This is a genomic window from Pseudomonas sp. P9_35 (genome assembly GCF_034008205.1).
Classification (GTDB): domain Bacteria; phylum Pseudomonadota; class Gammaproteobacteria; order Pseudomonadales; family Pseudomonadaceae; genus Aquipseudomonas; species Aquipseudomonas kilonensis.
The window spans coordinates 6,347,885-6,403,562 of the sequence record NZ_CP125373.1; the positions used below are offsets into that span (position 1 = coordinate 6,347,885).

51 protein-coding genes and 3 pseudogenes (1 of these 54 only partly in view) are annotated in these 55,678 nt (G+C 62.1%); 23 read left to right on the forward strand and 31 right to left on the reverse strand.

Going from position 1 to position 55,678, the window contains the following annotated elements:
* Positions 1–534, forward strand: the 3' portion of a protein-coding gene (locus QMK47_RS28375; RefSeq protein ID WP_253470315.1) for an amino acid ABC transporter ATP-binding protein. Its footprint begins 201 nt before the window's first position; the window shows 534 of its 735 coding nt (coding positions 202–735); its start codon lies beyond the left edge, outside the window; the stop codon is at positions 532–534.
* Positions 535–828: 294 nt separating this feature from the next.
* Positions 829–2,331, forward strand: coding sequence for an exopolyphosphatase (gene ppx, locus QMK47_RS28380; protein WP_258689723.1), 1,503 nt, complete (start codon positions 829–831; stop codon positions 2,329–2,331).
* 230 nt (positions 2,332–2,561) lie between these two features.
* Here the strand turns inward: ppx and ppk1 are convergent, their stop codons facing one another.
* Both ppk1 and hemB read right to left on the reverse strand, forming a co-directional pair.
* Positions 2,562–4,778 (reverse strand): polyphosphate kinase 1, encoded by a 2,217-nt coding sequence (ppk1, locus tag QMK47_RS28385; protein WP_214510069.1) that lies wholly within the window; start codon positions 4,776–4,778, stop codon positions 2,562–2,564.
* A 17-nt stretch (positions 4,779–4,795) separates the two neighbouring features.
* Positions 4,796–5,809, reverse strand: a complete 1,014-nt coding sequence (gene hemB, locus QMK47_RS28390; protein ID WP_063323855.1) for a porphobilinogen synthase — start codon at positions 5,807–5,809, stop codon at positions 4,796–4,798.
* Between the two features lie 205 nt (positions 5,810–6,014).
* Here hemB and QMK47_RS28395 point away from each other — a divergent pair, with 205 nt between their 5' ends.
* Positions 6,015–6,638: a DedA family protein gene (locus tag QMK47_RS28395; RefSeq protein ID WP_077507219.1), complete on the forward strand. Its 624-nt coding sequence runs from the start codon at positions 6,015–6,017 to the stop codon at positions 6,636–6,638.
* Here the strand turns inward: QMK47_RS28395 and QMK47_RS28400 are convergent.
* On the reverse strand, positions 6,619–7,854 hold the full coding sequence (locus QMK47_RS28400; protein ID WP_253470318.1) for a sterol desaturase family protein: 1,236 nt from the start codon (positions 7,852–7,854) through the stop codon (positions 6,619–6,621). The genes QMK47_RS28395 and QMK47_RS28400 overlap by 20 nt on opposite strands.
* Before the next feature lie 123 nt (positions 7,855–7,977).
* Between QMK47_RS28400 and elbB the strand changes: the two genes are divergently transcribed.
* The gene (elbB, locus tag QMK47_RS28405) at positions 7,978–8,646 is read left to right on the forward strand and encodes an isoprenoid biosynthesis glyoxalase ElbB (protein WP_253470319.1); all 669 of its coding nucleotides are present in this window, start codon (positions 7,978–7,980) and stop codon (positions 8,644–8,646) included.
* A gap of 119 nt (positions 8,647–8,765) precedes the next feature.
* Here elbB and QMK47_RS28410 read toward each other — a convergent pair whose 3' ends face one another.
* On the reverse strand, positions 8,766–9,221 hold the full coding sequence (locus tag QMK47_RS28410) for a YaiI/YqxD family protein (RefSeq protein WP_253470322.1): 456 nt from the start codon (positions 9,219–9,221) through the stop codon (positions 8,766–8,768).
* A gap of 108 nt (positions 9,222–9,329) precedes the next feature.
* Positions 9,330–11,228: an FTR1 family protein gene (locus QMK47_RS28415; RefSeq protein WP_258689739.1), complete on the reverse strand. Its 1,899-nt coding sequence runs from the start codon at positions 11,226–11,228 to the stop codon at positions 9,330–9,332.
* A 313-nt stretch (positions 11,229–11,541) separates the two neighbouring features.
* On the opposite strand from QMK47_RS28415, the gene QMK47_RS28420 reads away from it, so the two are divergent.
* The 4 genes from QMK47_RS28420 (at position 11,542) to QMK47_RS28435 (ending at position 14,814) form a co-directional block, all read left to right on the forward strand.
* Entirely contained in the window at positions 11,542–12,936 is a 1,395-nt protein-coding gene (locus QMK47_RS28420; RefSeq protein WP_214510074.1) for a COG3014 family protein, read from the forward strand.
* 18 nt (positions 12,937–12,954) lie between these two features.
* Complete coding sequence (locus tag QMK47_RS28425) at positions 12,955–13,326, forward strand: YcfL family protein (RefSeq protein ID WP_003206754.1); 372 nt, start codon at positions 12,955–12,957, stop codon at positions 13,324–13,326.
* Positions 13,327–13,479: 153 nt separating this feature from the next.
* Positions 13,480–14,067: a penicillin-binding protein activator LpoB gene (lpoB, locus tag QMK47_RS28430; RefSeq protein WP_003177333.1), complete on the forward strand. Its 588-nt coding sequence runs from the start codon at positions 13,480–13,482 to the stop codon at positions 14,065–14,067.
* A 3-nt stretch (positions 14,068–14,070) separates the two neighbouring features.
* Positions 14,071–14,814 (forward strand): penicillin-binding protein activator LpoB, encoded by a 744-nt coding sequence (locus QMK47_RS28435; protein ID WP_253470325.1) that lies wholly within the window; start codon positions 14,071–14,073, stop codon positions 14,812–14,814.
* Positions 14,815–15,031: 217 nt separating this feature from the next.
* On the opposite strand, the gene rhtB is transcribed toward QMK47_RS28435, so the two are convergent.
* From rhtB to QMK47_RS28450, 3 genes are all read right to left on the reverse strand, one after another.
* Positions 15,032–15,664: a homoserine/homoserine lactone efflux protein gene (gene rhtB, locus QMK47_RS28440; RefSeq protein WP_214510076.1), complete on the reverse strand. Its 633-nt coding sequence runs from the start codon at positions 15,662–15,664 to the stop codon at positions 15,032–15,034.
* A 145-nt stretch (positions 15,665–15,809) separates the two neighbouring features.
* Positions 15,810–16,391: a mechanosensitive ion channel family protein gene (locus QMK47_RS28445; RefSeq protein WP_212798107.1), complete on the reverse strand. Its 582-nt coding sequence runs from the start codon at positions 16,389–16,391 to the stop codon at positions 15,810–15,812.
* Entirely contained in the window at positions 16,391–18,301 is a 1,911-nt protein-coding gene (locus tag QMK47_RS28450) for an ATP-binding cassette domain-containing protein (RefSeq protein WP_320389614.1), read from the reverse strand. The genes QMK47_RS28445 and QMK47_RS28450 overlap by 1 nt, the downstream gene beginning before the upstream one ends.
* A 50-nt stretch (positions 18,302–18,351) precedes the next feature.
* Here QMK47_RS28450 and QMK47_RS28455 point away from each other — a divergent pair, with 50 nt between their 5' ends.
* Positions 18,352–18,816, forward strand: a complete 465-nt coding sequence (locus QMK47_RS28455; RefSeq protein ID WP_258689753.1) for a TIGR02444 family protein — start codon at positions 18,352–18,354, stop codon at positions 18,814–18,816.
* Here the strand turns inward: QMK47_RS28455 and QMK47_RS28460 are convergent.
* On the reverse strand, positions 18,813–19,973 hold the full coding sequence (locus tag QMK47_RS28460; RefSeq protein WP_258689763.1) for an AlgP family protein: 1,161 nt from the start codon (positions 19,971–19,973) through the stop codon (positions 18,813–18,815). The two genes, QMK47_RS28455 and QMK47_RS28460, sit on opposite strands and share 4 nt — an antisense overlap.
* Positions 19,974–20,164: 191 nt before the next feature.
* Here QMK47_RS28460 and QMK47_RS28465 point away from each other — a divergent pair, with 191 nt between their 5' ends.
* Positions 20,165–20,830, forward strand: a complete 666-nt coding sequence (locus QMK47_RS28465; RefSeq protein WP_253470329.1) for an FKBP-type peptidyl-prolyl cis-trans isomerase — start codon at positions 20,165–20,167, stop codon at positions 20,828–20,830.
* 59 nt (positions 20,831–20,889) lie between these two features.
* On the opposite strand, the gene QMK47_RS28470 is transcribed toward QMK47_RS28465, so the two are convergent.
* The 8 genes and pseudogenes from QMK47_RS28470 to QMK47_RS28505 form a co-directional block, all read right to left on the reverse strand.
* Positions 20,890–21,348 carry an Rsd/AlgQ family anti-sigma factor gene (locus QMK47_RS28470; protein WP_003206770.1) on the reverse strand — a complete coding sequence of 153 codons (459 nt, stop codon included), beginning with the start codon at positions 21,346–21,348 and terminating at the stop codon, positions 20,890–20,892.
* 174 nt (positions 21,349–21,522) lie between these two features.
* Complete coding sequence (locus tag QMK47_RS28475; RefSeq protein WP_253470330.1) at positions 21,523–22,065, reverse strand: disulfide bond formation protein B; 543 nt, start codon at positions 22,063–22,065, stop codon at positions 21,523–21,525.
* A gap of 391 nt (positions 22,066–22,456) precedes the next feature.
* Positions 22,457–23,704: a heme biosynthesis protein HemY gene (locus QMK47_RS28480; protein ID WP_214510082.1), complete on the reverse strand. Its 1,248-nt coding sequence runs from the start codon at positions 23,702–23,704 to the stop codon at positions 22,457–22,459.
* Entirely contained in the window at positions 23,701–24,834 is a 1,134-nt protein-coding gene (locus QMK47_RS28485; RefSeq protein WP_253478339.1) for a uroporphyrinogen-III C-methyltransferase, read from the reverse strand. Before QMK47_RS28485 ends, QMK47_RS28480 begins: the two co-directional genes overlap by 4 nt.
* A gap of 36 nt (positions 24,835–24,870) precedes the next feature.
* A pseudogene (locus QMK47_RS28490) lies at positions 24,871–25,617 on the reverse strand (uroporphyrinogen-III synthase); the annotation flags it as partial.
* On the reverse strand, positions 25,614–26,555 hold the full coding sequence (hemC, locus tag QMK47_RS28495; RefSeq protein ID WP_253470334.1) for a hydroxymethylbilane synthase: 942 nt from the start codon (positions 26,553–26,555) through the stop codon (positions 25,614–25,616). The gene hemC and the pseudogene QMK47_RS28490, both read right to left, overlap by 4 nt.
* Positions 26,556–26,692: 137 nt before the next feature.
* Positions 26,693–27,439: a LytR/AlgR family response regulator transcription factor gene (locus QMK47_RS28500; RefSeq protein ID WP_214510084.1), complete on the reverse strand. Its 747-nt coding sequence runs from the start codon at positions 27,437–27,439 to the stop codon at positions 26,693–26,695.
* A pseudogene (locus QMK47_RS28505) lies at positions 27,436–27,636 on the reverse strand (sensor histidine kinase); the annotation flags it as partial. The gene QMK47_RS28500 and the pseudogene QMK47_RS28505, both read right to left, overlap by 4 nt.
* A 275-nt stretch (positions 27,637–27,911) precedes the next feature.
* Here QMK47_RS28505 and argH point away from each other — a divergent pair.
* A complete protein-coding gene (argH, locus tag QMK47_RS28510) occupies positions 27,912–29,306 on the forward strand; it encodes an argininosuccinate lyase (protein WP_253470336.1) in 1,395 nt (464 codons plus the stop codon).
* 121 nt (positions 29,307–29,427) lie between these two features.
* On the opposite strand, the gene QMK47_RS28515 is transcribed toward argH, so the two are convergent.
* Positions 29,428–30,087, reverse strand: coding sequence for a glutathione S-transferase family protein (locus tag QMK47_RS28515; protein ID WP_214510086.1), 660 nt, complete (start codon positions 30,085–30,087; stop codon positions 29,428–29,430).
* A 124-nt stretch (positions 30,088–30,211) separates the two neighbouring features.
* Here QMK47_RS28515 and QMK47_RS28520 point away from each other — a divergent pair, with 124 nt between their 5' ends.
* From QMK47_RS28520 to QMK47_RS28530, 3 genes are all read left to right on the forward strand, one after another.
* Positions 30,212–30,496 (forward strand): hypothetical protein, encoded by a 285-nt coding sequence (locus tag QMK47_RS28520; RefSeq protein ID WP_060740097.1) that lies wholly within the window; start codon positions 30,212–30,214, stop codon positions 30,494–30,496.
* A 276-nt stretch (positions 30,497–30,772) separates the two neighbouring features.
* Positions 30,773–31,018 (forward strand): TIGR02647 family protein, encoded by a 246-nt coding sequence (locus QMK47_RS28525; RefSeq protein ID WP_003206789.1) that lies wholly within the window; start codon positions 30,773–30,775, stop codon positions 31,016–31,018.
* A gap of 170 nt (positions 31,019–31,188) precedes the next feature.
* Positions 31,189–34,032: a class I adenylate cyclase gene (locus tag QMK47_RS28530; protein ID WP_320389615.1), complete on the forward strand. Its 2,844-nt coding sequence runs from the start codon at positions 31,189–31,191 to the stop codon at positions 34,030–34,032.
* Between the two features lie 7 nt (positions 34,033–34,039).
* Here QMK47_RS28530 and rnk read toward each other — a convergent pair whose 3' ends face one another.
* From rnk to cyaY, 3 genes are all read right to left on the reverse strand, one after another.
* On the reverse strand, positions 34,040–34,450 hold the full coding sequence (gene rnk, locus QMK47_RS28535) for a nucleoside diphosphate kinase regulator (protein WP_014340819.1): 411 nt from the start codon (positions 34,448–34,450) through the stop codon (positions 34,040–34,042).
* 212 nt (positions 34,451–34,662) lie between these two features.
* On the reverse strand, positions 34,663–34,878 hold the full coding sequence (locus QMK47_RS28540; RefSeq protein ID WP_253470343.1) for a DUF1289 domain-containing protein: 216 nt from the start codon (positions 34,876–34,878) through the stop codon (positions 34,663–34,665).
* A gap of 4 nt (positions 34,879–34,882) precedes the next feature.
* Positions 34,883–35,215 (reverse strand): iron donor protein CyaY, encoded by a 333-nt coding sequence (gene cyaY / locus QMK47_RS28545; RefSeq protein WP_072343055.1) that lies wholly within the window; start codon positions 35,213–35,215, stop codon positions 34,883–34,885.
* Between the two features lie 185 nt (positions 35,216–35,400).
* Between cyaY and lptM the strand changes: the two genes are divergently transcribed.
* From lptM to QMK47_RS28575, 6 genes are read left to right on the forward strand one after another with little or no spacing between them, the layout of a single operon-like run.
* On the forward strand, positions 35,401–35,583 hold the full coding sequence (lptM, locus tag QMK47_RS28550; RefSeq protein WP_320389616.1) for an LPS translocon maturation chaperone LptM: 183 nt from the start codon (positions 35,401–35,403) through the stop codon (positions 35,581–35,583).
* Positions 35,584–35,592: 9 nt separating this feature from the next.
* On the forward strand, positions 35,593–36,840 hold the full coding sequence (gene lysA, locus QMK47_RS28555; protein ID WP_018605421.1) for a diaminopimelate decarboxylase: 1,248 nt from the start codon (positions 35,593–35,595) through the stop codon (positions 36,838–36,840).
* Between the two features lie 4 nt (positions 36,841–36,844).
* Positions 36,845–37,675: a diaminopimelate epimerase gene (gene dapF / locus QMK47_RS28560; protein ID WP_003206804.1), complete on the forward strand. Its 831-nt coding sequence runs from the start codon at positions 36,845–36,847 to the stop codon at positions 37,673–37,675.
* Between the two features lie 13 nt (positions 37,676–37,688).
* Positions 37,689–38,411, forward strand: coding sequence for a DUF484 family protein (locus QMK47_RS28565; protein ID WP_003206807.1), 723 nt, complete (start codon positions 37,689–37,691; stop codon positions 38,409–38,411).
* A 2-nt stretch (positions 38,412–38,413) separates the two neighbouring features.
* Positions 38,414–39,313 carry a tyrosine recombinase XerC gene (gene xerC / locus QMK47_RS28570; RefSeq protein WP_003206809.1) on the forward strand — a complete coding sequence of 300 codons (900 nt, stop codon included), beginning with the start codon at positions 38,414–38,416 and terminating at the stop codon, positions 39,311–39,313.
* Positions 39,310–40,014, forward strand: coding sequence for an HAD family hydrolase (locus tag QMK47_RS28575; protein WP_214510092.1), 705 nt, complete (start codon positions 39,310–39,312; stop codon positions 40,012–40,014). The genes xerC and QMK47_RS28575 overlap by 4 nt, the downstream gene beginning before the upstream one ends.
* Before the next feature lie 609 nt (positions 40,015–40,623).
* Here the strand turns inward: QMK47_RS28575 and sutA are convergent.
* The 4 genes from sutA to glnK form a co-directional block, all read right to left on the reverse strand.
* Positions 40,624–40,947: a transcriptional regulator SutA gene (gene sutA, locus QMK47_RS28580; RefSeq protein WP_007941277.1), complete on the reverse strand. Its 324-nt coding sequence runs from the start codon at positions 40,945–40,947 to the stop codon at positions 40,624–40,626.
* 102 nt (positions 40,948–41,049) lie between these two features.
* Positions 41,050–41,475, reverse strand: a complete 426-nt coding sequence (locus tag QMK47_RS28585; RefSeq protein WP_214510093.1) for a secondary thiamine-phosphate synthase enzyme YjbQ — start codon at positions 41,473–41,475, stop codon at positions 41,050–41,052.
* Positions 41,476–41,687: 212 nt separating this feature from the next.
* Positions 41,688–43,022: an ammonium transporter gene (locus tag QMK47_RS28590; RefSeq protein ID WP_063323830.1), complete on the reverse strand. Its 1,335-nt coding sequence runs from the start codon at positions 43,020–43,022 to the stop codon at positions 41,688–41,690.
* Positions 43,023–43,055: 33 nt separating this feature from the next.
* Positions 43,056–43,394: a P-II family nitrogen regulator gene (gene glnK, locus QMK47_RS28595; protein ID WP_002555808.1), complete on the reverse strand. Its 339-nt coding sequence runs from the start codon at positions 43,392–43,394 to the stop codon at positions 43,056–43,058.
* Positions 43,395–43,807: 413 nt separating this feature from the next.
* Here glnK and QMK47_RS28600 point away from each other — a divergent pair, with 413 nt between their 5' ends.
* Positions 43,808–44,068: an accessory factor UbiK family protein gene (locus tag QMK47_RS28600; protein WP_060740084.1), complete on the forward strand. Its 261-nt coding sequence runs from the start codon at positions 43,808–43,810 to the stop codon at positions 44,066–44,068.
* A gap of 18 nt (positions 44,069–44,086) precedes the next feature.
* On the opposite strand, the gene QMK47_RS28605 is transcribed toward QMK47_RS28600, so the two are convergent.
* A complete protein-coding gene (locus QMK47_RS28605) occupies positions 44,087–45,364 on the reverse strand; it encodes a HAMP domain-containing sensor histidine kinase (protein WP_320389617.1) in 1,278 nt (425 codons plus the stop codon).
* A gap of 266 nt (positions 45,365–45,630) precedes the next feature.
* On the opposite strand from QMK47_RS28605, the gene QMK47_RS28610 reads away from it, so the two are divergent.
* Positions 45,631–47,124: a YifB family Mg chelatase-like AAA ATPase gene (locus tag QMK47_RS28610; protein ID WP_320389618.1), complete on the forward strand. Its 1,494-nt coding sequence runs from the start codon at positions 45,631–45,633 to the stop codon at positions 47,122–47,124.
* Between the two features lie 6 nt (positions 47,125–47,130).
* Here the strand turns inward: QMK47_RS28610 and QMK47_RS28615 are convergent, their stop codons facing one another.
* From QMK47_RS28615 to QMK47_RS28625, 4 genes and pseudogenes are all read right to left on the reverse strand, one after another.
* A complete protein-coding gene (locus QMK47_RS28615; protein ID WP_253470366.1) occupies positions 47,131–48,345 on the reverse strand; it encodes an aldose 1-epimerase family protein in 1,215 nt (404 codons plus the stop codon).
* Between the two features lie 640 nt (positions 48,346–48,985).
* Entirely contained in the window at positions 48,986–49,846 is an 861-nt protein-coding gene (locus QMK47_RS28860) for a methyl-accepting chemotaxis protein (RefSeq protein ID WP_413817787.1), read from the reverse strand.
* 42 nt (positions 49,847–49,888) lie between these two features.
* Positions 49,889–50,962: pseudogene (locus tag QMK47_RS28865) on the reverse strand (Cache 3/Cache 2 fusion domain-containing protein); the annotation flags it as partial.
* 187 nt (positions 50,963–51,149) lie between these two features.
* Positions 51,150–52,070 carry a LysR substrate-binding domain-containing protein gene (locus tag QMK47_RS28625; RefSeq protein ID WP_214510101.1) on the reverse strand — a complete coding sequence of 307 codons (921 nt, stop codon included), beginning with the start codon at positions 52,068–52,070 and terminating at the stop codon, positions 51,150–51,152.
* Positions 52,071–52,228: 158 nt separating this feature from the next.
* Here QMK47_RS28625 and QMK47_RS28630 point away from each other — a divergent pair, with 158 nt between their 5' ends.
* Complete coding sequence (locus tag QMK47_RS28630; RefSeq protein WP_057449584.1) at positions 52,229–53,623, forward strand: NorM family multidrug efflux MATE transporter; 1,395 nt, start codon at positions 52,229–52,231, stop codon at positions 53,621–53,623.
* A 110-nt stretch (positions 53,624–53,733) separates the two neighbouring features.
* Here QMK47_RS28630 and QMK47_RS28635 read toward each other — a convergent pair whose 3' ends face one another.
* On the reverse strand, positions 53,734–55,404 hold the full coding sequence (locus QMK47_RS28635) for a putative bifunctional diguanylate cyclase/phosphodiesterase (protein WP_253470370.1): 1,671 nt from the start codon (positions 55,402–55,404) through the stop codon (positions 53,734–53,736).
* Positions 55,405–55,678: the final 274 nt, after the last annotated feature.

Here is a 55,678-nt window from a genome sequence, read left to right on the forward strand (position 1 = left end):
GATGCAGCCCGCGCCGATCTGCGCAGCCTGCGGCAGAAAGTCGGGATGGTGTTCCAGCAGTTCAACCTGTTCCCGCACCTGACGGTCGGCGAAAACGTCATGCTCGCGCCGCAGGTTGTGCAAAAAGTGCCCAAGGCCAAGGCGGCCGTGCTGGCGCGGCAGATGCTGGAACGGGTCGGGCTTGGCGAGAAATTCGATGCGTTCCCGGACCGCTTGTCCGGTGGCCAGCAACAACGGGTGGCGATTGCCCGGGCGCTGGCGATGTCGCCAAAAGTGCTGCTGTGCGACGAAATCACCTCGGCCCTGGACCCGGAACTGGTCAATGAAGTGCTCAGCGTGGTGCGGCAGTTGGCCAAGGAAGGCATGACGCTGATCATGGTCACCCATGAAATGCGTTTTGCCCGGGAAGTCGGCGACAAACTGGTGTTCATGCACCAGGGCAAGGTGCATGAGGTGGGCGATCCCAAGGTGTTGTTCGCCAATCCGCAGACGGCGGAGCTGGCGAATTTTATCGGGACGGTCGAGCCAGCCTGATCTTTGCTGCCAAAGAACAGTCTGTGGCGAGGGAGCTTGCTCCCGCTCGGTTCTGTAGGAGCTGGCGAAGCCTGCGATCTTTTGATCTTTGATCTTTCGCTTATGACTCAATGGGCAGCGGAAAGATCGCAGCCTCGTTGCACTCGACAGCTCCTACAGGCCCAGCGGGAGCAAGCTCCCTCGCCACAAAGGCACCCTGCAGGCTGCTCTGGCTCAAGGGTTTGGTTCAGGCGCGTTGGCGTCAGCGGTTGATCGTGGCAGGATGACGTGGTTATCGACCGAGACTTTTTGACCATGCCGCCATCCCAAGCCAAGAATCTGTCCCTGATCGCTGCCATAGACCTGGGCTCCAACAGCTTCCACATGGTCGTCGCCAAGGCCCAGAACGGGGAAATCCGCATTCTTGAGCGGCTTGGCGAGAAGGTCCAACTGGCCGCCGGTATCGACGAAGAGCGAAAGCTGAGCGAAGAATCCATCCAGCGCGGGCTCGATTGCCTCAAGCGGTTTGCCCAACTGATCAACGGTATGCCCCTGGGCGCGGTGCGGATCGTGGGTACCAACGCGCTGCGCGAGGCGCGCAACCGTGGCGAGTTCATCCGCCGCGCTGAAGAAATCCTCGGGCATCCGGTGGAAGTCATTTCCGGCCGTGAAGAAGCGCGCCTGATCTATCTGGGCGTCTCCCACACCTTGGCCGACACGCCGGGCAAGCGTCTGGTGGCGGACATCGGTGGCGGCAGTACCGAATTCATCATCGGCCAGCGCTTCGAACCGCTGCTGCGCGAAAGCCTGCAGATGGGTTGCGTCAGCTACACCCAGCGCTATTTCCGCGACGGCAAGATCACCCCGGCCCGCTACGCCCAGGCCTACACGGCGGCGCGCCTGGAAATCATGAGCATCGAACACGCCCTGCACCGCCTGACCTGGGACGAAGCCATCGGCTCCTCGGGGACCATTCGGGCCATCGGCCTGGCTCTCAAGGCCGGCGGTCACGGCACTGGCGAGGTCAACGCCGAGGGCCTGGCCTGGCTCAAGCGCAGGGTGTTCAAGCTCGGCGAAGCGGACAAGATCGATTTCGAAGGCATCAAGCCCGACCGCCGGGCGATTTTCCCCGCGGGCCTGGCCATCCTCGAGGCGATTTTCGACGCCCTCGAACTGCAACGCATGGACCACTGTGAAGGCGCCCTGCGCGAAGGCGTGCTGTATGACCTGCTGGGGCGTCATCATCACGAAGACGTGCGCGAACGCACCCTGGGCTCGCTCATGGAGCGTTATCACGTCGACCTGGAACAAGCCGTACGGGTCGAGCGCAAGGCGCTACATGCCTTCGACCAGGTCGCCGATGACTGGGACTTGAACGACGGGGTGTGGCGCGAGTTGCTGGGCTGGGCCGCCAAGGTCCATGAAGTGGGCCTGGACATTGCCCACTATCACTACCACAAGCACGGCGCCTACCTGATCGAGCATTCGGACCTGGCGGGTTTCTCCCGGGAAGACCAGCAAATGCTCGCGCTGTTGGTACGCGGCCATCGACGCAACATTCCCAAGGATAAATTTGCCGAGTTCGGCGATGACGGCATCAAGCTGATTCGCCTGTGCGTGCTGCTGCGCTTTGCGATCCTGTTCCACCACATCCGTGGCACCCAGGAAATGCCCCAGGTGGTCCTGCACGCCAATGGCGATCAGTTGGATGTGCTGTTTCCCGAAAATTGGCTGGAAGAGAATCAACTGACCCAGGCCGACTTCGCCCAGGAAGCCGACTGGCTGACCCGGGTCGGGATTGTGCTGAACATTCACTGATTGCTTGCTGAAGTCCCTTGTGGCCCAGCAGCCCCCCTGTGGCGAGGGGATTTATCCCCGCTGGCTGTGTAGGAGCTGTCGAGTGCAGCGAGGCTGCGATCTTTCCCCAGACACTTGAGTCCCAAGCGAAAGATCAAAAGATCGCAGCCTTCGGCAGCTCCTACAGCGCTGCCCAGCGGGGATAAATCCCCTCGCCACAAAAGCTGAGCCTGCCGCCGCCCACCGAGTTTTTAACGAACCGCCAACACCGGGCTGCTCAAGCGCTCGAGCAACGTCGCCTGGGCGCTGCGCGGGTTCTGGTTGCCGGTCGGCGTGTTGCGGATGTAACGGCCATCCGACTGCAGGCTCCAGCTGTGGGTGTTGTCGGTGAGGTAGCTTTCCAGCTCCTTCTTGACCCGCAGGATCAGCTTCTTGCCTTCCACCGGGAAGCAGGTCTCGACCCGCTTGTCGAGGTTGCGCTCCATCCAGTCGGCGCTGGACAGGAACATCTGCTCCTCACCGCCGTTGAGGAAGTAGAACACCCGCGTATGTTCCAGGAAGCGCCCGATGATCGAGCGTACGTGGATGTTGTGGGACACCCCCGGGATACCCGGCCGCAGGCAGCACATGCCCCGCACCACCAGGTCGATGCGCACGCCCGACTGGCTGGCCTTGTACAACGCACGAATGATCTTCGGGTCGGTCAGCGAGTTGAACTTGGCGATGATGTGGGCCGGCTTGCCGTCCAGGGCGAACTGCGTCTCCCGGGCGATCATGTCGAGCATGCCCTTTTTCAGGGTGAACGGCGCATGCAGCAGCTTCTTCATGCGCAGGGTCTTGCCCATGCCGATCAACTGGCTGAACAGCTTGCCGACGTCTTCGCACAAGGCATCGTCAGAGGTCAGCAAACTGTAGTCGGTGTACAGGCGGGCGTTGGCGGCGTGGTAGTTACCGGTGCCCAAGTGGGCGTAACGCACGATCTCACCGGCCTCACGGCGCAGGATGAGCATCATCTTGGCGTGGGTCTTGAAGCCGACCACGCCGTAGATCACCACCGCACCGGCCGCTTGCAGGCGGCTGGCCAGTTGCAGGTTGGATTCCTCGTCGAAGCGCGCGCGCAATTCGATCACGGCCGTGACTTCCTTGCCGTTGCGCGCCGCGTCCACCAGGGCATCGACGATTTCCGAGTTGGCGCCACTGCGGTACAGGGTCTGGCGCACCGCCAGGACGTGGGGGTCCTTGGCGGCCTGGCGCAGCAGGTCGACCACCGGCGTGAACGACTCGAACGGGTGCAACAGCAGGATGTCCTGCTTGCTGATCACGCTGAAAATGTTCTCGCTGTTTTGCAGCAGTTTCGGGATCTGCGGCGTGAACGGCAGGTACTGCAGCTCCGGATGGCTGTCCAGGCCGGTGATGCTGAACAGTCGGGTCAGGTTGACCGGGCCGTTGACCTGATACAGCTCGGTCTCATGCAGGTTGAACTGCTTGAGCAGGTAGTCGGACAGGTGTTTGGGGCAGGTATCGGCCACCTCCAGGCGCACCGCATCACCGTAGCGACGGGAGAACAGCTCGCCGCGCAGGGCGCGGGCCAGGTCTTCGACGTCCTCGGTGTCCACCGACAGGTCGGCGTTACGGGTCAGGCGGAACTGGTAGCAACCCTTCACCTTCATGCCCTGGAACAGGTCATCGGCGTGGGCGTGGATCATCGACGACAGGAACACATAATTGTCGCCAGGGCCGCCGACGTCTTCCGGCACGCGGATGATGCGCGGCAGCAGGCGTGGCGCCGGAATGATCGCCAGGCCGGAATCGCGACCGAAGGCGTCGATGCCTTCGAGCTCGACGATGAAGTTCAGGCTCTTGTTGACCAGCAACGGGAACGGGTGCGTCGGATCGAGGCCGATCGGGGTGATGATCGGCGCGATCTCGTCGCGGAAATAGCGGCGCACCCAGGTCTTGATCTTGGTGTTCCAGTTGCGGCGACGGATGAAGCGCACCTGGTGCTTTTCCAGCTCCGGCAACAGGATGTCGTTGAGGATCGCGTATTGCCGGTCAACGTGGCCGTGGACCAGCTCGCTGATGCGCGCCAGGGCCTGGTGCGGTTGCAGGCCATCGGCGCCGGCCTGTTCACGGGCGAAGGTGATCTGCTTCTTCAGGCCGGCGACGCGGATCTCGAAAAACTCATCCAGGTTGCTGGAAAAGATCAGCAGGAACTTCAGCCGCTCCAGCAGCGGATAGGACTCGTCCAGCGCCTGCTCCAGCACGCGGATGTTGAACTGCAGTTGCGACAGCTCCCGATGGATGTACAGGCTGCTGTCATCCAGGTTGGGAATCACAATCGCCGGGGCCGGTGCGGGCTCGACGACAGCCGGGGCAGCAGGCTCCAGCGTCGGCGGTGTCTCGGCAATCTGCTCGACCACGGGTTGAGCATCTTTTACGGCAACTTCGGAGAGTCCTTCGGTATTCATCGCAAGTTCCTGGGAGGCTATTTCTGCTCTCGTAACAATTGGGCGGCGCGCACAGCAAAGTAAGTCAGGATGCCATCAGCACCTGCGCGCTTGAAAGCGGTCAAGGACTCCAGGATCACCCCTTCGCCCAACCAGCCGTTCTGGATCGCGGCCATGTGCATCGCGTACTCGCCGCTGACCTGATAAACAAAGGTCGGCACTTTGAATTCGTCTTTGACCCGGCAAAGAATGTCGAGGTAGGGCATGCCAGGCTTGACCATGACCATGTCTGCCCCTTCTGACAAGTCAGCCGCCACTTCGTGCAAGGCTTCCTGACTGTTGGCCGGGTCCATCTGATAAGAGGCCTTGTTGGCCTTGCCCAGGTTCAGGGCCGAGCCGACCGCGTCGCGGAACGGGCCGTAATAGGCGCTGGCGTACTTGGCCGAATAGGCCATGATCCGCACGTTGACGTGACCGGCCACCTCGAGGGCTTCGCGGATCGCCTGGATGCGCCCGTCCATCATGTCCGACGGCGCCACCACCTGGGCTCCGGCCTCGGCATGGGACAGCGCCTGCCTGACCAGTGCATCGACGGTAATGTCGTTCTGCACGTAGCCTTCTTCATCGAGGATACCGTCCTGCCCGTGGGTGGTGAACGGGTCCAGCGCCACGTCGGTGATCACCCCCAGCTCCGGGAAGCGCGCACGCAGGGCGCGGGTCGCGCGTTGGGCGATGCCCTCCGGGTTCCAGGCTTCGGCTGCGTCCAGGGACTTGAGTGTCGGCGGTGTGACCGGGAACAGCGCCAGCGCCGGAATGCCCAGCTCGACCCAGTGGGCGGCCTCTTCGAGCAGCAGGTCGATGGTCAGGCGTTCCACCCCGGGCATCGACGCCACCGCTTCGCGACGGTTCTCACCGTCCAGCACGAATACCGGCAGGATCAGATCATTGGTGGTCAGCACGTTTTCACGCACCAGCCGACGCGAGAACTCATCACGGCGGTTGCGACGCAGGCGGGTAGCAGGGAACAGACGATTGGCGGGGGTAAAGCTCACGGCAGACTCCTGAGCCCGTGCTGACGGGCGAGCGTGACAGTTATAAGCGCCCATTATGACGAAGACATTACAGTTATGTGCACCTGCGTCCTGTCGTCGCAGTTATTGTCATTGTAGGAATTGTTCACGTCGAGACACATTTCGATACTTTCCTGAATGTGCCTGAAGGGTTAGGCTGCGCGTTCATTTCGCCAGCACCCAGACAATGCTCCAACAATTTCTGCATGACTTCGGCTACTTGGCCCTGTTTATCGGCACGTTCTTCGAAGGCGAAACCATCCTCGTGCTCGCAGGTTTCCTGGCGTTCCGCGGCTACATGGACATCAACCTGGTCGTCGTCGTGGCGTTCTGCGGCAGCTACGCGGGCGATCAGCTGTGGTATTTCCTGGGGCGCAAGCACGGGCGCAAGCTCTTGGCGCGCAAACCGCGCTGGCAGTTGATGGGGGATCGGGCGCTGGAGCATATTCGCCGGCATCCGGACATCTGGGTCCTGAGCTTCCGTTTCGTCTATGGCCTGCGCACGGTGATGCCAGTGGCGATCGGCCTGTCAGGCTATCCGCCGGGTCGTTACCTGTTGCTCAACGGCATCGGTGCGGCGATCTGGGCCACGGCGTTGGCCGCGGCCGCGTACCACTTCGGCGCAGTGCTCGAAGGTATGCTGGGCAGCATCAAGAAGTATGAATTGTGGGTACTCGGCGCACTGCTGGTGCTGGGCCTGGTCTTGTGGCTGCGCCGACGCCTCAAGACTGCGCGCCTGGCCAGGAAAGTCCTCGAAGCCGAGCGCCTGGAGCAAGCCAGGTCCGGCGAACCTACGACGCCAACCGAGTAAACCGGGTACGGCAGCAATACAGCCCGATGCCGCTGAGCAGGCTGTAGCTGAGCAGCCCGGCCCAGGCCACAGCGCTGGCCGGCCACAACCCGGCCAGTGGCGCCAGCCATACCAGCGGCAGGTTCGAGGCTAGCCGCAACAGCTCCAGCCGCAACACCCACGGGCGATTCTCCAGGGCGACGCCCAACACGAACAGACCAAACGCCACCGCGCCCCAACCCAGCACCAGGGCGGCGACCGGCAGGCTGGTTTCAAGGTTCATCAGATAGCTGCCCAAGGCAATGTAGGCGCAGAACTGCAGCCCCACGTACCACTGCTGGCGAGCATCCAACGGCACTTCGAATTTGCGGAACTGGCTCAAGTCCGGCTTGTTCAGCGGGTACCTGGCCGCGACGTCCGCCGGTCGCCAACCGGTGGGCATGAACCAGATCCGCAGCTTGTCCCACCAATGCCCGGCCCGCCGCGCATCCGCCCATAGCTGTGCATAGAACTGCAGGTTGGCCCACAGCGGATTCCAGCTCGCCAGCGGCGTGGTCACGCCGAAAATCACCGGTTCGTTGGCGTCTTCTTCCTGGAAGGTGCCAAACAGACGGTCCCAAATAATGAACACCCCGCCGTAGTTGCGATCCATGTAGAGAGGGTTCTGTGCATGGTGGGCACGATGATTGGACGGCGTGACGAAGCACCACTCCAGCCAGCCGAGCTTGGGAATGTGCTGGGTGTGGACCCAGAACTGGTACAGCAGATTCAACGCCGCGACGCTGACAAAGACCACCAGCGGCACGCCCAGTACGGCGAGCGGGACGTAGAAGATCCAGCTCAGCAGGAACCCGGTGCTGGTCTGGCGCAACGCCGTGGAAAGGTTGTAGTCCTCGCTCTGGTGGTGCACCGAATGAGCGGCCCAGAGGATGTTGCGTTCATGGCCCATGCGGTGCAGCCAGTAATAGCAGAAGTCATAGAGCACAAAGGCAAACACCCAGGTCCAGGCCCGATCGGCAGGCAGTTCGATGACAGCCAGGTGCTTCAACGCAAAGGCATAGGTCACCAGCCCCACACCTTTGGTCAAAAGGCCCGTAGTGGTCGACAGTACGCCGGTACTCAAACTGTTGATCGCGTCTGCCACACGGTAGTGGCTCACGCCCCGCCAGCGATCGGCCAGCAACTCGACGGCGATCAACACGAAGAAGAACGGCACGGCATACAGGATGAAGTTCATGACGCAACCCGGACATGCAAGGCAGGGAGATAGTCGGCAGATTAGGTGTAGCTGCCCGATCCCCCTATGGCAACGAGTGACAAATTAGTAGACATTTAACGCCATGAATCTGGAGAAAAGCCCATGAGCAAAAAAATTGCAGTGATCCTTTCCGGCTGTGGCGTGTATGACGGCGCCGAGATCTACGAAAGCGTGATCACCTTGCTGCGTCTCGATCAGCGTGGGGCTCACGTCCAGTGCTTCGCCCCCAACATTGCCCAGTTGCACGTGATCAATCACCTGACCGGCGAGGAAATGCCCGAGAGCCGCAACGTGTTGGTGGAATCGGCGCGGATCGCCCGGGGCAACGTGAAGGACTTGCGTGAAGCCAAGGCCGAGGATTTCGACGCCCTGATCATACCCGGTGGGTTTGGCTCGGCGAAAAACCTCTCCAACTTTGCCGTCGAAGGTGCTGGCTGCACGGTCCAACCAGAGGTCCTCGCGCTGACCGAGGCCTTTGCCGAGGCCGGCAAGCCGGTCGGGTTGATCTGCATCTCCCCGGCCCTGGCGGCGAAAATCTACGGCCCGGGCGTGGTCTGCACCATCGGCAACGACGTCGACACTGCCGCCGTAGTGACCAAAATGGGGGGTACTCACGAAGAGTGCGCCGTCACCGATATCGTTGAAGACCGCGCGCGCAAACTGGTCAGCACCCCGGCCTACATGCTGGCGCAGAACATCAGCGAAGCGGCTTCCGGCATCAACAAGCTGGTGGACCGGGTGTTGGAGCTGACGCACGAGAACGACGCCTGACCCCACCACCCCTTTCCTGTGGAGCGAGCTTGCTCGCGATAGCGGTGGGTCAGCTACATTTGCATTGGCTGATACACCGTATCGCGAGCAAGCTCGCTCCACAGGGGTTTGGGCATGACTCAAGGCAATCGGGTCAGGCGCGTCAGGATCCGATCCAGGGCATTGGCAAACCCCTGCTTGTCCCGCTCGCTGTACGCCGCCGGGCCGCCGCCCATGTGGCCCTGTTCACGCAAATCAGTGAACAGGTTGCGCACCGCCAGTCGGTCGCCCATGTTCTGGGCATCGAACTCCTTGCCTCGTGGATCCAGGGCGGCGACGCCCTTCTTCACCAACCGGTCGGCCAAGGGCACGTCGCTGCAGATCACCAGTTCACCCGGCTCGGCGTGCTCCACCAGGTAATCGTCCGCCGCATCAGGGCCACTGGGCACCACGATCAGCTTCACACAGGCCAGGGCCGGCTTGATCTGCGGCTGACCGGCCACCAGCACCACCTCGAACCTGCGCTTCAAGGCGAACTTGACCACCAGTTCCTTCGCGGCCTTGGGACAGGCATCGGCGTCGATCCATACGCGCATTGGGGTTGCTCCTCTTTAAATGCATCGCGAGCAAGCTCGCTCCCACAAGGACAGCCTACATCCTGTGGGAGCGAGCTTGCTCGCGATAATGAGCGCAGCTAATGTTTTTCAGGAAACCTGGACCCGACGCTTCTCCACCACCCAACTGCGCCCATACAGCACCATGATCGCCAGGATCGCCACCACTTGAGCGGCCAGCGAATAGGCATCGGCATGAATGCCCAGCCAGTCGAAGTCGAAGAACGCCACCGGATGGGTGCCGAAGATCCCGGCCTCCTGCAACGCCTTCACGCCATGACCGGCGAATACCACCGACAGCGCGCACAGCAACGCGGCATTGATGCTGAAAAACAATGCCAGGGGCAGTTTCGCCGAGCCGCGCAGGATCACCCAGGCCAGCCCCACCAACAACACCAGCGCCGTCGCGCCGCCGGCCAGCACCGCGTTGTGCCCGGCGGGGCCCGCTTGCAACCACAGGGTTTCGTAGAACAGGATCACTTCGAACAGTTCGCGATAGACCGAGAAGAACGCCAGGATCGCAAAACCAAAACGACCACCGCCACCCACCAGGCTGCTCTTGATGTAGTCCTGCCAGGCCGCTGCGTGGCGACGGTCGTGCATCCACACGCCCAGCCACAGCACCATCACACTGGCGAACAACGCCGTCGCGCCTTCAAGCAGCTCACGCTGGGCACCGCTGACGTCGATCACATACGCCGCCAGCCCCCAGGTCGCCAGGCCGGCCAACAGCGCCAGGCCCCAACCGGCGTTGACGCTGCGCACGGCCGACTGCTGGCCAGTGTTGCGCAAGAACGCCAAGATCGCCGCCAGCACCAGGATCGCTTCCAGCCCTTCGCGCAGCAGAATCAGCAACCCGGAGATGTAGCTCAGCGACCAGCTCAAGCCATCGCCGCCCAGCAGGCCGGCTGACTCCTTCAACTTGGCCTTGGCCGCGTCCAGACGCTGTACCGCCTGCTCGATTGGCAAACCGTCCTGCAAAGACTGACGGTAGGCCATCAGGGACTTTTCGGTGTCCTTGCGCACGTTGGCGTCGACGTTATCCAGCGAGCTTTCCACCAGCTCGAAACCTTCCAGGTAAGCCGCTACCGACAGATCGTAGGCCTGGTCGTGGTCACCAGCACGATACGCCGCGATGCTTTTATCCAGGGTGGCCGCCGTGTAGTCGAGCAACTGCGCCGGGCCACGTTGCACCTGCGGCGGCTGGGCACGCTGGGCACGGAACGTCGCTGCCGCAGCGGGGCCTTGCGCGGCGAGGACTTCGACCGGGGTCTGGCGCGCCAGGTCAGCGAGGTTGAAGACCTGTTCACTTTTGGCGGCGGCCGGGTCGGCGCTGAAGCTGGCGATGTAGGTCGCCAGGTCCCAACGTTGACGGTCGTCGAGCTGATCGGCGAAGGCCGGCATGTCGGTGCCTTCGATGCCCATGCCGACGGTGTTGTAGATCGCATAGAGACTCAGGCGGTCCAGGCGCTGGGCATCCCGCATGTTGGCGGGCGGCGGTTCCATGCCGACACCGGCTGGACCGTCGCCGGCACCGTTGGCCCCATGGCACACCGAGCAATGCTGGGCATACAGCGGCGCACCACGGGAGGGATCGGGGGTGATGACCGGCGCCTGGCTGACTTCATATGCCACCGCCAGCTTGGCCCCTAGTTGCCGCGCCAGGCGCGCGACATCGCCGCCGTCCTGGCGCTGGGTGATCGCGCTGCGCAAGGTGTCGATACCCAGGGTCAATTCAGCCTTTTCCGGTTTGGCCGGCAGCCCGGCGATCAACCCTGCCAGCACCTGGGTGAATTCCAGCTGCTCACGGTATTCCCCGTCCTCGATGACCTTGCCTGCCTCGACTGTCGCCGGGTAATCCGCGCCGATGTAATCCAGCAAATGCAGCGCCTGGGGGGCGCCCTCGACGGTGTCGGCCAGCAGCGACGTGCTGCACAGCGCAAGCAATGGCAGAGCAAGCCAGGCCAGGAAACGGAACGGCGCAGTCATGAATGACTCTCGATTGGTAATAAGAAGTAACACATTGTTCACTTCCAATGACTTTGGCTCAAGAGCCGATGTGCTTTGACGGCACATTTTCATCGGATTCCTGCTTTGGAGGTGATGTCACAAAAACAGCATTTCGAGATTGAAAAGCCATTACATAGCCAAGCGCCATGTTTATAATCGCGCCGCCTTCTTATTGTTCGATGGCATAAAAGCTCCTCTTCTTATGAGGAACCGACAACGTCCCGACGTTTGTCCGTGGGATCGCTCCAGCCCGACCCGCAAACCCCGGCTGTTACTCAGGGAAGAAATGTTCATGGCATCCCGTGCCGTTTTTTCGATCGCCCTCGGTGCGATCACCTTGTTGTCCGGCTGTTCGGCCTTTCGCAACTACGACAGCGAATTGGCCCAGACCAACCAGCAACTGGCTTCCGGCAACGTCGACGGCGCATTGACGCTGCTGGAAAAGAACAACACCAGCCAGGACAAGGACCTGCTGTATTACTTCGAGAAAGGTGAGCTGCTGCGCGCCAAGGGCGACCTGTCCGGCAGCCAGACGGCCTGGACCAGTGCCGATCAACAGGTTGGCCAATGGGAAGACGCGGTCAAACTCGACACGGCCAAGTACCTGGCCCAGTTCGGCAGCTTCCTGGTCAACGATAAAGTCCGCCGCTACGAAGGCTACGATTACGAAAAGGTCATGCTGACCACGCAGATGGCGCTGAACCTGCTGGCCGTGAATGACTTCGACGGCGCGCGGACCCAGATCAAGAAGACCCACGAACGCGAAGCGGTGATCGCCGACCTGCGGGACAAGGAATACCTCAAGCGCGAGGAAGACGCCGAGAAGCAAGGGGTCAAGACCGAATACAAGGACCTCAAGGGTTACCCGGTGGCCAGCCTCGACGCCCCGGAAGTGGTCAGCCTGAAAAACAGTTACCAGAGCGCGTTCAGCCATTACCTGGCCGGCTTCGTCTATGAAGCCCTGGGTGAAAAGGACCTGGCCGCACCGGGTTACCGCAAGGCCGCCGAACTGCGCCCCAACACGCCGCTGCTGGAGCAGGCCCTGCTCAATCTCGACAAGCCTGCCGCCAAGAACGATGACAGCGACATCCTGATCGTGGTGCAGAGTGGCCTGGCCCCGTCCCGGGACTCGATCCGCATTCCCCTGCCCTTGCCGATCAGCGGCAACGTGGTCATCACGCCATTGTCGTTCCCGCTGATCAAGCCTGACACCTCCACGGCCACCTTCAGCCAGATCGGTGTCGACGGTCGCCAGTTGGACCTGACCCAGCTCAACAGCACCACCGCCATGTCCCGCCGCGCCCTGCGCGACGACATGCCGGGCATCATCCTGCGCACCACCGTGCGCGCCGTCACCCGTGGCGTGGCGCAAAAGCAGATCAACGACACCAATCCCCTGGCCGGCCTGGCCGTCGGCCTCACCTCGGCCGTACTCGAAGGTGCCGATACCCGAACCTGGCGCACCCTGCCCGACTACACCCAGGTGGTGCGCCTGCGCCTGAAGAAAGGCGAGCACCAGGTCACCTTGCCAAGTTCGGTGGGCGGCTCGGTGGTCAAGGTCACCGTCGACCAGCGCTACCAGGTCATCAGCCTGCGGGCGGTGGGTAACCAGGTGTTCGCCGGTGGCCTGGCTGCCCAGGTGATGCCAAGCGCCAACCCGACCGCCATTGCCCTCAAGCAACCTTAAGAACGGAGTCTTGTTCACATGCGTTTAAAACTGATCGCCGTCGGCGCCCTGGCCTTGCTGGCCGGTTGCGCCACCCCGCCACCACCGGAGCCGGGCAGCGCCGCCAGCAAGGTCGTGGCGATGGGCAAGACCAAGAACATTGTGGTCGGCGCCATGCGCGTGGCCCGGGAAAACGGCTACATGACCGTCAATGTCCAGTTGAGCAACACCAGCTACAACAACAAGACGATGTATTACCGCTTTGCCTGGCTGGGGCCGGAAGGCTTTCCGATCGCCGAGGAAGAAACCTGGAAAAGCCTGACGCTGTACGGCGAACAGACCAGTTTCCTGCCGGCCATCGCACCGACACCCAAGGCGGTGGATTTCCGCTTGGAAATCAATACCCCGTAAGACGCAAAAAACTGTGGGAGCGAGCTTGCTCGCGATAGCGCTGGATCAGCCAGCCATGATGTGACTGACACACAGCTATCGCGAGCAAGCTCGCTCCCACAAAAAACGCCCGAGTGACGCGTTACTCCTTTTTCAGTTTTCGAGAGCACCCACATGTTTGTACGCATTTCCTCCCTCGCCCTCGCCGCCTTGCTGGTCAGCGGTTGCGCCAACAACTCGCCGGTCCTGGGCAACAAGAACATCAGCTACGGCGACACCAAGGCCGTGGAAACCGTGACCAACGAGTTCGGCTCCACCGACCTGCAAATGATCGCCGAGTCCATGACCCGCTCCCTGGCCCAGTCCGGCATCCTGCAGGGTCGCCCGGTGGTCCAGGTCTATGACGTGAAGAACAAGACCAGCGAATACATCGACACCCGTGAAATCACCACCAGCATCAAGACCCAGCTGATGAAGACCGGCGCTGCCCGCTTCGCCAGCGACAACACCGCCATGGACAGCCAGGTCGACCAGCTCAAGCTGCAGAACCAGAGCGGCCTGTACAAGAAAAGCACCGTGGCCAAGACCGGCAACATGATCGCTGCCAAGTACCGCCTCGAAGGCTCCATCAGCTCGATCGTCAAGCGCAGCAGCGACTACAAGGACGTCTTCTACAAATTCAGCCTGCAATTGATCGACGTCGAAAGCGGTCTGGCCGAGTGGATGGACGAAAAAGAAATCCGCAAGACCACGGAGCGTTAAGCCATGCGCACATGGATAGGTATCATGGCCCTGGCCTGCGCATTTGGCGCGCAGGCGGCCCCGAAAGTCGCAGTGACCGACCTTGCGTTCCAGGAGCGGGTGGAGGAGTACATCCACACCGTTTCAGCGCAGAGCAACTTCCAGGCGAACCCTTACAGCGCCAGCGCTTCCTCGAGCTACGACGAGATGGAAGCCACCAGCAGCTACATCGAGCAGGGCGAGCTGCGCAAGTTCACTGGCGACATCAAGGGCGAGATCCTGCGCAGCGGGATGTTCCAGCTGACCCAGGGCACGCCCTACACGGCGGCGTCCAAGGGCGACGTCTATGACGTGATCAAGCGCATCAAGGCCGGGAACTTCAAGGGTGCCGACTACGTGCTGTTCGGCACGGTGTCGGACATCGACTTCACCCGCGACATCAACGAGCTGGCCAATACCGACAGCTACTCGGCGGTGCTGGCACTGACCCTGGTGGCAGACTTCAGCCTGATCAACACCAAGACCTACGAAATCACCTCGGCCTTTACGGCCATGGGTGAAGGCCAGGACACCAAGCTGTTGAACCACCGGGACGTGCACATCAGCCTCAACCGTCCGCGGGTGGTGCGCGATGTGTCCAAGGCCCTGGGGGAAGACGTGGCGCGGCAACTGAGCGAACAGCTCGGCGGCCCGAGCTACCAACAACCCAGCGAGCCGATACAGCGCAACAACCTGCCACGGGATACGGCGCCGGTGATTTTGCGTTGAGCCTTACCGTCGGGTAGCTCTTCAGCTGCTTCTGTGGCGAGTTGGATGCTTTTGCTTTTGTGATGAGCTGGATGCTTTTGCTTTTGTGGCGAGGGAGCTTGCTCCCGCTGGGCTGCGAAGCGGCCCCAAGATTTTGCGGTCGCTGCGCAACCGAGCGGGAGCAAGCTCCCTCGCCACAAAAACCACCTACAAAAGCTACCTCGCCGCAGGCCGTGCTTTATGCAGCGGCCTTTCTGATCGTCGCCAGCAAACCCGCCGCGCCAATGAACATACCCGCAAAGGCACGGTTCATTCGCCGCTGCTGTTTCGGGGTGCGCAACAGCCGCAAGACTTTGGACGCCAGCCCGGTGTACCCGGCCATGACGATGAGGTCGACGACGACCATGGTGACACCCAGGATCAGGTATTGCTGGATCAACGGGGCATGGGGATTGATGAACTGCGGCAACACCGCCAGCATGAACACCAGCGCCTTGGGGTTGCTGATGTTGACCAGGAAGCCGCGAAACACCAGGGCCAAGGGCTTGCCGATAGGCCGCGGGCCCGTATCGTCAGTCATTTCACCGGGAATGGCGCGCCACTGTTTGACACCCAGGTAGACCAGGTAGGCCACGCCGAACCATTTGATTGCATAGAACGCAGTGGCCGACGCCGTAAGAATCGCGCCAACACCGGCGGCGACGACCACGATTTGCGAGGCCAGCCCCAATTGCAGGCCCAAGGCGTTCCAGTAACCACGCCAGAAGCCATAGCGCAGCCCGCTGGACATCGATGCAATAGCGCCGGCACCCGGCGAAAGACTGATCACCCAGCACGCAGCGAAAAACGCCAGCCATGTTTCCAGCACCATTGCACTCCCCGGCTCGAATTCGTCGAAACGACTAAGCTAATGCGCCACCAGGCCGTTGACCACCGTTTTTTGCACAAGCAATTAAGCCGGTATGAACCGTGGCGAGGGAGCTTGCTCCCGCTGGGCCGCGAAGCGGCCCTATGCGTTATTCGACGAACCCACCCACCGGAAACGCCTCGCTGCCGCGCCAGCGCCGCACCGAACGCTGGAAGAACAGGCTGTTGGGCACTTGCACCATGGCGCTGCCGGTGCCGAGTTCCTCGGGTTCGATCAGCGTGGTGTACAGCAGATTGATCGCCACCACGCGCCCCTTGATGCCGGGCTTGTCGGTGGTGTCCACCAGTTCGACCACATCGCCCAGGCGAAACGGGCCGACGGTGTAGATCAAAACGGCGCAGAACAGGTTCGACAGCACGCTCCAGATGGCAAAGAACGCCACCGCTGCCACCGCAACGAAGCCCGACAGTGCAGTCCACAGCACCGTGGCCGAGACGCCCAAGCGTTCGAGCACCACCAGCACCGCAGTGCCCATGATCAGCCAGCGCAGCACACCCCGCAGGATAATGACCAGTTGGGGTGGGAACGGGTAACGCTCACCCAGGCCTGTAAGGGTCCGCGCCACGACACGCTGCGCAACATAACCGGCCAGCAGGATCAGCAGGATTTGCACGCCCAGCCAGATCGGTTCGATCCACATGACGGGTACAGGCAGCGCCAACGCTTCCATCAGGACAACGCCTCCAGCTCCGCTTGCAGGTTTTCCAGCAGTTCCAGCGCTTGCATCCACGCCTCCTCGAGCTCCGCTTCCCGAACCTTCAGCTTGGCCTGCTCGGCCAGCAGGTCGCGCAACTCATCCTTGCGCGCCGCCTCGTAGAGACCACTGTCGCCAAGGCTGGTTTCGATCTTTTGCAGTTTTTCATGCAGCTTGCCCAACTCGGCTTCGAGTTTGTCGGCCTCACGCTTGTGCGGCGCCAGTTGCTGGCGCAATGCGGCGGCGGCCTGGCGCTGGGCTTTCTTGTCGGTCTTGTCCGGATTGACCGGCGTGCTGCTGACCGGCGCGTTGCGCTGACGGTATTCCACCAGCCAACGGGCGTAGTCTTCCAGGTCGCCGTCGAACTCCTCGACCTTGCCGTCGGCCACCAGGAAGAAATTATCCGTGGTGCTCTTGAGCAAATGCCGATCGTGGGACACCACCAGTACCGCGCCACTGAATTCCTGCAAGGCCAGGGTCAGGGCCAGGCGCATCTCCAGGTCCAGGTGGTTGGTCGGTTCGTCGAGCAGCAACAGGTTTGGCCGGCCCCAGGCGATCAACGCCAGTGCCAGGCGCGCCTTTTCGCCACCGGAGAAATTCAGCACCGGTTCGTCGATGCGCGCCCCGCGGAAATCGAAACCGCCGAGAAAATCGCGCAGGACCTGCTCGCGCTCGGTCGGTGCCAGGCGTTGCAGGTGCAACAGCGGGCTGGCCTTGGAATCCAGGGAGTCGAGCTGATGCTGGGCGAAGTAGCCGACCACCGTGTTCTCGCCCCGGGTCAGGCGCCCGGCCAGAGGCTCGAGTTCGCCGGAAAGGTTCTTGATCAGGGTCGATTTACCGGCACCGTTGGGCCCCAGCAGACCGATCCGCGCACCCGGGGTCAGTTGCAGCTTGACCTTCTCCAGCACGGTCTTGTCGCCATAGCCCAGGCGCGCGTCGGACAGGTCGATCAACGGGCTGGAAATCTTGGTCGATTCGCGGAAGACAAAATCGAACGGCGAATCGACGTGGGCCGCCGACAACTCTTCCATCCGCTCCAGCGCCTTGATCCGGCTTTGGGCCTGGCGGGCCTTGGTGGCCTGGGCCTTGAAGCGGGCGATGTAGCTTTCCATGTGCGCACGTTGCGCCTGTTGCTTCTCGTAGGCCTGCTGTTGCTGGGCCAGGCGTTCGGCACGCGCGCGCTCGAAGGCGCTGTAGCCGCCGCGGTACAAGGTGAGCTTGCGCTGATCGACATGGGCCACGTGATCCACCACCGCGTCGAGGAAATCACGGTCGTGGGAAATCAGCAGCAGCGTGCCCGGGTAACTCTTGAGCCAGTCTTCGAGCCAGATGATGGCGTCGAGGTCCAAGTGGTTGGTCGGCTCATCGAGCAACAGCAGATCCGAAGGACACATCAAGGCCTGGGCCAGGTTCAGGCGCATCCGCCAGCCACCGGAGAAGTCTCCGACCTGGCGATCCATCTGCTCATTGGTAAAGCCCAGGCCGGCGAGCAATTTGCGCGCACGGGCATCGGCGGTGTAGCCGTCGGCGCTGTCGAGTTCCGCGTGCAGGCGGGCCTGTGCGGCACCGTCGTGGGTCGCTTCGGCCGCAGCCAGGTCGCGTTGTACCTGGCGCAGGCGCAGGTCGCCATCGAGCACGTAGTCCACCGCCAGGCGCTCGAGGGTGTCGACCTCCTGGCGCATGTGGGCGATGCGCCAATCAGCCGGCAACAGGCAATCACCCGAGTCCGGGTGCAGCTCGCCTCGCAGCAAGGCGAACAGGCTCGATTTGCCGGCGCCGTTGGCACCGATGAGGCCGGCTTTGTGGCCGGCGTGCAGGGTCAGCTCGGCGTCTTCTAGCAGACGTTGCGGGCCACGCTGTAAAGTCAGGTTCTGAAGTCGGATCATAATGGCGGCGGAGTCTACCAGCTTCGCTCGCAACTGGCGCGAGTAGCACGATGTCCCCAGACCTGTGGAGCTTTTCCCTCGACCTCTATGCCAAGCCTGGCGTAGAGCCCGCCTGCCTGGCGTCACAAGACGCCGGCGCCAACGTCTGCCTGCTGCTGTGCGGCCTGTGGCTGGCGCAGCGCGGCGTGGCCTGCAATGAACACAGGCTGCAGCAGCTTCGACGATTGGCCAAGCCTTGGGATGCCGAGGTGGTGCGGCCACTGCGCACGCTTCGTCGCCAATGGAAAACCAGTGCCCTCCAGGACACGGCACTCAATGGCCTGCGCGAGCAAGTCAAACAACTGGAGTTGGCAGCCGAACGGCAATTGCTGGAGCGATTGGAAGCACTGGCCAAGGATTGGCCCGGGACACAACAGAACGATTCAGCGCAATGGCTGCAAGGGCTGGCGGCGAATGCCGGGCCAGCGAGCCGCGACGCGCTGCATCAGCTGCGCGTCGCGGTGTCCGGCACTTAGGAAGCGCTGGTTGGGGTGCTGCTGCTCGGCGCAACGGCGGCGGATGGGCTGGTCGCCGCGGCCGGAGTGCTGGCGGTTGGAGCCGGTGCCGCGGTCGGAGCCGGTGTCGCTGGCTTGGCGGCTGGCGCAGTCGCAGGTTTTGCGGCGGCTGGCTTTTTCACGGCAGGCTTGGCCGCTGGCTTGGCGGCAGGTTTTGCAGCGGCCGGCTTCGCAACAGCTGGCTTGGCAGCCGGTTTTGCCGCAGCGGGTTTAGCCGCTACTTTGGCGGGTGCTTTGGTAGCGACTGGCTTGGCAGCCGTTTTCGCAGCGGGCTTGGCCGCAGCCGTTTTGGTTGCCGCAGGCTTCGCTGCTGGTTTGGCAGCAGGCTTGGCGGTAGCAGGTTTTGCAGTGGCTTTTACCGCCGCTTTGGCAGCAGGTTTAGCGGCAGCGGTTTTCGTCGCGGCAGGTTTGGCGGCGGCGGTTTTAGCGGCAGGTTTGACCGCAGCTTTTGCCGCTGGTTTTGCAGCAGCTTTTGCCGCAGGTTTGGCGGCGGGTTTTGCAGCAGCTTTTACAGCGGGCTTGGCGGCAGCAGGTTTAGCGGCCGCCGTTTTTGCGGCAGGCTTGGCCGCCGCTTTGACAACTGGTTTTTTTGCCGCAGGTTTTGCAGCACTGGCAGCGACCGGTTTGGCAGCAGGCTTGGCAGCGACTTTGGCCGCAGCTTTTGCCGCGACGGGTTTAGCCGCCGGCTTCTTGGCCGATACAGCGGCAGGCTTGGCAGCACGAAGCGTCAGCGCCTTGCCTGCGGCTTCTTGAACACGACCGACACCCTGGGCCAGTTTCAGGCTTTCCTGGGCATCACGCTTGAGTTGCAGAATGTAGGTGCGGGTCTCGGACTGACGATCCTTCAAGGCATCGAGCAGGTCTTCGAGTTCTTTCACGACCTCTTTGGCCTTGGCTTGTGCCTTGGCCTTGCCAGCGGTGGCTGCGTCTTGCAATTTGGTGCGCGACTTATGCAGTTTTTCTTGCGCTTTGCCGCGTTGTTTTTCAAGTTTGGCGAGCAGTTTTTCAGCATCAGCCAGGGCTTGGGAGCAGGCATTTTCCAGATGTTCGAGCAAGCTGCCCGAGAGTTGTTGGAGCAAGTGCAACGGAGTGTTTACAGGCTTCTTGGTGGCCGACATGGTTTACCTCCTGACTGACGTGAGTGCGGCTCATACTAGACCTCTGCTTCAACCGCCGCTAGGGCATGTTGACAGTACACAAGACGTTGCGTTGCAAGGGACGAAAAATCTTCTGCGCCAGTGCCTTGGCAATCCACCTCTATAGATATCGGCACTGGCATAATTCCTCGATTCGAGGCCGGAGAGCACACATGTCGCGTCACCTGTTTTTATTCCTGTGCATGGTTTGCTCGACGGTCCAGGCCGTTGAAAAACCCAGCGCAAACGATGCCCACGATTTGGCTTACAGCCTGGGCGCGAGCCTCGGCGAACGCCTGCGCCAGGACGTGCCGGACCTGCAGATCAAAGCCTTGGTCGAAGGCTTGCAACAGGCCTACCTGGGCAAGCCGCTGGCCCTCAAGGATGAACGCATCGAACAGATCCTGGCCGAGCACCAGGCACAACTGAATTCGCAATCGACAACGCCACAGATCGACGCCGCGTTGAAAACGGAGCAGAAATTTCTCAATGAAGAAAAGAACCGTCCCGGCGTCCAGCAACTCGCAGACGGCATCCTGCTGACCGAGATCAAGCCAGGCCACGGCGCGAAGGCCGGCCCTCACGGCAAGGTCCAGGTGCTGTATACCGGTCGCTTGCCGGACGGCACCGTATTCGATTCCAACCACCAGGCGCAGTGGTTCAACCTCGACAGCGTGATTGACGGCTGGCGCAGTGCATTGCCGCAAATGCCGGTAGGCGCAAAATGGCGGCTGGTGATTCCGTCGACCCTGGCCTATGGCGCCGAAGGGGCGGGAGATGTGATCCCGCCGTTCACGCCACTGGTGTTTGAAATCGAATTGTTGGGCGCGACGACCTGACGCCGACCCAATAAAAAACGGTGCGCAATGCGCACCGTTTTTTCATGACCGCGAAACCGTCAGGCCTGGACCGCGGCTTCTTCCTTGTGAGCGTTGTGCAGCACTTCGATCAGGCAGTCTTCCAGTTCGAAACGCTCGTGCAGCAAGCCGCCCAGCTCCTTGAATTTTTCCGCTACGCACTTGCCTTCATCGCACAGGTCGTTGAACGCCAGCAACTTTTCGGTGATGACGTCGATGCGCGGGTAGATCTGCTCGGCGAGTTCCAAGCCGCGCTTGTCGTTGAAGGCCTTGGCCTCGCCCGTCAGTTGTTCGTAGATCTCGAAATGACCGGCAGACACATAGTCGACCAGCACACCGCAGAACTCCTGCAAGGGTTTGCGGCTTTCGCTCAGCGCTTCAGGCTTATCGCCGAGGGCATCGTAGGCCCGAACCAGTTCGTGACGCTCCTGCAGCCAGCGATCGATCAGCAGATGCACCCCACCCCAGCGTTCCTGAGCATTCTGACAACTTTCGAGCATGGTGATTTCTTCCCTTGTGAGTCATGCCACTCGCAGCCTGTGCACGCCTGATGATCAGGGACAAGCCAGACACAACATGATCGAGCGACACAATTCCAATAACACGTGCGGGCCAGATTATGCCCGCACGACAATGGCTTCAAGGTACGCAGGAGATAATGTTCATACAAGTGTTTAATCCACGGCCCGGAGCATCTGCGACGTATCGCCGCTGAGCGGTCGTACCAGAGCACTCCAGGCAAGGCGCAGCAGTAGATAGGCCATCGCGCTGGACACCGCGAGAAAAAACAACAGGCTCCATTCGGGGATACTCAGGTCAAACAGCGTCCAGGTGATATTCGCGCAATCGACCGCGCCGTCGAGGACGCGATGCAACGCGCACCACCACGAATCCATCAGCTTGGGCTGGGCAACACAATCAGGAAACGGCTCGAACGAATGGCTTTGCATCAAGACCTGGCGCCCTGCCAGGGTCATTCCCCCCGTCGCAAAAACCAACCCTGCCGCACCATAGAAGAGACTGCCTCTTTGGCCTGGACCGTGTACGCATGCCACAAGGCTGTTCGCCAGGAACAGCATCAGGCACAACCGCTGCAAGACACACAGGCTGCAAGGCGTCAGGCCGACCGAATACTCCAGATAAGTGGCGATGCCCAAAGCCAGGGCTGCGGCGATGGAAGCCATGAAAAACAAGAAGCGTGAGCTGGCCAAAGACATGGCGGTTCCGTAACAGAAGAGACAAGCAGTTACGGTAGAGGAAAGCCCTCGGGCCTTTCAAGGCAGGCCCGCGCAGACACTTCACCAGGGATGTAGGGAATTCCCGACAGGCCAAAGAGGATTCAGCGCGATGGGCTGTAGGACTTTACTGATGGCATGACCAAAGCCCCAAAACCAGGGCGGTATTCGCACCCGGTTCTGGGTTGCCTGGGGGGATGTCATCGCGAGCAAGCTCGCTCCCACAGGGGTTGGCGGTGGCCAGGGATCAAATGTGGGAGCGAGCTTGCTCGCGATGGCGATCTTCAATTCACCACAGGCCTCTCAGCCGAGCGGGAGCAAGCTCCCTCGCCACAATGGTTCATACCATTTTCAAGAATGAATCATGCCCCTCTCAAGTGGACAACACCTGAGCCGGAACCGGCAACGGCGCGGCCAGCAGGCGCTCGTCCAGCAGCCCCAACCCCTCCTGGAACAACTGGTTGCTACGCTCGGCATCGCCCAGTTGCGCCAGCAATCGCGCCAGTTCAGCACAGGCTTCGGGGTTGCGTTGGACGCGCAAGCTGCTTTCCAGATAGTCCCGCGCCTTGCCCCACAAACTGTTCTGCAGGCATAGGCGCCCCAGGGTCAGCAGCAGGCTTGGATCAGCCGGATGATCCTTGAGCCAGCCTTCGGCCGTTTGCAACTGACGGACAGGATCATTGCCCCGAACCAACCCATACAAGCGCGCCAGATGGCTGTCGTAGTGACGCTTGAGCGCACTTCGCAGCACCTCTTCGGCCTCGACCTGGGCCCCCAACTGGCGCAACTGCTCGGCATAGGCCAGCACCAGCGCCGACTCCTGGCGCTGCGCGGAGGTCAGTTGTTGCCAGGCGCGATTGAGCGACTGCAAACCGACGCTGCCGTCCTCCTCACGGTGGGCTGCCAGGGTGAGGTTTTCACCCCAGGCACGACGTTCCAGTTCCGCCAGTTCAGCTGGCGGCAGGACCTTGTCCTTGCGCAGCTCCGGCAACAGCCGGATCAATGCCGACCAGTCGCCGCGCTGCTGATGCAGTCGTTGCAATTGGCGCAGGACCTGGACGTTATGGGGATGACGCTCATGCATGGCCTGCAGCGTGGTCAACGCGCCGTCGGTGTCGCCTCGGTCCGTCTGCAGTTGCGCGTGCGTCAGGGCAATGGCCAGTTCCGCCTGGGGCTGACGCTCCAGGGCGCGCTCGAGCAAACTGTCGCTCTGTTCGTAGAGACCTTGTTCGTTGGCCGCACGGGCAGCACCGAGGTAATACAGCAGCGGCTGGCGCTCGGCTTCGGCCGCACGATGCAGGTGTCGTTGGGCACTGGCCCAGCGACCTTCGGCCAGGTCCAACTGGCCGTGCTCGATCGCCACTTGCACCCGCCGGCTGCGGTTGCGCCGCGACCACGGGTTGACCACGCCGCTGGACGTAGTCACCAGCCCGATCAGCGCCCTCAGGCCTCGCCACACCAGCCAGAGCACCGCCACCAGCGCCAGGGTGACCCACAGGCCGGCTTCATAACGGAAGTTCTTGTACGCCACCAGCACGTAACCCGAATGCTCGGCAATCGCCACGCCCAGCAAGGCAGCGGCAGCGATGACCACGAACAGAATCACGTAGAGACGCTTCATGGCGTGGCCTCCTGCGCGCCAGGCGCGGGCAGCGGCTTGACCGATTCCTGGGCATTGAGGTCGCGGCGCTCAAGGTAAGCCTGGACGCTGCTCAGCGTGCCCGTCAGGTCCGGGGTGACCACCGTCACCGGCTGCTTGGACAGCTCACCCACGCGTTCGAGCATGATCTTGCTTTGCGGGTTGTCCTGGTTGAAGTTGTTCTTCAACACGTCCCGAGCCTCGGTCAGCGCCTGGGTGTAGACCGGCGCCTGACCATTGAGGGCGGCCCATTGCGCCTGCTCCAGCGCCAGGCTCAAGGCCAGGCGCACTTGCACGAGGCTTTGCCCGGCCAGCAGCGGACGAACATTCTCATCGGCGTTGAAGTCGATACGGATATAGCGCGAGATCTGGTCCCACCACTGCGCCCAACGACTGGCGCCATCGCCGTCGGCGGTCAGGCCCAGCAGGGATTCACCGCGGTCCTTGTACTCGGGCGCCAGCTCGGTCAGCTCCAGGACCTGGTCACGCAAGGCGCCCAGTTGCAGGAACAGCCCGGTGCGATCCGGTTGCTCGGTGCTGCGCAACGCGGCGAGGGTCTTGGCCAGTTGCTCGCGGGCGGCGAACGAACCGGGGTCGTTCTGCTCGCGCAGGATTTCGTCCGCCCCCTGGACCAGCGCCTGGGCACTGTTGATGTCCTGCAGGGCAGAAAGACGCAGGCTGGCCAGGCGCAACAAGTGCTCGGCCTCCGCCAGGCGCCAATCCTTGCGGCTGGCACCGAGCACGGTTTCCAGGCGCTGGTTCAGGTGCTGCTGGTCACTTTGCAACTGGGCCACCAGGCGCCGCCGCTCCTCCAGCTCTTCGGCCGGGGGCAATTGCGCCAGGCGCTCGCTCAGGCGTTGCTCGTTGAGCTTGAGGCTCTGGGCCTGGTCATTCAGTGCCTGGACCTGGGCGGACTGCTGCTGGTTATTGGTTTGCAGATGACGCACCTGCCACACGCCCCAACCGCCCACGGCCACGCCAGCAGCCCCGAGCAGCAATGCAACAATGGCCAACCCGTTACCGCGACGCGGCGCCACTGGAGGCGGAGTTTCAACCGGCGCATCGATCGCTGGCTGGTCTAGATCTTCTTTTGGCAAGGCTGTTTCGCTCACGTATCCATCCTTTGCATTAGAAAACGGCACGGAGTGTTCCCGTAACGCCGCCAGCAAAGCCGCGGCATTGGCGCCACGACAATCCACAACTGTTCGGGCCCCGGCGGCACGCGCCATCTCGGCAACCCTTGGGCTTGGAACAAACAACGGTAACCGCGCCAGGGCCGGCCACGCATCGCCGGCCAGCCGCTGCAGATGCTCGAAGCCCTGCCCACTGCTGACCACCAGTGCGTTCAAGCGTTCCGCTTCGACTTTCGCCGGCAACGCCCCTTCGCCGTAATCGGGCAAGTGGCGGCGGTACAATTCCAGATAATCGACACTAGCACCTTGCTCGCGCAAACGCTCTGCCAGCAAGCCACGCCCGCCCTCGCCCCGCACGATCAACACCTTGGGGTCGGGCCGCGCAACAGCCTGGCGCAAGACCAAGTGTTCCAGCAAGGCTTCGCTGTCATCGCCGTTATCGGGATAAAACACCATGAGGCCGGCATCGACGAGAATCTGTCCGGTGGCCGCGCCCACGCTGAACCATGGTTGGTCTGGAGGCTGGGGCCAGTACTGGCGCAGCAACTCGACGCACAGGCGTGCGGCCGGTTTGCTGACGACGATCACGGCAGAGTATTGGTCCAGCGCCTGGAATATCGCCCGTCCGGCATCGGATAGCGGGACCGGCTCGATATCCAGCAAGGGCAGGCTGCTGCTGTAGACCCCCGCTTCGGCCAGGACAGCCGCCAGCGCCGACGACTCGTCCGCCGGCCGGGTGAGCAGCAGCCGCCAACCCGTCACGTGTGGCCGGCCTCGCCGTAGACCGCCTTGAGAATGTCGGCGGCGCCCTGGCTCAACAGGTCTTCGGCCACCCGCACGCCCAACGCCTCGGCATCGTGGCGCGGCGCCCGGGCTTCGGCGCTGAGCAGCCGGCCACCGTTGGGATCCCCCACCAGGCCGCGCAACCAGACCTGTTCGCCTTCCAGCACGGCGTAACAGGCGATCGGCACTTGGCAACCGCCATTGAGGTGTTTGTTGAGGGCACGTTCGGCGAAGACCCGCGTAGCGGTGTCTTCATGGTGCAGCGGCGCCAGCAAGGCGTGGATGTCGCGGTCGGCGCTGCGGCACTCGATGCCCACCGCCCCTTGTCCACCGGCCGGCAGGCTGTCGTCGACGCTGATGGCCGAGGTGATGCGATCTTCAAAGCCCAGGCGGATCAGGCCGGCGGCGGCGAGAATGATCGCGTCGTACTCACCGGCATCGAGCTTGGCCAGGCGCGTATTGACGTTACCGCGCAGGAAACGGATTTGCAGGTCCGGACGGCGAGTCAGCAACTGTGCCTGGCGACGCAGGCTGGAAGTGCCGACCACGCTCCCGGCAGGCAGTGCTTCAAGACTGGAGAACGTGTTGGAGACGAACGCATCGCGTGGGTCTTCCCGCTCGCAGATGCAGAACAGGCCCAGGCCTTCGGGGAAGTCCATGGGCACGTCTTTCATCGAATGCACGGCGATGTCGGCTTCGTTGTCCAGCAACGCGGTTTCCAGTTCCTTGACGAACAGGCCCTTGCCGCCGATCTTCGACAGCGGCGAATCCAGCAGCTTGTCACCGCGACTGACCATGGGCACCAGGGTCACGATCAGGCCGGGATGGGCCGCTTCCAGGCGGGCTTTGACGTATTCGGCCTGCCAGAGGGCCAAGGCACTTTTACGGGTGGCGATGCGGATCTCGCGAGGGGACATGGATCAATCCGTACTTAAAAGATACGGCAGATAATAACAGCTCAGCCAAAACCGCTTTGATTTGAATCACGACCCCAAGGCCTCCCTGGCCGCCAAATCCTCGAAATGAAACGCATCGAACGCCTTGGACCGCTGCATTAAAGCTGCTGCATCATCTTGCGCACGCCGGCCACGTGCCGTCGGCTGACAATCAGCGCATCGCCATTGAGGCCCTTGAGGAACAGTTGGAAATGCCCAAGGGGGGTGCGCTGCAAACGCTCGATCCGCTCGCGGGCCACAAGGGCGTTGCGATGGATGCGTACGAAACGTTCGCCGAACTCGTCTTCGAGGGCCTTGAGTGGCTCATCCAACAACACCTCGCCACTCTCATGGCGCAAGGTCACGTATTTGTGGTCGGCAATGAAATAGACCACCTGGTTCAACGGGATCAGCTCGATGCCTTTGCGGGTGCGCGCACTGATATGGCTGCGCGGGCCGCTGCCGCTTTCGGCGGCCGGACGGGTCAGCGCTGCCAACTGCACGCGGTTGGGCCGCTCGGCCTTGCGCAAGGCTTCGAGCAACGCCTCGGCCGCCACGGGCTTGACCAGGTAGCCCACGGCGCCGGCCTGCAACACCTCGGGAGGGAAATCGTCCCGGGTGGTACAGAACACCACCGCAGGCGGCGACTCTCGTTCGCACAACTTCGCCGCAACCTGCAGACCGTCCAGGCCAGGCATGCGAATGTCGAGCAGCACGATATCCGGCTTGTGGCTGTCAATAAGGGCCAATGCCTCGTCGCCATTGGTGGCGCTCGGCTCCAGGACACTGTAACCCTCGAGCTCGCCAACCATTCGGCTCAGGCGCTCGCGGGCCAGTGGTTCGTCATCAACGATCAGGACATTCATATTGCGCTGGATTCCTGCGTGAGTCTCGCACAAGGATAGCGTAGACAGGGGAAGTGACATCCGTCACGGCGATCCACGCTAAGACTCGTTCGAGGGCCAAAAAGTGCCGCGAGGCGGTTGCCTATCTTTACCAGCGCTTGCCGACCGATGCCCGAGGCCCGTTGTCGCACGGCGTCGCCGTAGGGATTGTTAACTGTCGATCTGACCAATATGAGCACCCCCTTCTTATCTATATCCGCTGCGCCATGGGTGGAAAAAGCAAAAGTCCTACAGTCCACTGTAGACGGTTGCCACGACGATATTGCTCAATATTGCTCAATCGAAAAATATCGTTGCGGGAAAACCCGGTTGGATCCCAGGCTTGCGTCGAAAAAACCTGCCGACCAGTGCCAGCGCCAGTCCCGGCAACCCTGCTATCATCCGCCGCAGCCTTTAACCGCTACTTTTTCCACAGCCGATCACGAGCGAATTCATGAGCACTGACAAGACCAATCAGTCCTGGGGCGGCCGCTTCAGTGAACCCGTCGACGCCTTCGTCGCCCGCTTCACCGCCTCCGTCAACTTTGACCAGCGCCTGTATCGCCACGACATCATGGGCTCGATCGCCCACGCCACCATGCTGGCCAAGGTCGGCGTGCTGACCGATGCCGAGCGCGACAGCATCATCGACGGCCTGAAGACCATCGAGACTGAAATCGAGGCCGGCCAGTTCGACTGGCGCGTCGACCTTGAAGACGTGCACATGAACATCGAAGCGCGCCTGACCGACCGCATCGGCGTGACGGGCAAGAAACTGCACACCGGCCGCAGCCGCAACGACCAGGTCGCCACCGACATCCGCCTGTGGCTGCGCGATGAAATCGACCTGATCCTGGCCGAAATCACTCGTCTGCAAAAAGGCCTGCTGGAGCAAGCCGAGCGCGAAGCCGAGAGCATCATGCCGGGCTTCACGCACCTGCAAACCGCCCAACCTGTAACGTTTGGGCATCACATGCTGGCCTGGTTCGAAATGCTCAGCCGCGACTACGAGCGCCTGGTGGACTGCCGCAAGCGCACCAACCGCATGCCCCTGGGCAGCGCCGCGCTGGCCGGCACCACGTACCCGATCGACCGTGAATACACCGCGCAGTTGCTGGGCTTCGACGCCGTGGGCGGCAACTCGCTGGATAACGTCTCGGACCGCGATTTCGCCATCGAATTCTGCGCCGCCGCGAGCATCGCGATGATGCACCTGTCGCGTTTCTCCGAAGAGCTGGTGCTGTGGACCAGTGCGCAATTCCAGTTCATTGACCTGCCGGACCGCTTCTGCACCGGCAGCTCGATCATGCCGCAAAAGAAAAACCCTGACGTGCCGGAACTGGTGCGGGGCAAGAGCGGCCGGGTGTTCGGCGCATTGATGGGCCTGCTGACCCTGATGAAAGGCCAGCCGCTGGCCTACAACAAGGACAACCAGGAAGACAAGGAACCGCTGTTCGACGCCGCCGACACCTTGCGCGACTCGCTGCGGGCCTTCGCCGACATGATCCCCGCCATCAAGCCCAAGCACGCGGTGATGCGCGAAGCAGCCCTGCGCGGCTTCTCCACCGCTACGGACCTGGCCGATTACCTGGTGCGCCGTGGCCTGCCGTTCCGCGACTGCCATGAGATCGTCGGCCATGCCGTGAAGTACGGCGTGGACAGCGGCAAGGACCTGGCGGAAATGAGCCTGGACGAACTGCGCCGGTTCAGCGACCAGATCGAACAGGATGTGTTTGCCGTGCTGACCCTCGAAGGCTCGGTCAATGCCCGCGACCACATCGGCGGCACCGCGCCGGCGCAGGTCAAGGCAGCCGTAGTGCGCGGCCAGGCGCTGATCGCCAGCCGCTAAAAGCATCGCGAGCAAGCTCGCTCCCACACCGGATCTCCATGTTCACAGAATATGTGCTCACTGAAGATCCAATGTGGGAGCGAGCTTGCTCGCGATAACTCACTTCAAAACACCAAGAAACTCACTTCTTGGCAGCGATCATCGCCAAAAACGCCGGCATCGCTGCTTCTCTATCCGCCGCAATCCGCTGCACATGCGGATTCTGCTCCAAGCGCTCCATCAGCGCCTTGGCCGCCGGCATGTCTGCCAGCAGGTCGATATCGAACAACTTCCTGCCCACCTGGCAGGCCGGCGAGACGCTGTAGAAGAAATACAGATCGGCAATGGTCAGACTATCGCCCGCCACGTAGGGCGCGAATTTGCCGTGCCGACCGAGCGAGGCGAACCCCTGCCGCAATTCGTCTTTGCTCTTTTCCTTGATGGCATCGGGCACCGTCATGCCGAAAAATGCCTCGGCAAAGCAAGCCCGCGCCGGCAACTCGATGTACAACTCGATCTCCCTGCACAAGGCCAATACCTGGGCCCGCTCGAACGGGTCACTGGGCAACAGGGCCTTGCCTGGCTGGGTTTGCTCGATGTACTCGAGGATCACGCTGGTTTCGTTGATAAACCCCTGCTCGGTTTTCAACACCGGCACCTTCCCGCGCGGGCTGATGGCCCACGCTTCGGCGGTCTGGTTGGGGTAGAACGGCACTTCTTCGAAGGGCAGGCCCTTCTCCAACAGCGCCAGCTTGACCATGTTGTAATAGTTACTGACAGAGAAACCATAAAGCTCGAGCATTACAAAGCCTCCAGGCCGTGCGGGGTTGGCAGCATTGCGTTATAGACCGTCGGGGTATTTCTTGCCAGGCGCATCACGCCGCTGAATGCAGGTAAACTGGCGACCTTTCTCCCAGGAGCCTGCCATGAGCGAGCCAACCGACATCGACAACGACGAAGAAGAATTCGTCGAGAACACGCTGATCCAGGCCATCGAAAACCAGATCGAAAGTGACAATCCGCCTGCGGCCAAGGCCACTTTCAACAAGTTGACCCTGGTCGGTTACGAGCGCGAAGAAATCCTCAACCTGATGGCCCATGTGCTGGCGGTGGAGATTGATGCGATCCTGGAAGAAGATCGCCCGTTCGATACCCAGTGGTACGAAGCCGCCTTGCGCGCGTTGCCTGAGTTGCCGCCGGAAAAGAACTGAACGGCTCTTGCTCCCGCTCGGCTGCGCCCTGTAGGAGCTGCCGAAGGCTGCGATCTTTTGATCTTGATCTTGATCTTTCACTTGAGACTCAAGCGTCAGGGGAAAGATCGCAGCCTCGCTGCACTCGACAGCTCCTACACAGCTCCTACGCTGCTTCTGCGGGGCCACAAAAAATGCTTTTAGGCAAAAAAGCATGACACTGAGACTGGACAGGCCGGCCGAGTGCGCTCACCTTAGTGTCGCTGTCGACCAATTCCTAGAAAGTCTGGAGTCCTTATGTCGCTTACCCCTGAGCTGGTTGCCGAACTGGAAATCCTCGCACTCTTCAACCTGGACAGTTCCCAGGAAGGCCTGAAAATTCATCAGACCGCTGCCCCTAAAGCGATTGCCGCTGCCCAACGCCTGTTCGAAAAAGAACTGATCACCCAGCCCGACGGTGGTTACCTGACCAGCCTGGGACGGGATGCCGCCCAGAACGTACAAACCGTCCTGACGATACTCAGCGTGCAAGAAGCCGCCTGATCCCCCCTGTCGCCCACGGAAATCTCCTTTACGGGATTTCCGCAGGCGCACGGGTGCCCTGCGTAAAAAACCGGCTTCCGAATTCCGTTTTCAGCTTAAGAATTCCCAAGATCGGGCGCTAAACTGCCATTACCCCCCACGTTCGACGCCGCGAGCCGGTTTGAGCTGACATGACCCGCAATCACGAAATACGCCCCGATCTGGACGAGGGAATCGACCGCAAGGTCTTGAGCCAGTTGCGCGCACGTTTTCTCAAGCTCAACACCGTACGGATGGAGCGCGCCCTCGAAGGCCTGTCGCCGCGCCAGCAAGGCGTGCTGACGTTGTTGCCGCTGTTCTTTCACGTCAACCATCCGCTGCTGCCCGGCTACGTTTCCGGCAGCACGCCTGCCGGGCTGTCGAACTACGAGCCTGACGCCAATATCCTTGCCGAAGCCCAGCGGCTGACCCGTTCGTTTTCCTATAAGCCCCGACACGGCAGCAACCCGCCACGGCCGATCCTTGGCCTGTTCCTGATGGGCAGCCTCGGCACCCTGGCCCAGGCCGACCAGAGCGACATGGACGTTTGGGTGTGCCACGGGCCGGACCTGAGCGACGATGAACTGGCCGAGCTGCGCAAGAAATGCCAGTTGCTGGAGATCTGGGCCGCGACCCAGGGCGCCGAAGCCCACTTTTTCCTGATCGACCCGGCGCGCTTCGTAAGGGGTGACCGGGACAACCAGCTCAGTTCCGACGATTGCGGCACGACCCAGCATTACCTGCTGCTGGACGAGTTCTACCGCACCGCGATCTGGCTGGCCGGGCGCACGCCGATCTGGTGGCTCGTGCCGGTCTATGAAGAAGAGAACTATGAGCAGTACACCCATACGCTGATGTCCAAGCGTTTCATTCGCGCCGATGAAACCCTGGACCTGGGGCACCTGGCCTACATTCCGCCGGGCGAATTCGTCGGTGCCGGGCTCTGGCAGTTGTTCAAAGGTATCGAGTCGCCCTACAAGTCCGTGCTCAAGCTGCTGCTGACCGAGGTCTATGCCAGTGAACACCCGAATGTCCGCTGCCTGAGCCTGCGCTTCAAACAGGCCGTGTTTGCCAATCGCCTGGACCTCGAAGAGCTGGACCCGTACATGCTGGTCTACCGCCGCATCGAGGAATACCTCAATGCCCGCGGCGAATCCGAACGCCTGGAGTTGATCCGCCGCGCGCTGTACCTGAAGGTCAATCGCAAGCTCACCGGCCAGACGCGTAACAGTGGCTGGCAACGGGTACTGCTCGAACGACTGGCCCGGGAATGGGGCTGGGACCAGCGTCAACTGGCGCTGCTGGACAGCCGCAGCCAATGGAAAGTCCGCCAGGTCAGCCACGAGCGACGGGCCCTGGTCAACGAACTCACCCACAGCTACCGCTTCCTGACCCAGTTCGCCCGCACCGAGAAAACCGTCAGCCTGATCAACAAGCGCGATCTCAACGTGCTTGGCCGGCGGTTGTATGCAGCCTTCGAGCGCAAGGCCGACAAGGTCGAGTTCATCAACCCTGGCATCGCGCCGGACCTGGCCGAAGACACCCTGACGCTGGTCCAGTCACCCAACAAGAAAGAACCGGGGCAGAACCAGTGGGCGCTGTACAACGGCAGCCTCAACGCCCTGGAGTGGGAGAACTTCGCGCCGATCAAGCGCTGCCGCGAGCTGCTGGAACTGCTGACCTGGTGCCATCGCAACGGCGTGATCGACAGCAGCACGCGCCTGGCGCTGCACCCAGGCGACAGCGACCTGAGCGAGTTCGAACTGTTCAATCTGCTGGGCAGCCTGCAACAGTCCATCGCCCTGCCCTTGACCACCGTGGATGAAGCACAGTTGCTGCGCGCCAGCGTACCCAGCGAAGTGTTGATCCTGGTGAACGTCGGCGTCGACCCGCTCAAGCACCACCGCGACCTGAATATCCTGATGACCACCGAGCGCACCGACTCCCTGAGCTATGCCGGGGTCCGGGAGAACCTGGTGCTGACCCTCGACCAGGTCACGCTCAACAGTTGGAACGAGGTGCTGGTCAACCGTTTTGACGGCGAACACGCCCTGCTCGACTGCCTGCGCGATTACCTCAACGACCTGCCCGTCACCCAGCACCAGCCACGCTTGCAGGTGCGCTGTTTCTGCCACAACCGCGCCCAATTCATTGCGCGGCGCGTGGAAGAAGTCATCGACACGGCGCAGACCCTGTTGCTGAGCAGGCTCAATCACCGCTATCTGCTTCAGGTCCAGCAGCACTATCACGTGTTGGAGCTGGTGCCCGGCCAGGTCAATCACGTGGCGCTGGGCAGCCTGTCGGCGCTGATGGATTACCTGGGCGAGGAACTGACGGCCTACAGCCCCTTGCACCTGGACCCGATGGCCCTGGAGGACCATGACCTGGCGCTGATCCTGCCCATGGGCCAGCCCGAGTGCATCCAGGTGTTCTACCGCGTCGACGAAGACGAGGCCAATCTGTACGTGCTCGACGAGTTCAACGCACTGTGGCAACAACACGTGCCTTATCACGACGAACCAAGCCTGCTGGTGCCGCTGCAACGCTTTTTGCAGTCGGTGCTTTACCGTCGCGATGCCCTGCTGCCGCTGGATGCCGCCCAGCCGCAGACCCTGGAAACCCTGTACTACCAGTTATTGCCCTCAGGCAGCGGCCGGGCGCGACGGATCGAAGCGCGGCAAGCCCCGCAGATGCTGCTCAACAAGCCGTTCTATGACGTGCAGGCGATCATCGGCAAAGCGGCGCACGGGCAGGTGCACGTCACCCTGTACTGCGATCAGCAGGAGTTTTCCGAACTGGAGCATGGCGACCAACTGTTCCGCGTGGTCGCCAGGGAGATCGTCGAACAGCGCCGCGAGGCCCAGCGCTATCGCTGCTACATCACCGACCTGGACCTCTCGGGCCTGGTGGGCGACGGCGCCTGTTCAAGCAATTTATACCTGCGCTACAAGGCCGACCTGGAACGCGCCCTGAACGAGGCACTGAACCAGGTCTGAGACGGGTTCAGAACGCGCAGTCGCCGCCATTGACCGGCTGCGACTCGACCTCCAGCAACGTCAGCTTCAGCGTCTTGCCACCCGGGGCCGGCCAGTCGATGTGCTGGCCGACCTTCAGGCCCAGCAACGCACTGCCCACTGGCGCCAGGATCGAGATCCGGCCTTCGTCGGCGTTCGCGTCCTGTGGATAAACCAGCGTCAGGTGATAGTCCTTGCCGCTGCTTTCTTCGCGACAGTGCACGCGCGAGTTCATGGTCACGACATCGGCAGGCACTTCTTCGTGGCCCACCACGTTCTCGGCGCGATCCAGTTCGGTTTGCAGCGCAATCACGCCCGGCAGCGTTTCATCAAGGCTGTCGATCAGGCGTTCCAGACGCTGTACGTCCAGACGGGTAAGGGTGATGGAAGGTGCGGTCATGATCCTGGCAGACTCCTTTCTTCTGCACAAAAAAAGCAAAACCCCGCCACAAAAAGGCGGGGTTTTCACGGACCTCGATGGATTGAGGCGTAACCGGACACTATCAGTAGGAGCTGACGAGTGCAACGAGGCTGCGATCTTGACCCGGGCAATTGAGCTTCAAGCGAAAACCGCAAAGATCAAGATCAAAAGATCGCAGCCTTCGGCAGCTCCTACAGGAGCCTGCGCTTTAGCGCCTCGGCGCAGATGACCCGCCGACGCTCGTCGTCGGCCGAGCGCCATTCGCGGATATCTTCCACGTGACGCAGACAACCGAGGCAGACCTTCTGTTCATCCAGCTTGCACACGCCGGTACACGGCGACGGTACGGCCGGGCTGACGTTGCTGTAGAGCGGCTTGGGTGGCCGTAGCGGGGCGGTCTGGCTCACGCCGTCACAGGCCTTCGAAATCGAGTTCCACGCCAGCCTGCTGCTTGACGATGCGCTCGAGCATTTCGCCCAACTGCTCTTCGCTCTTGTCGCACATCCAGCGCTCGCTTTCTTCGTCATAGTCGAAGTGAAAGCCACCGGAGACCGCCGCCAGCCACAATTGCCGCAACGGCTCCTGGCGACTGAAAATCAACTGGCTGCCGTTTTCGAACTTGACGGTGAGTACACCGGCGGAGATTTCCAGGTCAATGTCCAGGCCACTGTCATCGAACACATCCTCCAGCGTTTGCTGGGTCGCATCGACCAGATCGTGGAAACGGGCTTCAGTCAAACTCATTGCGGCAACCTCGAAAATGTCTGCTCATGCTCAAGCGCCGCAAGATACGGACGCTTCCCGGTGATTGCAAAGGATATACCCACTGGCGACCACCAGCGCCGCCGGACGGGCGCCCCGTTGCATAGGCAAGCTGACGGGTGGCCGGTATACTCCGGCGCAATTAAAGCATTTTCAAGGATTTCGCCATGAAGCGCCTGATCTCTTCCCTTGCTGCGCTCGTCGCGGTTGCCTGCCTCGTGACAGCCTGTGGTCAAAAAGGTCCGCTGTACCTGCCTGATGACAGCAAGTCTCCCGAAGAACAAGCAGAACAGGCCAAGTCGTCGCAGGCCAAATCCCACTCGCACGACACCCACACCACCACTTACTAAGGGAACGCCATGGACGCTTTTAACTACCGTGGCGGGGAGCTGTTCGCGGAGGGGGTTGCCCTGTCCGCGATCGCCGAACGTTTCGGCACGCCGACCTATGTCTATTCCCGCGCCCACATCGAAGCCCAGTACCGGACGTTCGCCGATGCCCTCGAGGGCATGCCGCACCTGGTGTGTTTCGCGGTAAAAGCCAACTCCAACCTGGGTGTGCTCAATGTCCTGGCGCGCCTGGGCGCCGGTTTCGACATCGTCTCCGGTGGCGAGCTCGAACGTGTGCTGGCCGCTGGCGGCAGCGCCGACAAAATCGTGTTCTCCGGCGTCGGCAAGACCCGTGAAGACATGCGCCGCGCCCTGGAAGTTGGCGTGCACTGCTTCAACATCGAGTCCACCGACGAGCTGGAGCGCCTGCAAATCGTCGCCGCCGAGCTGGGCGTCCGCGCGCCGGTCTCCCTGCGCGTGAACCCGGACGTCGACGCTGGCACCCACCCGTACATTTCCACCGGTCTCAAGGAAAACAAGTTCGGCATCGCCATTGCCGACGCCGAAGACGTGTACGTGCGCGCCGCCCAACTGCCGAACCTGGAAGTGCTGGGCGTCGATTGCCACATCGGCTCGCAACTGACCACCCTGGAGCCTTTCATCGATGCCCTCGACCGCCTGCTGGCGCTGGTCGACCGCCTCGGCGACTGCGGCATCTACCTGCGCCATATCGATTTGGGCGGCGGTGTCGGCGTGCGCTATCGCGATGAAGAGCCGCCACTGGTGGCCGACTACATCAAGGCCGTGCGTGAGCGCCTCGACGGGCGTGACCTGGCGCTGATGTTCGAACCGGGCCGCTACATCGTCGCCAACGCCGGCGTGCTGCTGACCCAGGTCGAGTACCTCAAGCACACCGAGCACAAGGATTTCGCCATCGTCGATGCGGCGATGAACGACCTGATCCGCCCGGCGCTGTACCAGGCGTGGATGGACGTCACCGCCGTGCGTCCTCGCGACACCGCTGCGCGCAGCTACGACATCGTCGGGCCGATCTGCGAAACCGGTGACTTCCTGGCCAAGGGTCGAGAGCTGGCGCTGGAAGAAGGCGACTTGCTGGCCGTGCATTCGGCCGGTGCCTACGGGTTTGTCATGAGTTCCAACTACAACACCCGCGGCCGTTGCGCCGAGGTGCTGGTGGACGGTGATCAGGCATTCGAAGTGCGTCGCCGCGAGACGGTAGCCGAGTTGTTTGCCGGCGAAAGCCTGCTGCCGGAGTAAAACCATGCTGCTGCGTTTTACCAAGATGCACGGCCTGGGCAATGACTTCATGGTCCTCGACCTGGTCAGCCAGCACGCGCACATCCTGCCCAAGCACGCCAAGCAATGGGGGGACCGGCACACCGGTATCGGTTTCGACCAGTTGTTGATCGTCGAGGCACCCAATAACCCGGACGTGGATTTCCGTTATCGGATCTTCAACGCCGACGGTTCGGAAGTGGAGCAATGCGGCAATGGCGCGCGCTGCTTCGCCCGTTTCGTGCTGGACAAGCGCCTGACCGCCAAACGGCAGATCCGCGTCGAGACCAAAAGCGGCATCATCGAACTGGATGTGCGCAGCGACGGCCAGATCGGCGTCAACATGGGCGCTCCGCGCCTGGTACCGGCGGACATCCCCTTCCAGGCACCGGCCCAGGCCTTGAGCTATCAGGTGGACGTCGACGGCGCCACGGTGGAACTGGCAGCGGTTTCCATGGGCAACCCCCATGCCGTGCTGCGAGTGGCCGATATCAACAGTGCTCCGGTGCATGAGCTGGGGCCGAAAATCGAGCATCATCCGCGCTTCCCCGCGCGAGTGAACGTCGGTTTCCTGCAAGTCATCGACCGCCACCGCGCACAATTGCGCGTCTGGGAACGCGGTGCCGGGGAAACCCAGGCCTGCGGTACCGGCGCCTGCGCGGCCGCAGTCGCTGCGATCAGCCAGGGGTGGATGGATTCGCCGTTGTTGATCGACCTGCCTGGCGGGCGCCTGTCCATCGAATGGGCAGGCCCTGGCCAACCGGTGATGATGACCGGCCCGGCAGTGCGCGTATACGAAGGACAAGTTCGTCTTTGAGTGAGCCAAACCCATGACCGACCAGCCACAGGTTCCAGCCCCACAGCCCGACGAATCCCCCAGCCTGCCAGAAACCGCAGCAGTGGCGGCTTACCTGGAGGCTCATCCGGACTTCTTCGTCGAGCATGAAGAACTGCTCGCGACGATGCGCATCCCCCACCGGCGCGGCGACACCGTGTCGCTGGTGGAGCATCAGATGAAAATCCTGCGCGAGCGCAACATCGAAATGCGCCATCGTCTTTCGCACCTGATGGACGTGGCCCGGGACAACGACCGACTCTTCGACAAGACCCGTCGGCTGATCCTCGCCCTGATGGACGCCAGCACCCTCGAAGACCTGGTCATGAGCGTCGAAGACAGCCTGCGCCAGGATTTCCAGGTGCCCTTTGTCAGCCTGATCCTGTTCGGCGACAACGCCATGCCGGTGGGCCGCTGGGTGACCCACGCCGAAGCGCAGACGGCCATCGGCGGCCTGCTCACGGAAGACAAAAGCGTCAGCGGCAGCCTGCGCGAGCATGAGCTGGACTTCCTGTTTGGCGAAGAACAACGCAAGCAGATCGGCTCCACCGCCGTCGTCGCCATCGCCCACCAGGGCGTGCACGGCGTGCTGGCCATCGCCAGTCGCGATCCGCAGCACTACAAGAGCTCGGTGGGCACGCTGTTTTTGAGCTACATCGCCGAAGTCACCGGCCGGGTGCTGCCACGGGTCGCTGGTTCGCTGCGCTCGGTACGCTGAGGATGGAACGGCAACTGGACGCCTACTGCGAACACCTGCGCAGTGAGCGCCAGGTGTCACCCCACACGTTGTCGGCCTATCGCCGCGACCTGGAAAAAGTACTGGGCTGGTGCCAGAAGCAGAACATCGGCAGCTGGGCGGCCCTGGACATCCAGCGCTTGCGCAGCCTCATCGCCCGCCTGCATCAACAGGGGCAATCCTCCCGCAGCCTGGCACGCCTGTTGTCAGCGGTACGCGGCCTGTATCACTACCTCAATCGCGAAGGCCTGTGCGATCACGACCCGGCCACCGGCCTGGCACCGCCCAAAGGCGAGCGCCGGCTGCCAAAGACTCTCGACACCGACCGCGCCCTGCAACTGCTCGAAGGCGCCGTCGAGGATGACTTCCTGGCACGGCGCGACCAGGCGATTCTCGAGCTGTTCTATTCTTCCGGCCTGCGACTTTCAGAGCTGACGGGGCTTAACCTGGATCAACTGGACCTGGCCGATGGCATGGTCCAGGTGCTCGGCAAGGGCAGCAAGACCCGCCTGCTGCCCGTCGGCCGCAAGGCCCGTGAAGCCCTGGAACAATGGCTGCCGCTGCGGGCGCTGACCAACCCCGCCGACGACGCGGTCTTCGTCAGCCAACAGGGGCGGCGCCTCGGCCCGCGGGCGATTCAGTTGCGGGTCAAGGCTGCCGGCGAACGGGAGCTGGGACAGAACCTGCACCCGCACATGCTCCGGCACTCCTTCGCCAGCCATTTGCTGGAGTCGTCCCAGGACCTGCGCGCCGTTCAAGAGCTGCTGGGGCATTCGGACATCAAGACCACCCAGATCTACACCCACCTGGATTTCCAGCACCTGGCGACGGTCTATGACAGTGCCCATCCCAGGGCCAAACGCATCAAGGGCGACGAATCATGACCATCGAGCTGATCACTTTCGACCTGGACGACACCCTGTGGGACACCGCCCCGGTGATCGCCAGCGCCGAAGCCATACTCCGCCAATGGCTGACCGACAACGCGCCGAACCTGGGCGGCGTGCCGGTGGAGCATCTTTTTTCGATTCGCGAGCAAGTGCTGCGCGAGGAGCCTGGGCTGAAGCACCGCATCAGTGCCCTGCGCCGACGGGTGCTGTTTCGCGCCCTGCAGGAAGCCGGCTACGACCAGTGGCAAGCCTCTGAACTGGCGGACCAGGCCTTCGAGACGTTCTTGCACGCCCGTCATCAGCTGGAGATTTTCCCCGAGGTGCAGCCCACCCTGGAGATCCTGGCCAATCATTTCGCCCTCGGTGTGGTCACCAATGGCAACGCCGATGTACGGCGCCTGGGGCTGGCGGACTATTTCAAATTCGCCCTGTGCGCTGAAGACATCGGCATCGCCAAGCCTGACGCCCGACTGTTCCACGAAGCCCTGCAACGCGGCGGCGCCACGGCGCAAACCGCCGTGCACATTGGTGATCACCCCGGCGACGACATCGCTGGCGCCCAACAGGCCGGCCTGCGCGCCGTATGGTTCAACCCGGCAGGCAAACCCTGGAATGCCGACCACGCGCCGGATGCAGAAATCCGCAGCCTGACCGAACTGCCAGGGTTATTGGCAGGGTGGCATCGCCAGCGCTGAACCCTGCTTCGCAGCCACTACAGCCTTCTGTGGGAGCGAGCTTGCTCGCGAAGGCGATCACCACCCGCCCGCTACCTGAGCCTCAACCCGATCCGTGGCGAGGGAGCTTGCTCCCGCTCGGCTGCGCAGCAGTCGCTAAACCGGTCAACGCGGTCCGCCTGGAGAGATGCCAGGGGCCCGCTTCGCAGGCCAGCGGGAGCAAGCTCCCTCGCCACGGATTCCTGAGTTGCCTGGGCGAAAGTCATCGCGAACCCCCCCCCCCCCCCCCCCTCTGCCGCGCCCCACCCCCACCCCCCCAACAAAGAACCCTGTGGGGGGGGGGGGGCCCCACCAAACACCACAACCCACAGACCCAAACCCAAAAATCGCGAGCAAGCTCGCTCCCACCCCGGCTCTGCCGCGCACCGAAGCTCTGCGCCCAACACAAAACCCTGTGGGAGCGAGCTTGCTCGCGAAGGGGCGGCACATCCAACATTGATGTGACAGATAAACCGCTATCGCGAGCAAGCTCGCTCCCACAGGGGCTGCGCCTGGCCTGGGGACGGAATCGCACCCATGAAAAAGCCCGCAGCGACGGCGGGCTTTTTCAGCAAGCAATGAAGCCGGAACTCAGATAGGACGGCTGCCGTACTTGTTGTCAGGCTTCTTGGGCGGATCAGCGACCACGTTGGCCTCCACTTCCTGCACCTTGCCGCCCCTGGCCAGGAATTCCTCCATGGCCTTGGCGAGCGCATCACGCTCCTTGTTCTTGGCCTCTACGCTTGGCAACTCGTCGACCGAAACGGCCGCCTTGGCCTTGCCTTTGGCGGTAGGAACCGGAACATCGGCCCCATCGTCGTCGGCAACGTCTTCCGCCGCCGCTTCAAGGCCCTCTTCGGCCTCGTCTTCGTCGCCTACTTCGAGGTCGTCGTTTTCCAGATCATCGTCGCTCATGTTCTACCTCATGACTTGCGAAAAGCAGATTAGTTATAGCCCAGCTTCGCCATCTGTTCGAAGGCTGCCAGAAAAAATTCAACATCCGCCGGCAATCAGCGGTTATGCCCCTTCACCGTACAAGGTGGCGAGGACTTTACGAGCACCGCCGTGATCACGGTGCTCGCCCAGATAAACACCTTGCCAGGTACCCAATGCCAGCCGTCCTGCCGTGACCGGCAGGCTGATCTGACAACCGAGCACACTGGCCTTGAAGTGTGCCGGCAGGTCGTCCAGGCCTTCGTCGTTGTGCTCATAGTCGGCGGTTCCTTGTGGGATCAGCCGATTGAAAAATCGTTCGAAGTCTCGACGTACCGCCGGATCGGCGTTCTCGTTGATGGTCAACGAAGCCGAGGTATGCTGCAGCCACAGATGCAACAGACCGACACGACACGCCTGGAGTTCAGGCAGGCCGGCAAGCAACTCGTCCGTCACCAGATGAAAGCCCCGAGGCCTGGCCCGCAGGGTTATCAGCGTCTGTTGCCACATACAGATCTCCGCACGTTCGGCGCGCATTCTAGCGCGCTCAGGGAAAAAACAAAGGGCCTAATATTCTTGCTTCGGTGTAAGCCTTTGGCGGTATAAAAACCCATGTCGCATCCACAACAAAAGGCGTCGGAAAAACCGCTGCACCTTGTGAGCAATGACAAATTCCAGACAAAAAAATGCCCGGCGAACCGGGCATTTTTTATTGCGTGTACTTACAGGTTGTAGCCACGCTCGTTGTGCTGGGCCAGGTCCAGGCCCACCGCTTCTTCTTCCTCGGTGACACGCAGACCCATGACGGCGTCCAGGACCTTGAGGATGATGAAGGTGACGATCGCGGTGTAGACCACCGTGAAACCCACTCCCTTGAATTGAATCCACACTTGCGCGCCGATATCGGTCACGGTGCCGAAGCCACCCAGGGCCGGTGCTGCGAACACACCGGTCAGGATCGCGCCGAGGATACCGCCGATGCCATGCACGCCGAAGGCGTCCAGGGAGTCGTCATAGCCGAGTTTGCGCTTGAGGGTAGTGGCGCAGAAGAAGCACACCACGCCCGCTGCCAGGCCGATGACCAGGGCGCCCATCGGGCCCACGGTGCCGGCAGCCGGGGTGATGGCAACCAGGCCCGCCACGACGCCCGAGGCGATGCCCAGTGCGCTTGGCTTGCCGTGGGTGATCCACTCGGCAAACATCCAGCCTAGCGCCGCCGCAGCGGTCGCGATCTGGGTCACCAGCATCGCCATGCCGGCAGTGCCGTTGGCGGCGACAGCGGAACCGGCGTTGAAGCCGAACCAGCCGACCCACAGCATGGCCGCGCCCATCAGGGTGTAACCCAGGTTGTGCGGCGCCATTGGCGTGGTCGGGAAGCCTTTGCGCTTGCCCAATACCAGGCACGCCACCAAGCCTGCGATACCGGCGTTGATATGCACCACGGTGCCGCCAGCGAAGTCCAGCACGCCCCAGTCCCACAGCAGGCCGCCGTTACCGGACCAGACCATGTGGGCAATCGGTGCATACACCAGGGTGAACCACACGCCCATGAAGATCAGCATGGCGGAGAACTTCATCCGCTCGGCAAATGCGCCGACGATCAGGGCCGGGGTGATGATGGCGAAAGTCATCTGGAAGGTGATGAACACCGCTTCGGGGAACAGCGCCGCCGGGCCGGTCAGGCTGGCTGGCGTGACGCCCGCCAAGAAGGCTTTGCCGAAACCGCCGATGAAGGAATTGAAATTGACGACGCCCTGCTCCATGCCGGTGGTGTCGAACGCAATGCTGTAGCCATAGATGACCCACAGGATGCTGATCAGACCGGTAATGGCAAAGCACTGCATCATCACGGAAAGAAGGTTTTTCGACCGAACCATGCCGCCGTAGAACAGCGCCAGGCCAGGAATGGTCATGAACAGTACAAGAATCGTGGCCGTGAGCATCCAGGCGGTGTCGCCGGAGTTCAGGACTGGGGCTGCCGCTTCTTCTGCCATGGCCAAGCCAGGCATTGCGAAGGACAACAGGGCTCCTAGCCCTGCGAATTTACGCAGAGTCATATTGTTTTCTCCTGGGGCGTTGGGTTTGGCGGCTTAGATGGCGTCGGTATCGGTTTCGCCGGTACGGATGCGGATAGCCTGTTCCAGATTGACCACAAAGATCTTCCCGTCACCGATCTTGCCGGTGTTGGCGGCCTTGGTGATTGCCTCGATCACCCGATCAAGATCCTTGTCGTCAATGGCGACATCGATCTTCACCTTGGGCAGGAAATCGACCACGTACTCCGCGCCGCGATACAGCTCGGTGTGACCTTTCTGCCGACCGAAGCCTTTGACCTCAGTAACGGTAATGCCCTGCACGCCGATCTCGGACAACGACTCGCGCACGTCGTCCAACTTGAACGGCTTGATGATGGCAGTGACTAGCTTCATGAAACTTTCTCCCGAATTGGTGGACTTGCCCCAGGAAAACAAACCCGACTCAAGTCTAAGCGCAGTGCCTGGCTTTGTAACGCGTCGTCGGCCCAAGTTGCCCGACAGGTGCCAGTTAACTGATCCTGACGAAACTCCCCGTTCCGCCTGCTGCACTGCATTCGTCACAGCGACTGCATCAGTGCATGGGTCATCAGCCTCTAAGCAGAAACCTTGCCATCTGCACCAAACCCTCTGATTTCAGTCTCTTGGCCACCTGCTCGACGTGCGTTGCGCCATGAACCGCAGCGATACGCACAAAAACAGTGCAGCGATGTCCGGACCCATGCGCGAAAAGCGTGCATCCCTGGCTTGCGAATTGACTATAGACACTGCGTGATACACTGCCCGCCATTGTTTTCAGGACACCTGCCATGCTTGCGCCCAAAGACCTCCTCGACGCCCTGAGCGGCCACGCTTCCCGCATCTTGAGTGGCGACACGCCGCTGCCCAAAAGCGAAATCGAAAGCCAGTTCAAGGCCCTGCTGCAAAGCGGCTTCAGCAAACTGGACCTGGTGAGCCGGGAAGAATTCGACAGTCAGATGGTCGTGCTGGCCCGGACCCGGGCGCGGCTTGAAAGCCTGGAAGCCAAGGTCGCGGAGCTGGAAGCGCGACTGGCTCCGGCACAGGAATAAGCAGCTCCTGCGGGCCACTCAACCACTCGCAGCGTGTTGAGATAGGACCGGGGCCTGTGCCAGCGGCAACTCCAGGATAAACACCGCGCCCCTGCCCGGCCCGGCGCTCTGCACGGTCAGATCGCCGCCCATCTCGTGCGCCGCCAGGATGCAGCTGTGCAGGCCAAAGCCGTGACCGTCGACACGCGTGGTGAAGCCGTGCTCGAACACCCGCGCAAGATTGTCCTGCGAAATCCCCTCGCCATTGTCCTCGATCTCGACCCGCACGCGCTCATCGTCAATGGTCTTCAGACGCACGATGATCTGCGGCGGCCGGTTCGTACCCGCGTCCAGCGCCTGCTTGGCGTTGTTGATCAGATTGACCAGGATCTGCAGCACTCGGTGCTTGTCCAGCGGCATTTGCGGGATATCGCTGAATTCCTTGATCAGCGTGATGTGGTGGCGGGCCAGGGACACATCACAAATGCGCACGACATCCTCGACCAGCTCTCGCAACGAGCCCGGCTCCAGAACGCTGGCGTTGCCGGCATAGGATTGCTGGGTGGCGACGATTTCCTTGATGTGGTCGATTCGGCGAGTCAATTGCGCCAACTCGGCGATCATGCCCTGCTGCTCGACGGCCAGCGCATCGGCCAGCTTGTCGAGATAGTCCGGTAGCGCGCGCCCTTTCGGATCGCTGTTGATGAAGTCACCAAGGTCATCGGGATGCTCCTTCATCAACTGGGCGACCTTGGCCACCCCTGGCCCCTTGGAGGTGTGCACCTTCTCGTAGAGGACCTGGGCTGACACATTGACGCTATTGAGCACATTGCCCACGTTGTGCAGCACATTGGTGGCGATCTCCGCCATGCCGGCCCGGCGCGCGGTGGTGACCAGTTCGGCCTGGGCCTCGCGCAACTCGTCGTTGACCTTGGCCAATTGCTTCGGGCTGGGGATCTTCAGGGCCGCCGGCACCAGCCGGACCAGCAGGATGGCGGTAATCACCGAGGCAATCGCGGTGATCACCTTGACCAGCGCCGTCAGCCAGTAATAAGGCTGCCAGATGGTCAGGATCTCCATCACATGGCTGGTCCCGCAGGCCAGGATAAACACGCCAAATGCCGCGAGCATCCAGTCAAACGGCACGTCCTTGCGCTTGTGGATAAAGTACAGGAGCGTGAAGGGGATGGTGACGTAGGACAGGACGATCAAGCCATCGGCGATCACATTGGTCCACAGCAGGTCCGGACGCCACATGTAGCAATGCCCGTGGGGCATGAAGCGCTTGTCGGTTAACAGCGCCAGCAGATCGTTCATGGCCACTTCCTCGTTGTGCCGTTGATACCGCCAAGTGCCGACTGGGCAAATCGGAGTCTAGCAGAGGGACCTTCCCGGGCATTTTGCGTGGCCAGGCGAGGCGGTGATATCCGCTACCGCATCACGCTTGCCGCCCCTCGGCTGTCACTTGCCCTCGAAACATCCTGCCAAATTTTCTCCCTTCAATTGCCGCGCCCAAGTTCATCCCCACGACTAACCTTGCAGAGCCGCAGGACGCGGCGCCCTATTCACTCAAGGAATGATTCATGTCGCTTGCCATCGTCCACAGCCGCGCCCAAGTAGGGGTCGAGGCTCCTGCCGTTACCGTTGAAGTCCACCTGGCCAATGGCTTGCCGTCACTGACGATGGTTGGTCTGCCGGAGGCGGCGGTGAAGGAAAGCAAGGATCGGGTGCGCAGCGCGATCATCAATTCGGGGCTGAACTTCCCGGCACGACGCATCACCTTGAACCTGGCGCCGGCAGACCTGCCAAAGGACGGCGGACGCTTCGACCTGGCCATTGCCTTGGGGATCCTGTCGGCCAGCGTGCAGGTGCCAACCCTGACGCTGGACGACGTGGAATGCCTCGGTGAACTGGCCTTGTCCGGCGCGGTACGACCGGTGCGCGGGGTATTGCCCGCGGCGCTGGCGGCGCGCAAGGCCGGGCGCATGCTGGTGGTGCCGCGGGCCAATGCCGAGGAGGCCTGCCTGGCCTCGGGGCTGAAGGTGATCGCCGTGGACCATCTGCTCGAAGCGGTGGCCCACTTCAATGGGCACACACCGGTCGAGCCTTTCGTTTCCAATGGGCTGCTCTCGGCCAGCAAGCCCTACCCCGACCTGAACGAAGTTCAAGGCCAGGCCGGGGCCAAGCGGGCCTTGCTGATTGCTGCAGCGGGGGCTCATAACCTGTTGTTCAGCGGGCCACCGGGCACCGGCAAGACATTGCTCGCGAGCCGTCTGCCGGGGTTGTTGCCCCCCTTGGCCGAGAGTGAGGCGCTGGAAGTCGCGGCCATCCAGTCGGTGGCCAGTTGCATACCGTTGAGCCACTGGCCGCAGCGCCCGTTTCGCCAGCCACACCACTCGGCTTCCGGCCCGGCGCTGGTGGGTGGCGGGTCAAAACCGCAGCCAGGGGAAATCACCCTCGCCCATCATGGCGTGCTGTTTCTGGATGAATTGCCGGAGTTCGACCGCCGGGTGCTGGAGGTCCTGAGAGAGCCGCTGGAATCTGGGCACATCGTGGTTTCTCGCGCCCGCGACCGAGTACGCTTCCCGGCGCGTTTCCAGTTGGTGGCGGCGATGAACCCCTGCCCCTGTGGATATCTTGGCGAACCCAGCGGCCGTTGCTGCTGTACACCGGACATGGTGCAGCGTTACCGCAACAAACTCTCCGGGCCGCTGCTGGACCGCATCGACCTGCACCTGACCGTTGCCCGGGAAGCCACGGCGTTGAACCCCAAGCGCGAATCCGGAGACGATACCGCCACGGTCGCCGAGCAGGTGGCCGAAGCCCGGGAACGTCAGCACAAGCGCCAAGGCTGCGCCAACGCCTTCCTCGATCTGCCGGGGTTGCGTCAGCATTGCAAGTTATCCACAACCGATGAAACCTGGCTGGAAACCGCCTGCGAACGGCTGACCCTGTCGTTGCGCGCCGCCCACCGCTTGCTCAAGGTCGCCCGGACGCTGGCGGATCTGGAGCAAGCGGGATGTATCCGCCGCGAGCATCTGGCCGAAGCATTGCAGTATCGGCCAACTACCCCCTGAACCGCCTTATGGTTTGCTCAGGTCCACCAACGGTGTTTCCCGAACCTCGGTTTTTTGACCGTTCTGGATGGTATCGATGCGCTTGAGGGCCTTATCCACAGCGCCCTTGTCCGCCAACAGGCTGTAGTGGATCTGGAACTGCTTGTGCTCTTTCGGCGCGATGGTAGGAACCAGACCCAGGGGGCGCTGATAGCGGCGGTTATAGGAAAAACTGGTGCCTGGCTCCAGCCCGGTCACGTAGCCCTGGCCCTGGGTGTCGGTGTTTTTCCACAGGGAGAACACCGGAAGCGTGCCGGTGTTGAAGCCCACAGACACACCGAGGCTACCGGCCTTGTTGTGCAGCACGGTGAGGGTGTCGCCCTTGGCGTCAGCGTATGGCACGACGTTGTAGACGGTTTCGTCGTAATCCTTGGTGGGGGCCCGGTAGGTTTGCCAATCGGACAAATCGCCCTTGGCCTTGTCGTTGAACGGCGAGACCTGCTTGACCGGTGCCACGAAACGGGCGCCCTGCTCCAGGAACGGCGTACTGAAGTTGCTGTGGTAGAGCGCTTGGTATTCCTTCGGATAATCGCCGTTGTTGGTCAGCGTGTCGCTGAGCGCGAACGTCACGCTGCCGGGTTCGGTGACCAGTTCGGTCTGCACCGAGAAGTCGACCTTCTTGAACGCCTGCTCCTTCAACTCGCCCCGCAGGGTGATGGCGTAGGGCGGCTTTTCATCGATATGCAAGGTGACTTTGTTGGCAGGAATGTTGGCAGCGCGACCATGCAGGGTCAGCAGCTCACCGTTGTCCATGCCGGGATGGCCGACCCATTCGTAGCCGCAACGGGTGACCAGCTCGTTGAACCCTTCGAGCCAGCCCAGGCCGCCTCGGCCATTGAGTTCGATGAACGCCGGATTGACCACTTCCTTGACGGGCGAATCCCAACCCATGCGCACATTCCCGACCGAAGCCTGCAGCACGTTCATGCCACGGGTCGGGACGACCGAAAGCTTCAGGGTGCCATTGTCGATGTCGACGATGCTGACGCCTTCCTGGCGGCCGCCGTGCAGGGTGCGCATCGTCACGGAAAAGGGTTTGCCGGTCTTCACGCCGAGTTGCTGGCTGGTGATTTGCCAGGGTTGAGCGGCTTTATCCGTATCCAGCAGGACGTAGTCCCAAGCCATCGCATGGGAGGCAGCGCCCAAGGCGCCAAGGGTGATGAGAAGTTTGAGCGGAGTCATGGTCACGACCTTTTATTGGAGTTGTGCGGTTTTTATAGACTTGAAGAAACGTTTCAGCAAGCTTAAAAACAGCAATATTCCTAAAAAAGAAACGACACTAGGGTGGCAGCTTTTGTGGGAGCGAGCTTGCTCGCGATAGCGGTGGGTCAGATTGAGATGACGTTGGCCGGGCAGCCGTCATCGCGAGCAAGCTCGCTCCCACCCTGATTCCCGGCGGACACCTGAAGTGGAATCACAGCAATTCCCTTGTGGAAGCGAGCTTGCTCGCGATAGCGGTGGGTCAGATTGAGATGATGTTGGCTGGGCGGCCGTCATCGCGAGCAAGCTCGCTCCCACCCTGATTCCCGGTGGACATCTGAAGTGAAATCACAGCAATTCCCTTGTGGGAGCGACCTTGCTCGCGATAGCGGTGGGTCAGATTGAGATGATGTTGGCTGGGCGGCCGTCATCGCGAGCAAGCTCGCTCCCACCCTGATTCCCGGCGGACGCCAGGAGTGGGATCACCGCAAATTCCCTTGTGGGAGCGAGCTTGCTCGCGATAGCGGTGGGTCAGATTGAGATGACGTTGGCCGGGCAGCCGTCATCGCGAGCAAGCTCGCTCCCACAGGAGTATGGGTGAACTTGCTCGTGACGGGATGCCTCAGCGGAACCGATCAACCTCTTGGCGCAGGTCCTGGGCCAGTTTTTCCAGTTCCTTGGCGGTGAGCGCCAGGTTCGAGACCACCTGGCGCTGTTCGCTGTTGGCCATGGCAATGCTTTGCAGGTTGCTGCTGAGCAGGGTCGCGGTGCTGCTTTGCTCCTGGGTGGCGGTGGTGATCGCCGCAAATTGCTGGCCGGCCGAGCGGCTTTGCTCGTCGATGCGCGCCAGGGCCGTGGCCACGTTGGCGTTGCGCGACAGGCCTTCCTGCATCAACAGGTTGCCCTGCTCCATCGTGCTGATGGCGTTGCCGGTTTCCTGCTGGATGCTGTTGATCATGCTGGAAATTTCGTCAGTGGCCTGGCGAGTGCGGGAAGCCAGGCTGCGGACCTCATCGGCCACCACGGCGAAACCACGGCCCTGCTCGCCTGCACGGGCGGCTTCGATGGCGGCGTTCAAGGCCAGTAGGTTGGTCTGCTCGGCGATCGAGGTGATCACACCCACGATGCCACCGATTTCCTGGGAACGCTGACCCAAGGTATTGATAACCGTGGCGGTGCTGTTCAGCGCGCCGGCAATTTGCTCCAGGGACGACGACGCTTCGTCCATCGAGGTCCGGCCAATGCGGGTCTGCTGGGCGTTTTCCTGGGCCAGGCGCTCGGTGTTACCCATGTTGTCGGCAATGTCCAACGACGTTGCGCTGAACTCTTCCACTGCGCCGGCCATGCTGGTGATTTCGCCGGATTGCTGTTCCATGCCTTCATACGCCCCACTGGACAACCCCGACAGGGCCTGGGCACGGCTGTTGACCTCCTGGGAGGCCTTGCGGATGTGCTCGACCATGGTCGACAAGGCCTGGCTCATCTGGTTGAAGGCACGGGCCAACTGACCGATCTCATCATGGCTCGACACATTCAGGCGCACGCTCAGGTCACCGGCGCCCAAGGCTTCGGCCTGGCGCACCAGGTCCCCCAGCGGTGCCAGTTTGCTGCGCAGCAACCACATCGCCGAGCCGACCGCCAACAACATCGCCAGCAGGCTACCAATGGCCAGTTGCGTACCGACGCTCCAGGTCACGGCGCGAATCTCGGTTTTGGGCATGCTCGCCACCACCGCCCACGGCCCACCTTCGAACGGTACGGCAACGCTGTAGAAATCTTCGGCGGTATCGGTCCAGAACGCGCCCTTGCCCGGCTTCTTGACCAGGCCAACGATGGTCGCGCTCGCCTGGTCCAACGCCTGCACGCCGGCCGGCGGCACCAGCCACTTGTTTTGTTCGTCCAGCAGGGCCAACGAACCGGTCTGGCCAATGCGGAAGCGCTTGAGGTTTTCGAACTGCGCGTTCTGCGCATCGGTGTAGTCGAAGCCTACGTACAGCACGGCAATGATCTTGCCGCTGCTGTCACGTACAGGCGTGTACTGCGACATGTAGTAACGTCCGAACAGCAAGGCTCGACCAATGTAGCTCTGCCCGCTGATCACCGGACCGTAGGCAGGGCCGGCGCGGTCGAGCACGGTACCAATGGCCCGCGTACCGTCCTGCTTGGTCAATGACGTGCTGACGCGGATGAAGTCATCGCCGTTGCGCACGAAGACCGTCGCCACCCCGGCGGTCATTTGCTTGAACTCATCCACTTCCTTGAAGTTGTTGTTCAACACTTCGCTGCCCAGGCTCAAGCCTGGGGTTTGTACGCCCGCCACCGTCACCGGCTGGTCCGGATGCACGCTCAGGCCCGCGCCGAAGCGCTTCTCGAACAGACCGGCCAACCGCTGAGTGCTCTCGCGCAAGGTGCTGTGGAACGTATTGAGCTGATCGGCCATCAGGCGCGCTTCGCTGGCCAAATGTTCTTCACGGGTGGCGAGGTTGGCAGCGTCCAGCGAACGCAGGGCGAAGACGGTACTGCCGGAGATCACGACCGCCAATATCACAGCGAGGGCAAGGCCTAGCTGTGAGGCGATCCGGGCACGGGGTTGAGACATGACGGCTCCTGGCCGAGAGACCGGATCATCCTGATCACGCTCGCACGCTCGGCATTTTATTCGGGGTGAGGTGTAAGTTGGCCTTTCTGAACGAAGGTTCCATCTTCACGGATTCGGCGGCAAAGCCAAATACTTGAGCGGCTTGGACGGATTAATGTCAAGTGGCTAGCACGCCAATTGCAACGTTTCAGCCCAGACGCTGCACGTCGGGCAGTTGCATGGCCTTCACCTCACCTTGGAGGAAGTCGCTGAGCCGGCGCAAACGTTCACCTCCCGGCCGGGTTTTCGGCCAGACCAGGTAATAGTGTTCACCACTGGCGACAGCCGTCGGCCATGGCAGGCTCAGGCGGCCCTGGGCGACATCCTCGGCCACCATCAGCAGATCGCCCATGGAGACTCCATAGCCACGTGCCGCCGCGATCATGCCCAGCTCCAGGGTATCGAATACCTGCCCCCCCTTGAGCGAGACCTTGTCGGACAGGCCCATGCGTTGTAGCCAATTGCGCCAGTCCCGGCGATCCGGCGTGGGGTGCAGCAGTTCAGCGCTGGCCAACCGCGCCACATCCCAGGGCTGGTCGTTCAGCAGGTTCGGCGCGCCCACCGGGATCAATTCTTCGGAAAACAGCAAACTGGCCTCCCAGTCCGCCGGAAAGTGCCCGTTGCCCAGCAATACGGCGCAATCGAAGGGCTCGACGTTGAAGTCCACCGCGTCGATGTCCATCCAGGCACTGGTCAGTTGTACCTCGTTGCCAGGCTGCAAATGCCGGAAGCGACTCAAGCGCGCCAACAACCAGCGCATGGTCAGCGTGGAAGGCGCCTTCATGCGCAGGATGCCATCCTCGCCATGCAAGGTGTGGCAGGCCCGCTCCAGCGCCATGAAGCCCTCACGTACGCCCGGCAACAGCAACCGCGCCGCCTCGGTCAATTGCAGGTTGCGGCCGCTGCGCAGGAACAGCCGACAGGCAAAGTGATCTTCCAGCGTGCGAATGTGCCGGCTGACGGCGCTCTGCGTGATCGACAGCTCTTCAGCGGCGCGGGTGAACGAGCTGTAGCGCGCCGCGGCTTCGAATGCCCGCAGCGCATAAAGAGGAGGAAGACGACGAGACATCGCAAAAGCTCCATGGCGTTGTTTGCAAACCCTACCAGAAACGTATTCAGCATGAGTTTTAATCATGCCAGCGATCTTTTTTATCCCTTTGTGCAATCCGCCGAGAGCGCCGAGAATCGTTGCTTTACTGCCTTGTTTGAACATGGAGCGTGATGATCATGCGGCATCCTGTGCGTACCGAACTCTGGGCCATCCTGCGGCTGGCGGGGCCGTTGATTGCCTCGCAGTTGGCGCACATGCTGATGGTGCTCACCGACACCGTGATGATGGCGCGCCTGAGTCCCGAAGCCTTGGCCGGCGGCGGGCTCGGGGCGGCCACCTATTCGTTCGTATCGATCTTCTGCATCGGCGTGATCGCCGCGGTGGGTACCCTGGTCGCGATCCGCCAGGGCGCAGGCGATGTCGAAGGCGCCACCCGGTTGACCCAGGCCGGACTGTGGCTGGCCTGGCTGATGGCGCTGATGGCCGGGTTGCTGTTGTGGAACCTCAAGCCGGTGCTGCTGATGTTCGGCCAGACCGAAACCAACGTGCTGTCCGCCGGACAGTTCCTGCTGGCGCTGCCGTTCGCCCTGCCCGGCTACTTGAGCTTCATGGCCCTGCGCGGCTTCACCAGCGCCATCGGCCGGGCCACACCGGTCATGGTGATCAGCCTCGGCGGGACGGTGGCCAACTTCCTGCTCAACTACGCGCTCATCACCGGTATGTTCGGCCTGCCGAAACTCGGCTTGATGGGGATCGGCCTGGTCACGGCCATCGTTGCCAACTGCATGGCCCTGGCGCTGGCCTGGCATATCCATCGGCACCCGGCCTACCGCGCCTATCCATTGCTCGACGGCCTGTCGCGGCCCAATCGCCAGTACCTCAAGGAACTGTGGCGCCTGGGCCTGCCGATTGGCGGCACCTACGCGGTGGAGGTCGGGCTATTTGCGTTCGCCGCGCTGTGCATGGGCACCATGGGCAGCACGCCGTTGGCAGCCCACCAGATCGCACTGCAAATCGTCTCGGTGGCGTTCATGGTGCCGGCCGGAATGTCCTACGCCATCACCATGCGCATCGGCCAACACTACGGTGCCGGGCAACTGCTGATGGCACGCCTGGCCGGTCGGGTCGGGATCGGCTTTGGCGCGGCCGCCATGCTGGCGTTCGCCATGGTGTTCTGGCTGCTGCCCCATCAATTGATCGGCTTGTTCCTGGACCACGACGACCCGGCGTTTCGCGAGGTGATCAACCTGGCCGTGAGCCTGCTGGCGGTGGCGGCGTGGTTCGAGCTGTTCGATGGCACGCAAACCATCGCCATGGGCTGCATTCGCGGGCTCAAGGACGCCAAGACCACCTTCCTGGTGGGCCTGGGTTGCTATTGGCTGATCGGCGCGCCGGCGGCGTGGTGGATGGCGTTCCACCTGAACTGGGGCCCGACCGGCGTCTGGTGGGGCCTGGCCCTGGGGCTGGCCTGCGCAGCCGTGAGCCTGACAGCGGCGTTTGAATGGAAGATGAAGCGGATGATTCGCAGTGAACCCGGACGGCAGCGTTTCGAGGCCATCCAGGCCGATTGAGACGTATCCCCTGTGGGAGCGAGCTTGCTCGCGATAGCGGTGTGTCAGTCAAACTAAATGGGACAGACCTATCGCCATCGCGAGCAAGCTCGCTCCCACAGGGGTTTGTGTCAGCTGATTTCCAGCATCGATTGCTGATCACCCTCGAACGTCAAGTACTCAACCAACTCCGGCAACGGCAACGGTTTGCTGATCAGGAAACCCTGCACCTGATCGCAACCGAAGCCGCGTAGCAGGTCCAGTTGTTCCTGGGTTTCCACACCTTCGGCCACCACCTCCAGGTTGAGGTTGTGCGCCAGGTTGATCATCGCGTGCACCAGTTTGCGGTTCTCTTCGCGCTGCTCCATGCCACCGACGAAGCTCTTGTCGATCTTGAGCAAGGCGATCGGCAGGCTGTTGAGGTGCACGAACGAGGAGAAGCCGGTGCCGAAGTCGTCCAGGGAGAAGCGTACCCCCAGGCGGCCCAGGGCATCCATGGTCTGCTTGACCAGCTCGCTGCGGCGCATGACGGCGGTTTCGGTGAGCTCGAACTCCAGCCATTGCGCCTCGACACCCCGCTCGGCAATCAGCCGGCTCAAGGTCGGCAGCAACTGGCTGTCCTGGAACTGTCGGAACGACAGGTTGACCGCCATGTGCAACGGCGCCAGCCCCCGCTCGCGCAGGGCCTGCATGTCCCGCAGCGCCCGGGAAATCACCCAGTAGCCCAGCGGCACGATCAGGCCGCTCTGTTCGGCCAGCGGCACGAACTCACTCGGTGGCAGCAAGCCACGTTCGCCGTGACGCCAGCGTACCAACGCTTCGAGGCCGACAATGTGGCCGCCATCGAGGTTCAGCCGTGGCTGGTAATGCAGTTCCAGCTCGTCACGGCGCAGTGCCCGGCGCAGTTCGCTTTCCAGGTCGGCGAGGCTGCGGGCGTTGCGATTGATGCGCTCGTTGAAAATATGAAAGGTGCAGCCCTGGGTGCTCTTGGCCTGCTGCATGGCGATGTGGGCGTGCCACATCAGCGGATCGGCGCCGGCCTGGGCGCGGGCGTGGGCAACGCCCAGGCTGCAGCCGATCAACAGGCTTTCACCGTCCACCCAGTAGGGCTCGGCCAAAGCTTCGGTAATGCGCTCGGCCATCCACTCGGCCCGCTGAGGTGCGCGGCGAGTGTCGATCAGCAGGGCGAATTCATCACTGCCCAACCGTGCCAATTGATCGCCGGCCTCGAGCGAGCTCTTGAGCCGCGACACCACTTGCAGGATCAAGCGGTCACCAGCCTGGTGGCCGAGGGCGTCGTTGGCGTGACGAAAGTTGTCCAGGTCCAGGTGACCGAGCGCCAGGCCACGGCCGTCGTTTTCCGCCAGGCGCGCCGCCAGCAGCGTCTGGAAACCCTGGCGATTGGCGATGCCCGTCAATGGGTCCTGTTCGGCGAGGCGCTGCAAGGTGTTTTCCAGCACGCCGCGTTCGCGCACATGGCGCAGGCAACGACGCAGGGTCGCGCTGTCGAGGACATCACGCACCAACCAGTCGCTGACACCGTCGGGGGCAACCGCCGGCTCGTGCTCAAGCAACAGGATCGTCGGCAGGCTGCAACGGCCCGGCGCCGGCTGCAACGCCGCAACGGTCAGCAACACCGCGTTGCGATTATCTTCGAACAGGCTGCTGACTGACTCCCAGCTCGGGGCACTGATCAACACGACCGAGGGCCCCAAGGGCGCCAGGCACTCGCGCAATATTGCTGACCACGCAGGCTCTTGGGCCAATAACAGCAAACGCAAGGGTTCGACAGGCGTTGACAAGCTGACTCCCTAGACTCTGCAAGGTGGTAGGCGCCGGGCATTATGACGCGCCGATGGGCAATGACCAATGCCAATGGTTCTCAAACACGCGGTTTTGGTGGTTTTTTTCCACTCCCAAATCCTGCGCTGAACGCAATTGGCCCCACATCCTGCGTGAAAGTAGCGGAAGCGGCAAATGACAATGCGCTGTGCGTCACAAGTCGGACAGAGCAGCACAATTCTCTGAGCCTGTTAAAATGCCGGCCCATTTCGCAAACGACTCCCTGACTCTGTC

What these genes read in the sequence shown, in the direction of transcription:
- ppx (WP_258689723.1), top strand. Translation starts at nt 829, where the DNA reads ATGCCGCCATCCCAAGCCAAGAATCTGTCCCTGATCGCTGCCATAGAC.
- ppk1 (WP_214510069.1), bottom strand. Translation starts at nt 4,778, where the DNA reads ATGAATACCGAAGGACTCTCCGAAGTTGCCGTAAAAGATGCTCAACCC.
- QMK47_RS28395 (WP_077507219.1), top strand. Translation starts at nt 6,015, where the DNA reads ATGCTCCAACAATTTCTGCATGACTTCGGCTACTTGGCCCTGTTTATC.
- QMK47_RS28400 (WP_253470318.1), bottom strand. Translation starts at nt 7,854, where the DNA reads ATGAACTTCATCCTGTATGCCGTGCCGTTCTTCTTCGTGTTGATCGCC.
- elbB (WP_253470319.1), top strand. Translation starts at nt 7,978, where the DNA reads ATGAGCAAAAAAATTGCAGTGATCCTTTCCGGCTGTGGCGTGTATGAC.
- QMK47_RS28410 (WP_253470322.1), bottom strand. Translation starts at nt 9,221, where the DNA reads ATGCGCGTATGGATCGACGCCGATGCCTGTCCCAAGGCCGCGAAGGAA.
- QMK47_RS28415 (WP_258689739.1), bottom strand. Translation starts at nt 11,228, where the DNA reads ATGACTGCGCCGTTCCGTTTCCTGGCCTGGCTTGCTCTGCCATTGCTT.
- QMK47_RS28420 (WP_214510074.1), top strand. Translation starts at nt 11,542, where the DNA reads ATGGCATCCCGTGCCGTTTTTTCGATCGCCCTCGGTGCGATCACCTTG.
- QMK47_RS28425 (WP_003206754.1), top strand. Translation starts at nt 12,955, where the DNA reads ATGCGTTTAAAACTGATCGCCGTCGGCGCCCTGGCCTTGCTGGCCGGT.
- lpoB (WP_003177333.1), top strand. Translation starts at nt 13,480, where the DNA reads ATGTTTGTACGCATTTCCTCCCTCGCCCTCGCCGCCTTGCTGGTCAGC.
- QMK47_RS28435 (WP_253470325.1), top strand. Translation starts at nt 14,071, where the DNA reads ATGCGCACATGGATAGGTATCATGGCCCTGGCCTGCGCATTTGGCGCG.
- rhtB (WP_214510076.1), bottom strand. Translation starts at nt 15,664, where the DNA reads ATGGTGCTGGAAACATGGCTGGCGTTTTTCGCTGCGTGCTGGGTGATC.
- QMK47_RS28445 (WP_212798107.1), bottom strand. Translation starts at nt 16,391, where the DNA reads ATGGAAGCGTTGGCGCTGCCTGTACCCGTCATGTGGATCGAACCGATC.
- QMK47_RS28450 (WP_320389614.1), bottom strand. Translation starts at nt 18,301, where the DNA reads ATGATCCGACTTCAGAACCTGACTTTACAGCGTGGCCCGCAACGTCTG.
- QMK47_RS28455 (WP_258689753.1), top strand. Translation starts at nt 18,352, where the DNA reads ATGTCCCCAGACCTGTGGAGCTTTTCCCTCGACCTCTATGCCAAGCCT.
- QMK47_RS28460 (WP_258689763.1), bottom strand. Translation starts at nt 19,973, where the DNA reads ATGTCGGCCACCAAGAAGCCTGTAAACACTCCGTTGCACTTGCTCCAA.
- QMK47_RS28465 (WP_253470329.1), top strand. Translation starts at nt 20,165, where the DNA reads ATGTCGCGTCACCTGTTTTTATTCCTGTGCATGGTTTGCTCGACGGTC.
- QMK47_RS28470 (WP_003206770.1), bottom strand. Translation starts at nt 21,348, where the DNA reads ATGCTCGAAAGTTGTCAGAATGCTCAGGAACGCTGGGGTGGGGTGCAT.
- QMK47_RS28475 (WP_253470330.1), bottom strand. Translation starts at nt 22,065, where the DNA reads ATGTCTTTGGCCAGCTCACGCTTCTTGTTTTTCATGGCTTCCATCGCC.
- QMK47_RS28480 (WP_214510082.1), bottom strand. Translation starts at nt 23,704, where the DNA reads ATGAAGCGTCTCTACGTGATTCTGTTCGTGGTCATCGCTGCCGCTGCC.
- hemC (WP_253470334.1), bottom strand. Translation starts at nt 26,555, where the DNA reads ATGTCCCCTCGCGAGATCCGCATCGCCACCCGTAAAAGTGCCTTGGCC.
- QMK47_RS28500 (WP_214510084.1), bottom strand. Translation starts at nt 27,439, where the DNA reads ATGAATGTCCTGATCGTTGATGACGAACCACTGGCCCGCGAGCGCCTG.
- argH (WP_253470336.1), top strand. Translation starts at nt 27,912, where the DNA reads ATGAGCACTGACAAGACCAATCAGTCCTGGGGCGGCCGCTTCAGTGAA.
- QMK47_RS28515 (WP_214510086.1), bottom strand. Translation starts at nt 30,087, where the DNA reads ATGCTCGAGCTTTATGGTTTCTCTGTCAGTAACTATTACAACATGGTC.
- QMK47_RS28520 (WP_060740097.1), top strand. Translation starts at nt 30,212, where the DNA reads ATGAGCGAGCCAACCGACATCGACAACGACGAAGAAGAATTCGTCGAG.
- QMK47_RS28525 (WP_003206789.1), top strand. Translation starts at nt 30,773, where the DNA reads ATGTCGCTTACCCCTGAGCTGGTTGCCGAACTGGAAATCCTCGCACTC.
- QMK47_RS28530 (WP_320389615.1), top strand. Translation starts at nt 31,189, where the DNA reads ATGACCCGCAATCACGAAATACGCCCCGATCTGGACGAGGGAATCGAC.
- rnk (WP_014340819.1), bottom strand. Translation starts at nt 34,450, where the DNA reads ATGACCGCACCTTCCATCACCCTTACCCGTCTGGACGTACAGCGTCTG.
- cyaY (WP_072343055.1), bottom strand. Translation starts at nt 35,215, where the DNA reads ATGAGTTTGACTGAAGCCCGTTTCCACGATCTGGTCGATGCGACCCAG.
- lptM (WP_320389616.1), top strand. Translation starts at nt 35,401, where the DNA reads ATGAAGCGCCTGATCTCTTCCCTTGCTGCGCTCGTCGCGGTTGCCTGC.
- lysA (WP_018605421.1), top strand. Translation starts at nt 35,593, where the DNA reads ATGGACGCTTTTAACTACCGTGGCGGGGAGCTGTTCGCGGAGGGGGTT.
- dapF (WP_003206804.1), top strand. Translation starts at nt 36,845, where the DNA reads ATGCTGCTGCGTTTTACCAAGATGCACGGCCTGGGCAATGACTTCATG.
- QMK47_RS28565 (WP_003206807.1), top strand. Translation starts at nt 37,689, where the DNA reads ATGACCGACCAGCCACAGGTTCCAGCCCCACAGCCCGACGAATCCCCC.
- xerC (WP_003206809.1), top strand. Translation starts at nt 38,414, where the DNA reads ATGGAACGGCAACTGGACGCCTACTGCGAACACCTGCGCAGTGAGCGC.
- QMK47_RS28575 (WP_214510092.1), top strand. Translation starts at nt 39,310, where the DNA reads ATGACCATCGAGCTGATCACTTTCGACCTGGACGACACCCTGTGGGAC.
- sutA (WP_007941277.1), bottom strand. Translation starts at nt 40,947, where the DNA reads ATGAGCGACGATGATCTGGAAAACGACGACCTCGAAGTAGGCGACGAA.
- QMK47_RS28585 (WP_214510093.1), bottom strand. Translation starts at nt 41,475, where the DNA reads ATGTGGCAACAGACGCTGATAACCCTGCGGGCCAGGCCTCGGGGCTTT.
- QMK47_RS28590 (WP_063323830.1), bottom strand. Translation starts at nt 43,022, where the DNA reads ATGACTCTGCGTAAATTCGCAGGGCTAGGAGCCCTGTTGTCCTTCGCA.
- glnK (WP_002555808.1), bottom strand. Translation starts at nt 43,394, where the DNA reads ATGAAGCTAGTCACTGCCATCATCAAGCCGTTCAAGTTGGACGACGTG.
- QMK47_RS28600 (WP_060740084.1), top strand. Translation starts at nt 43,808, where the DNA reads ATGCTTGCGCCCAAAGACCTCCTCGACGCCCTGAGCGGCCACGCTTCC.
- QMK47_RS28605 (WP_320389617.1), bottom strand. Translation starts at nt 45,364, where the DNA reads ATGAACGATCTGCTGGCGCTGTTAACCGACAAGCGCTTCATGCCCCAC.
- QMK47_RS28610 (WP_320389618.1), top strand. Translation starts at nt 45,631, where the DNA reads ATGTCGCTTGCCATCGTCCACAGCCGCGCCCAAGTAGGGGTCGAGGCT.
- QMK47_RS28615 (WP_253470366.1), bottom strand. Translation starts at nt 48,345, where the DNA reads ATGACTCCGCTCAAACTTCTCATCACCCTTGGCGCCTTGGGCGCTGCC.
- QMK47_RS28860 (WP_413817787.1), bottom strand. Translation starts at nt 49,846, where the DNA reads ATGAGCCAGGCCTTGTCGACCATGGTCGAGCACATCCGCAAGGCCTCC.
- QMK47_RS28625 (WP_214510101.1), bottom strand. Translation starts at nt 52,070, where the DNA reads ATGTCTCGTCGTCTTCCTCCTCTTTATGCGCTGCGGGCATTCGAAGCC.
- QMK47_RS28630 (WP_057449584.1), top strand. Translation starts at nt 52,229, where the DNA reads ATGCGGCATCCTGTGCGTACCGAACTCTGGGCCATCCTGCGGCTGGCG.